Here is a 57671-nt window from a genome sequence, read left to right on the forward strand (position 1 = left end):
GGGCAAGCAAAAGTGGCAAAGGCCATAGAGCCTGAACGAAGTGAAGGCCAGCGTCTTGAGGCGCCGGCCGGTAACAGAGGCTTATAGCCTCAGAGCAAACCACCCGTTAGACGGGTGGTGCTGATTTACGCGTTCGATGACTTAAATAATTATTATTTGCTTTTGGGTTTTGTCGACGATCATATTTTCTTATGTTATAATAAAATTCATGAAAATTAAAATGTTAAACAATGAAACAATCAATAAAATAGCGGCCGGTGAGGTGATCATTCGACCGGTTTCGGTGGTAAAGGAATTAGTTGAAAATGCCATTGATGCCGGAGCAAGCCATATATTGGTTATGATTGAAGCCGGTGGAAAGAATCAGATCATCATCCGCGACAACGGCTGCGGGATTGCCTATAACGAAATACCATTGGCCTTCAAACGCCATGCCACCAGTAAACTGGCAACCATCGAAGATCTGGAAACCATCAATTCGCTGGGCTTTCGCGGTGAGGCTTTATCCAGTGTTTCAGCGGTAGCCAGAGTTCAGGTGACGACCCGAAATGAAGATGAGGAAGTTGGCAGCCGGACCGCATTTGAAGGGGGAACACTGATCAATCAACGGGTGTGTTCCTACAATCAGGGGACCGAAGTAAAAGTATGGGATCTCTTTTACAATACGCCAGCACGAAGAAAACATTTAGAAAAGGATAAAAAAGAGGAAGGCCTGATTCGCAATCTGATGAACAAAATCGCGTTATCTCATCCAGAAATTGCCTTTCAGATAAAATGCAACGGACGTATTGTTCTGGATACAAATGGATCCGGAAAAGTCATCGATGTGGTCAATGTGCTATACGGCTGGGAAGTTGGCAGCAACCTGATCCCCCTCGATTACGAAAACAGCCCGATGAAGCTGGGCGGTTTTATCGGCAACTTGAAAATGATGCGCAGCCACCGTGAAGACCAGATATTTTTCATCAACGGACGTTATGTCAGAAATCTGCGGCTGGCTCAGGCTCTGGATGAAGCTTATGCCGGCTATACCATGAAACATCAACATCCTTTTGGCATTGTTTTTATGGAACTTCCGGGACGGATGCTGGATGTCAATATTCATCCGGCCAAAACTGAGATAAAAATACAAAACGAGAGCTTGATCAGTTTACTTTTTAAACAGGGGATCCGGGAAACCCTGCGTGGCTCAAATCTCGTGGTGAATATCGGCGCCGGGAACGATCAAATTTTTGATCGCGTGAGAATGGAAAAAGACGACGAAAACAGGGAGAAAGCGTTTAGCGATTCCGATGACCGTGTTGCAATTAAAAAAAGCGAAAATCAAAAGCAGGAAATGTTTTTAGCGGATGCTGCTGATCCGGTAATAAAAAAGGATGCTAAAATCAAATCGCATCAGGCTCAGCTGGATCAGCAGCATCCCGTCGCCATGAATCCCGAAAAAGCAGGCCGGCAATGTGAAGATCGCCCGCAAAAAGCCGATCAGGAAACTTCCTGTAAAATCGAAGCACCGCTTGCAAAGACGATGATCAATCATAACAGCAGCGGGCACGTGTCTGAAAAAACAGAAATCTTCTCGGTGACAGAAAAAGCCCCGATTAGGCAGAACGAATTGCTTCCGGATTTATCAAAAATGAGAATTGTCGGTCAGCTGTTCAACGGGTATGTTCTGCTGGAAGGAATAAAAGAGATCTATCTGATTGATCAGCATGCCGCGCATGAAGCATTCCTTACCCAGGAGCTGGAAGAAATTTTTAAAAGCGGCGGTTTTATCGCGAGTCAGGGACTGATGACGCCGATTCCCATCAAAATCAGACCCAAAGATCTGGACAGTGTCAGAAATGCGTTGCCGTTTTATCGAAAGATCGGTTACGAATGCGATGTTTTTGGCGAGGACAGCCTGCTGGTGCGCAGTGTGCCGGTACTGCTGGGCGAGCCGCAGACAATCGAGCTGCTTAAAAGCGTCATTGACGAGAATCTATGCGATCGCGATGAAAGGCATCGGGACTCAGAGAATGTGATTTCATCAAAAATAAAGCATAAACTGATCAGTATGGCCTGCAAGGCGGCGATAAAAGGCGGACAATCGCTGACCCATGAAGAAATAAAACAATTGCTGGCAGATTTGATGGGGCTGGAAAATCCCTTTACCTGTCCTCATGGCCGGCCGGTCATCACGCGGCTGAAGGAATATGAATTAATGAAATTGTTCAAACGGGTGATATAAATGGAAAAACCGAAAATTCTTGTTTTGGCAGGGCCGACAGCCAGCGGGAAAACAGCACTGGGCGTGGCACTGGCAAAAGAACTTAACGGCGAGATTATCTCAGCCGATTCCATGCAGATCTATCAATACATGAATATTGGAACAGCCAAGGTAACGGCACAAGAAATGCAGGGCGTGCCGCATTATCTGGTGGATTGTGTTTCACCGGATGAGGATTTCAGCGTCGCGAAATTCAAGGCGGCCGCACTGGCCGCCATTGAAAAAATTCTGTCCCGGGGAAAGCTGCCGATTATCGTTGGGGGAACAGGTTTATACATTAACAGCCTGACGCTGCCATGGGATTTTCAGAAAAATGACGGCAGTGAGGCAATCAGAAAAAGACTGGAAGCCGAAGCGCAAACCGTTGGCAAAGAAGCACTTTACGAGCGTTTAAAAAGCGTCGATCCGGTTTCAGCGCAAATGATTCACGCCAATAATATCAAACGGGTGATCCGCGCCCTGGAGATTTTCGAAATCAACGGAAAACCGAAATCGTATTTCGATGAAAAAACGAAAAAGCAGGAAGTCCCCTACGATTATCTGCTGCTCGGTTTGAAATGGCCGCGAGAAGTTCTGTATGACCGGATTAATCGGCGGATCGATCTGATGGTTGAAAACGGCCTGATCGAAGAGACACAGAGGCTGATTGATCGCGGATATGACTGGAATCTGACCGCGCTCAAAGCGATTGGTTACAAGGAACTCAGACCCTATCTTCAGGGCGAGATGTCTCTGGCGGAGGCGTTGGTCTTATTAAAACGGGATTCCCGGCATTATGCCAAAAGACAGATGACCTGGTTCAGGAAGGACGAGCGTATTCACTGGATTGACATGAATGAGGAAAAACAGATAAATCAGCTGGTGGAAACGTGCATGGCTGAAATAACGCCCTGGTTAAATAAATAAAAAAAGAGAAAGTGAGCATTTAGTTGATTAAAAAGAATGACATTAAAGATTATCTGGAAAAGGATTTTAGCATATCAGCAGAAGTCATCAATTTTGTCGAAGCAGTCGAAAATGATATCAAAGCGACGCTTCATGATTTGGATGCGATGGCTGAGCTTCATCAGTACCGCGTCATCAAAGCGATGCAGCGGGCCGGACTGGGTGATCGGCATTTTGCTGTGGCCACCGGATATGGATATGACGACGTGGGACGTGAAATTGTCGAAAAAATCTATGCGGAGGTTTTCGGGGCGGAGGATGCCTTGGTCCGCCCGCATATTTCTTCGGGAACCCATGCGATTTCATTGGCGCTTTATGGTGTTTTAAGACCGGGCGACCAGCTGCTGGCAATAACGGGGGCCCCCTATGACACCATCCGGTCGGTTATCGGATTAGTGGATAAATACCAGGGCCAGGGGACCATTAAAGAGTATGGGGTAACCTATGATCAGGTTGAATTGCGTGAAGATGGCAGCTTTGATGAAGCGGCGATTCTGGCGGCAATGACGCCAAATACCAGGATGATCTATCTGCAGCGGTCGACCGGTTACAGCTGGCGAAAAGCGATAACCCTGGAGGCGATGAAAAAGATGATTGCCAAAATCCGGTCGGTTAAACCGGATGTGATTGTTTTTGCGGATAATTGTTATGGCGAATTTCTGGATCATGTTGAGCCGGTCTCGGTCGGTGTTGACCTGATCGCCGGCTCGCTGATAAAAAACCCGGGTGGTGGTTTGGCTCCTACCGGGGGGTATGTGGCCGGCCGTTCAGATCTCGTCCATCTGGCAGCGTGTCGTTTGTCAGCTCCGGGAGTAGCAAGAGAAACAGGCGCGACCTTGGGGATTAATCGGACCCTGCTTCAGGGTTTGTTTTTGGCACCGACAGTCGTTTCACAGGCGATCAAATCGGCGGTGCTGCTGGCAGCGTGCTATCAGAAAATCGGCTTTGACGTTTGTCCGGAAGTGACGGATTACCGCAGTGATATCATTCAAAGCGTGCGCTTGAACACCAGTGAAAGGGTTAAGACATTTTGCCGGGCTATTCAGGAGGCGGCGCCGGTAGATAGTCATCTGACGCCCGAACCGTGGGATATGCCGGGCTATTCGGACCCGATCATCATGGCGGCAGGAGCCTTTATTCAGGGCTCATCCATCGAACTTTCGGCCGATGCCCCGATGCGTGAACCCTATATTGTTTATTTTCAGGGCGGTTTAACCCATTATCATGGAAAATTAGGCATTTTGTTGAGTCTGCAAAGACTGATGGATGAAAAATTAATAGCAATTTAAATACGTTGGTGAGCTTTGCGATCAGTTTTGCACGAACCAACGGTTACACGGTACGGCGGACAGTTCTTTGAACGGTTCGCCTACACGTTACACAATTGGTTGTGGAAACTAATCGCAAAGCAACAATTGTTCGACGTTTATGAGTTTTACAAATATTATTCAATAAGTTAGAAGGAGAGCAGGATGATGACGAAGGAAAAAATAGAACGGATCAATGAACTGGCCCGTAAAAAAAAGACAGGAACCCTAACGGAGGAAGAACTGGACGAACAAATGACATTGCGGGCGGAATATCTGGCATCGGTTCGAAAGAACTTGCGGGAACAGCTGGATGCAATCGAAATAGTAGATAATTAATAAACAATTGCGAAACTGACGTGAGCTTCGCTGCCAGTTTACACGAACCAATTTTTACACTGTACGGCGGACAGTTCTCCGAACGGTTCGCCTACACGTTACACAATTGGTTGTGAAAACTGACATCAAAGCAATGATTGTTCGATTCTTTTGAATTTGGCAATTATCTAAGCGACATAATAGATGAGGAGAGAATAGCTATGAATCATGAAGAAAAAGAAAAAACACCGGGAACGCTGCTCCAGGAGAAACTGACGAAAAAGTGGGAATTGGCCTGGAAGGATCTGAATCAGGATGAAACGCAAAAACTGACGGAAGTCAATGATGGGTACATTTCCTACCTGACCAATGGTAAAACGGAACGACAATGTGTGAATATCACGGTGGCAATGGCTGAAAAGGCCGGATTCAAACCACTGGATGATTTTATAAAAACTGGAAAGATCATTCCGGGGGACAAGATCTATACGGTGCACAAGGGAAAAACGGTGATCTTATTCGTTGCCGGTACGGATGCTGTTGAAAACGGCATGGCCATCATCGGCGCTCATATTGATGCGCCGCGACTCGATTTAAAACCCACACCGCTTTATGAAAGCGATGATCTGGCGTTTTTCAAGACCCATTATTATGGCGGAATCAAGAAGTACCATTGGGTCACCATCCCGCTGGCAATGCATGGAACAGTGGTAAAAAAAGACGGGGCAACCATCAACATTTCCATTGGGGAAGATCCCGCAGATCCTGTTTTCTGCATCACCGATTTACTGCCCCATCTGTCCCAGGAGCAGAATACCAAAAAAATGAACGAAGGCATCACCGGTGAAGGACTAAACATCATTGTCGGAAGCCGGCCGTATCAGGAGCAGGACCTTAAAGAAGGCGTGAAGCTCAATATTTTAAACATCCTTCACGAAAAATACGGAATGGTCGAGGCGGATTTTGCCACGGCGGAGCTGGAAGTCGTTCCCGCCGGAGCGGCCCGGAATGTCGGCTTTGATCAAAGTATCGTCGGCGGTTACGGTCAGGATGACCGAATCTGCGCCTTTACAGCACTTCAGGCAATACTTGAGCGAGAAAACCCGAAACGGACACTTTGTGTTATTCTGGCGGACAAAGAAGAAATTGGCAGCTGCGGCAATACCGGCATGCATTCGCTTTTCTTTGAGAATTCGGTGGCTGAATTAGTCGATCTGATGGATGTAAAAAAACCGGAACTCGTAGTCAGGCGCTGTCTGATGAATTCAGAAATGCTGTCTGCTGACGTTACCGCCGGTGTTGATCCCAACTTTACCGGGACACACGATAAAATCAATGCACCTTATCTCGGAAAAGGAATCGTGCTCTCAAAATACGGCGGATCGCGCGGCAAATCCGGTTCGAATGATGCACATGCAGAGTTTATGGGAAAAATGAGAAAAACGCTGGATGAAGCCGGCGTTGTCTGGCAAATGGGTGAGCTTGGCCGGGTGGATCTTGGCGGCGGCGGCACCATTGCCTATATTCTGGCAAAATACGGAATGGATGTACTGGATTGCGGACCCGCTTTATTAAGTATGCATGCGCCTTTTGAACTGGCGTCCAAAGTTGATGTATATATGTGTTACAAAGGCTATAAAGCGTTTTTAGTTTAGATTATTAACGATTGTAATTAAGGCCAGGTGTTGATCGTCCGAAACGGTGGGCGGTCAACGCCTGGCCTAAAATTATGTTGGGTTATCTTTATCGGCCCGTTTGGATAATGCAGGATCGTGTTTTTAAAGTTTATAGCAACTTTCTTAATAAGAATTTTAGGAAACTTGTATAAAATAATTCAGTCATCTGGTAAAATGAGAGAAATAAGTTTTTTGGGAGGCTCATGTTGAAAGAAAATTATCTCAATCACACTTCTCTTAAAGAAATGCCAGAGGATGATCGACCGCAAGAAAAAATGATGCGCTTTGGTGCAAAAAGTCTAAGCAATGCTGAGCTGATCGCAGTTATCATCCGGACGGGAACGCGAGAGGCAACTTCAGTGGAAGTCGGCCGGAAAATTATGCAGTATTTGGATAACGATCTTTCTTATTTTCATCAGGTGGACGTTTTGGAACTGCAACGAAATAAAAACCTGGCCGGAATTGGTATCGTCAAAGCCTGTCAGATTAAAGCCGCGATTGAACTGGGCCTTCGCATCAAACAAAAAGACATGATTGACGTAAAAATTACGTCGCCGCAGGACATTGCCGATCTGTTAATGGAAGAAATGCAGTATTTAAAACAGGAATGTTTTAAAATCATTCTTCTGGACACCAAAAATAAAGTCATCAAGGTGGAAGGCATCAGTGTCGGCATCCTCAATGCATCGCTGGTTCATCCCCGCGAAGTCTTCATTAAAGCAATCAGGCAGCATTCTGCAGCGATTGTTTTGGCCCATAATCATCCGTCAGGGGACCCGGAACCGAGTGCTGAAGACAAAAATATTACCAAAAGACTGTGCGATGCCGGTGAGCTATTGGGAATTGCCGTTTTGGATCACATTATTATTGGCAGAGGGACCTATTTAAGTTTTAAACAGGAAAAATTGATTTGAGCAAGTAAAAATGAGTAGGATGAAATATTTCTAATGAAATTTTTATTTTTTAGGGTATAATGGAAATTGTGATTTTATTTATGAAGCAGCGCTTCTTTTCCATTCATCAGGGAGGTAACATTATCGGTCTCGTTTATAGATATCATATTTTAAAGGAACATGAAAAATCATTGCGCGAAGAGTTAGTGATGCGTTATGATTATTCCAGTCGTTTGATTCGAGAAATCAAACAGACTGGAAAAATTAGCTTGAACGGCAAAGAGTGCTTCCTTTGCGAGAAGCTGAAGGCCGGCGATCTTGTTGAAATACAAATGCCTCATGAAGCGATTGACGGGGAACCTGTTTGGGGACAATTGGATGTTGTCTATGAAGATGATGAATTGCTGGTTGTAAATAAGCCGCCATTTTGTGTAACCCATCCGACCAAAAGTCATCAACTGGATACCTTGGCAAATTATATCAGTTATTACTGGATGAGGCAGGGCGTATCCGCCAAAATTCGTTTCATCAATCGATTGGACAGGGATACAACTGGCGTCGTAGCGATTGCCAAAAACAAATATGTTCATCATTATGTTCAAAAGCAAATGAATGCGGGAACGGTAAAAAAAGTGTACCTTGCTTTCGTCAACGGGAAACTGCCGCAACAAGAAGGCGTGATTGACTTACCGATTGGTCAACCTTATGAAAACAGCATTCAGCGTGTTGTCATGAATAAAGGGAAACCATCGATAACCCATTACAAAGTAATTGAAGAGTATGAGCAGGCTTCTTTAGTGGAGCTGGTTCTGGAAACGGGAAGAACCCATCAGATCAGGGTTCATTTACACCATATCGGTAATCCGATTATCGGCGATCCTTTGTATCATTGTAATGGCACTGATGCAGGAGAACAATTTGGTATGTCTCATCAGGCGCTTCATGCAAAATCTCTTGATTTATCCTTGCCGATGAAAAAACACTTGCATATTGAGGCGGATTTGAACAGCGAATTAAAAGAACTTAGAAACCGTCTAAGAGAATATAAATAGAAAAGGTGAAAGAATGAGCGAAAAACAAACAAAAGGGATAAAAAGACGAAAAAAGAAACACCACATATGGGTGAAAATATTAATCGTTTTTTTGGTTTTAGGAGTTTTGGCAATGGGCGTCGGGTATTCCATTTACGCGGCAAATCGAATGGATATATCCGATTACACATATCAGGTTAAAGATAAAACTGAGATATATTCTGCCGATAATGTTGTCATAGCAGAACTGTATACGAAGAATCGAACCAATGTAACCATTGATCAGATACCGGTGCAACTGCAACAGGCTCTGATTTCCGTTGAGGATTCCCGTTTTTATGACCATTTTGGAATTGACGTCTATGGTATTGGCCGGGCCTTCTTTTCAAATATTGTAAATAATGGGATCGGAGAAGGTGCCAGCACCATTACCCAGCAGCTTGCCAGGGTTTTGTTCTTGCCGGATATCGCAACTGAGCAGACCTTTAATCAGAGTCTTACCCGAAAGATGAAAGAAATATCGATCGCGCTGCAGTTAGAGAAAAAATATACCAAAGAACAAATTCTGGAAATGTATTTCAATGAGTATTATTTCGGCTCAGGGGCCTATGGGATTGAAGAGGCAGCTGAGACCTATTTCAACAAACATGTTTCCGAAGTGAATCTGGCTGAAGCGGCAATGCTGGCCGGTTTGCCGCAGGCACCGAGTGCCTATGCGCCCAATACCGACTTCGAAGCCGCCAAAAAACGGCAGCTGGAAGTTCTGGCGCGAATGGTTAAAGAAGGGTATATTACCCAGGAAGAATCGGATGCGGCAGCAGCGACGGAATTGGCCATCAGAGATCCGGAAACCCTCAGCAATGAAAATCAGATTGTTGATGGTTATGAAGCTTTTGTTGGAAAAGCACTGGATGAATATGCCACCGCGCAGGCTTCATCAGTCATGCAGGAACGTGGCATTACCGAAGATCAGGCAATCGACTATATCAAAGAGAATATCGCCAGCGGTGGTTACCGGATTTACACAACCATTGATTCAAACATGCAGGCAGATGCCATTGACAGCTTAACCACTGGTTTATCAGGCTATGGCCTCGATAACGAAACGGGTGCCGTGGTAACCGTTGATCTCGATGGGAGCGTCAAGGCTTATTACGGCGGAAACACGCAGATTGATATGGCAGATACGCCAAGACAGCCGGGTTCCAATATCAAGCCGCTGTTCTATTCTGGTGCCATGGAAGCGGGGCTGATTACGCCGTCGACGACAATTTCGGATACTTACGTGAATTTTGGCGGATACGCACCAAATAACTACGATTTCGGCTATCATGGAAATGTTTCCGTCCGAACAGCGTTAGTCTATTCCTACAACATTCCGGCGGTAAAAATCTTCAATATGTATGGCGTTGATAATGCCATTGCTTTTATGGAGAAAATGGGTATCTCAACATTTGAAGCGGACGATTACAACCTGGCAACGGCTCTTGGCGGGATGACGTATGGGATAAAACCCTTTGAAATGGCGGCAGCCTTCAACATTTTCAATAATGGCGGCACCTACAACGAACCCTACTTTATATCGAAAATTGAACAGATAAACGGGAAAGAAATCTTCACAAAGAAAGACGCCGAGTTACAAACACGCAAGGTCATGACCGATACCACCGCATCTAACATGATGAGTATTCTGCTCGATGAGGTATCCTATGGTACCGGTAGCGGAGCGGCTCAGATTTATCCAACCGGTGGTAAAACCGGTACAACGAATGATGAAAAAGATTTATGGTTTACCGGGATAACCGGAAATCTGACAACGACTGTGTGGCTGGGAAGTCCGGATAATTATGTTATCGGCGGTGGCAGTTACATGGCGGCCAGTATTTACGGCAGCTACCTGGGTCAGATCATTGATCAGGATTTGTTGACGACCACGAACATGGAACGTACTTCGGATGAAGCAGTGGAAAACAACAGTTCAAAAACGACGGATACGAGCACAAATTCAACGACCAATTCAAACTCGAATTCGAATTCAAACTCAAATTCGAATTCGAACTCAAATTCAACGCCGTCGACAACCCCGACAACACCGGCAACAGATGATTCAAAAACCGATACCCCAACAACAGATGATCCAACTACGCCGACGACGCCAACCACGCCGACGACGCCAACAACAGATGATCCAACCACGCCGACGACGCCAACCACGCCAACAACACCGACGACGCCGACAACGCCAACAACATAAGGGAGAGTAGTGATGATCTTAGCTAGAAATTCAAAAGAAACTGAAATCAAAAAAAATATGCGCGACGGTCAGGGCGAAATTGAAATCACCCATGTCTTGAAAAATGAAGATCTGGGAAAAAATACGCGCTTATACGCCGAGATATCGATAAAACCTGGTGATTCCATTGGAAATCACCAGCATATCGATGAAACGGAAATATTCTATTTCCAGCATGGAACTGGAATTGTTACGGATAATGATGTTGAAATTGAAGTCGGCCCCGGAGATGTGATGGTAACTCCGGATAAGAGCTTTCATAGCGTAAAAAACACAGGCACAGAGAATCTGGTTTTTATGGCCTTGATTCTACGTGATTAAATGACAAAAAAAGATAGAGAACAAGTTTTAGCCACATTAGAAAGCCTTTATGGGCAGGAAAAATGTGGCTTGACTTTTAGTACCCCATTTGAGCTGCTGATTGCGACCATCCTTTCGGCTCAATGCACAGATGTAAGGGTTAATATCGTGACAAAAGATTTGTTCCGGGACTGCAATACACCGGAGGCGATTTTAGCTCTGGGTGAAAAAGAACTACAGGAAAAAATAAAATCATGCGGTTTGTCAAAGACAAAAGCCAGGAATATCATGCTGACCTGTGATCGTCTCTTAAGCGAATACGATGGCGCTGTTCCGAAAAGCATGGATGAGCTGATGACGCTGCCGGGAGTTGGGCGCAAAACAGCCAATGTGGTCATCAGCAATGCGTTTGATATTCCGGCGATTGCCGTCGATACTCATGTATTCCGGGTATCGAAACGGATCGGGATGGCAAAGGGAGCGACCGTTCTGGCAGTTGAAAAAGAATTAATGAAGAATATTCCCCGGGAGAAGTGGTCTCAGGCCCATCATTGGCTGATCTGGCATGGCAGAAGATGCTGTACCGCCCGCAATCCGAAATGTGGCGAATGCCAGCTGCAGGAACTGTGTGATTACAGCAAATAATATTTGGCAGAAGCGGAACTCAGCAGTAATTATTTCTTGTATTTTTCTTAAGAATGGTTTATGATAATCATTATGAATAATCATGAAAAGAAAAAGGAGGAAAAGAAATGAAAAAAAGAGTTGTAAGTGTTTTACTTGCTGTCATCTTCACCGCTTCGATTTTTGCATTTGCCGGATGTTCATCATCAAAAAGCAGCGGAGATACCATTAAGGTTGGTTTCCTGGGACCATTAAGTGGTGATGTTGCTATTTATGGAAAATCTGCGCAGTCAGGTGCTGATTTAGCAGTGAAAGAAATCAACGACGCAGGTGGTATTAATGGTAAAAAAATAGAATTGGTTGCGTATGATTCCAAAGGGGATCAAACTGAAGCAATTAATGCCTATAACCGTCTGAGAGATCAGGATGAAGTTGTTGCCGTAATCGGTGGCGTTTTAAGTGGCGAAACGCTGGCAATGAAAGATATCATGGTACAGGATAATATGCCAGTGCTAACACCGACTGCCACAGCCGTTGATGTAACAACCGATGCGCCAAATGTTTTCAGAGCATGTTTCCTTGATGACTATCAGGGTGTTGCAGCAGCAAATTTTGCAACTGCTAATTTAACAGCTAAAACAGCAGCGATCATGATTTGCAAGGGCAATCCTTATTCAGAAGGAGTTGGAGCTGCATTCAGTACACAATTCGCTGCAAACGGTGGGACAGTTGTCGATCAGGAATCCTACAGTGCTTCAGATAAGGATTTCAGCGCTCAGTTGACAAAAATCAAAGAATTGAATCCAGAAGTCGTATTCGTACCGGATTATGTTCAAATCGTTGGACCGATTCTTCAAAAAGCAAAAGAACTGGGAATTACAGCGAAATTTGTCGGTGCTGATGGCTGGGATGGCGTTCAGACAGAATATGCAGACGCAGCTCAGGGCAATTACTTCACAAATCATTATGCTGCCGATTCACCATCTGAAAAAGTTCAGAGCTTTATTAAGGCATACAAAGCCGCAAATGACAATAAAGATCCAAACTCTTTTTCAGCTTTAGGTTACGATGCTGTTTATACAATGAGTGATGCAATCAAAACAGCGGGTTCAACCGAATCCGATGCAGTTGTTAAAGCCTTGAACAACACAAATTACGCAGGGGTTACCGGAAACCTGAAATTTGATGCTGAAGGAAATCCCAAAGACAAAGAAGTTACGATCATTAAAATTGACGGTGGCCAACTCAAATTTGAAACAACTATCGTGAATAAATAATCAGTTATTACAAGTGAACAGAATTTTGAAAAAAGGGATATAGAAGAGTGCAATCTCTTCTATATCCATTTTATTGTATATTCTATAAAAGGAGGAAACATCATGGATTTATTTCTGCAACAGCTGATCAACGGGCTAAATGTAGGGAGTATTTATGCGCTTATCGCAATCGGTTATACCATGGTATATGGAATTATTAAACTTATAAACTTTGCCCATGGTGAAATCATGATGTTCGGTGCATATTTCGCGTTTATTTTTGCTACCAGTTTTCAAATGCCAATCTGGGCTGTGCTTTTGATACCCATGGTTATTATGGCTTTGGCTGGTGTCGCGGTAGAATTTATTGCCTATCGACCATTGAGGGATGCTCCCAGATTATCAGCGCTGATCACTGCAATTGGTGTGAGTTTGTTTTTACAGAATCTGGCCCTTTTGATTTTTAAGGCTGATCCAAAAGTAATGCCTAAAATATTTCCGGAAACGATGATCAGTCTAGGTGGCGTTGAAATTAACTCTACGACATTGGTGACGATTGGCTTGTCATTATTCTTTATGGTTTTACTGGATCTTTATATCCGGAAAACGAAACAGGGTCGTGCCGTGCGTGCCGTTTCAGAAGACAAGGACGCCGCGATTCTTATGGGTATTAATGTCGACAGAACGATCTCGTTAACCTTTGCGATGGGATCGGCTTTAGGAGCGCTTGGCGGAATTCTGTATAGTGTTGCTTATGTTCAGGTTTTTCCGACACTGGGCGTTATGCCGGGTCTAAAAGCTTTTATTGCCGCCGTATTGGGCGGGATCGGAATCATACCTGGAGCGATGCTGGGCGGATTCATTATCGGAATGGTGGAAACAATGACAAAGGCGTATATATCAACTACCTGGGCAGATGCCATTGTTTACATCATCCTGATTTTAGTATTGCTGTTTAAACCGACAGGAATTCTTGGAAAAAACACGAGAGAGAAGGTGTAAAGAATGGATAAAAATAAACGTAAAGCTTATATCATAAACACCATCTCAGTTGTCTCGTTGTATCTTGTTTTTTTCATATTAATACAAACAAAGGTCATGAATAAGTATTTTATAGGAATTGCAATTCTGACCTGCATTATGATCATCATGGCAATGAGTTTAAATATTGTCGCCGGATTTTTAGGGGAAATGGCCCTTGGTCATGCTGGCTTTATGGCGATTGGCGCTTATTCGTCGGCCTACTTTTCAATTGCCCTGATGGATACTGGCATTGCATTGCCCAATATTGTTGTTCTAATACTGGCAATGATTGTTGGTGGAATAGTTACCGGGCTGGTGGGATTCCTGATTGGAACACCAACACTTCGACTTCGCGGCGATTACCTTGGAATTGTGACCATTGGTTTTTCTGAGATCATCCGGATCTTTTTCATCAATTTTGCGCCCACCGGTGGCGCAGCCGGACTTAAAGGAATCACGAAACTGGTTACGTTCAATAATGTCTATTGGATCACAATCGTCATCATTATTCTGATCTTCACCTTTGGCCGTTCCAAACAGGGAAGAGCGATTATCTCGATCAGAGAAGATGAGATTGCCTCTGAGGCAGCCGGTATTCCAACGACAAAATACAAAGTGCTGGCATTTACCGTATCATCATTCTTTGCTGGCATGGGAGGCGCCTTGTATGCACATTATCAGGCATTTGTGGAACCGAGCAAGTTTACTTTCATGTTCTCGATCGAAATGTTTGTTATTGTTGTCCTGGGCGGACTGGGAAGTCTGACCGGTTCGATTATTGCTGCGATCATCTTAACCGTGCTGCCGGAAATGCTGCGTGGATTTGCGGAATATCGTTTGCTGGTGTACTCATTGGCGCTTGTCGTCATGATGATTTTCCGTCCGCAGGGGATGTTGGGACGATCTGAATTCTCGCTGACAAAATTCATCGACTCGCTCATGCTCCGCAAGGATATGAAAAATTCGATTGGCGGAGGTGAAGCACAATGACCGTATTGTCTGCAAAAAATATTACGATGCAGTTCGGCGGACTGACAGCCGTTGACCAGTTTAATCTTGAACTTGATTCCAATGAACTGGTTGGTTTGATCGGTCCCAACGGGGCTGGAAAGACAACCATATTTAATATGCTTACCGGTGTATATGTACCGACCAGCGGCGATATCGTTTTGAATAATGAAAGCATATTAAAGAAAACACCGCATGACATTGTCAAACTGGGGGCTAGCAGAACATTTCAGAATATCCGTCTATTTAAGGACTTGACCGCCCTTGAGAATGTCAAAATTGCCTATCACAATTTTATCAATTACAATATGATCCAGGGAATGTTCAGAACGAAAAAGTTCTGGACCGAAGAAAAGAAAGCGCATGAAGAGTGCGAAAAACTTTTGGACATTTTTGACATGGGCGAGTATGCTGATACACTTGCCAAAAACTTGCCTTATGGACAGCAACGAAAACTGGAAATAGCCCGGGCGCTGGCATCAGAGCCCAAGGTACTGATGCTCGATGAGCCGGCAGCTGGTATGAATCCTGCTGAAACAGTGGAATTAATGGAGACGATTCATTTTATTCGAAATAAGTTTGACATTACCGTTTTGCTGATCGAACATGATATGAAGCTGGTAATGGGAATTTGTGAACGTATTCTTGTTGTGGATTACGGCAAGACGATTGCAGAAGGCACTCCGGATGAAATTTTGAAAAACCCTGAAGTTATTCGGGCTTATCTGGGAAATTAGGAGGCTGCAGATGCTTAAAGTAAAAGATTTAAATGTGCATTACGGAAAGATACATGCGATCAAAGGCATTAGTTTTGAAGTTAATCAAGGGGAAATTGTTACTCTGATTGGTGCGAATGGGGCTGGAAAAACAACGATTTTACAGACCGTTTCCGGCATACTGAAACCGAGCGAAGGGATGATCACATTTGAGGGTGAAAATCTCAATAAAATTCGTCCGCATCAAATTCCCGCATTGGGTATCGCCCATGTTCCGGAGGGACGACGCATCTTTGCAGAAATGACCGTCTTGGAAAACCTGCAGATGGGCGCGTATATAAGAAAAGACAAAGTGCAAATTCAGGAAGATATTGAAAAAGTATTTCTGAGCTTTCCTCGCCTTAAAGAAAGAATCAAACAGATTGCCGGAACACTTAGCGGCGGCGAACAGCAAATGCTGGCCATGGGCAGAGCATTGATGACCAGACCAAAACTGATTTTACTGGATGAGCCGTCCATGGGTCTGGCGCCAATTCTGGTTGATGAGATATTTGACATGATCCAAACCATTAATGAGGCCGGAACAACTGTGCTGCTGGTTGAACAAAACGCCAACAAAGCCCTACACATCGCCAATCGTGCCTATGTTCTGGAAACTGGATATATAAAACTATCAGGAAATGCCAGTGATTTACTGGTGAATCCGGAGGTACAGCAGGCCTACCTGGGTGGTTGATTCCAAAATTGTGAATAATTCGTAAGCAAATTGAGACTGTCTCTGTCGGGACAGTCTTTTATTTGCACAACGGCAATGATTCAAGCGAATGCTTGTATTTAAGCCCAAAAGATTTCTCATACACGGGTATTTTCGTTCTTGATATGAAAATATACCTATGATATACTGTTAAAATTGAATGTGAATATAATTTATAGTGAAAGACACGGAGGATAACATGAGTTCTACAGTAGAAAGTATTGAAAAAAATATTGCAACCTTAAAAATTGAAATTAACCCTGAGGATTACGCAAAGGCTACAAAAAAAGCATATGATAAAAACAAAAAACGTTTTTCAGTTCCCGGTTTCAGAAAAGGAAAGGCACCGAAAAGTGTGATCGAAGCACATTACGGAAAAAGTATATTTTTGGAAGAAGCCATTGATTTCGCGTTTGGACCAGCATACGAAAGTGCGCTGAAAGAAACGGAGATCAAACCAGTCACAAGACCTGATCTTGAAAGTATCGAAAATATTGAAAATATCGGCGAAGAGAGCGCATTTTTTATCGTTAAGGTCGCTGTTAAACCAGAAATTTCATTAGGCGAATACAAAGGCGCAGAAATTGCCTCCATGGAAGCAACCGTCACTGAAGAAGAACTGGCAGACGAATTAGCAAAAATACAGGATCAGAACGCGCGTTTAATTACTTTGGAAAGCGGTGACGTTAAAGACGGCGCCACAGTAACCATCGATTACGAAGGCTTTTTGGATGATGAACCTTTTGCCGGCGGCAAAGACACCGATTATGATTTGATCATCGGAAGTAGTACGTTTATTCCCGGGTTCGAAGAACAACTGATTGGCGCGAAGATGGGTGAAGAAACAACGGTTAATGTTACTTTCCCGGAAGATTACCATGCCGAAAATCTTAAAGGAAAAGCTGTGGCATTCAAAGTTCTGGTAAAAGGAATCAAAGAAAAAGAACTGCCCGTTTTGGATGATGAATTTGCCAAAGATACCAGTGAATTTGATACATTAGAGGAACTGAAAGCTGATATAGAAGGTCGTTTAAAAGAAGCAAAAGCAGATGAGCTCAAGAAAACAGCAGAAATGGCAGTCGTGAATTTTGCGGTTGACAATGCAGAAATTGATATTCCATATCTGATGATTGAAGAAGAAGTGGATCACAACATCGAAACCTTCGAAAATCAAATGAAGCAACAGGGCCTTTCGCTTGACGATTATTTTAAATACACCAATGTAAATCGCGAAGATTTCAGAAACAATCTCAAAGGAGATGCTGAACGAAATATCCGGATTGAGTTGGTACTGTCAAAAATTGGTGAAACCGAAGCGATTGATGCGACTGACGAAGAAATGGATGAAGAAATAAAAGTATTCGCTGATGCCTATGGCTATGAATTTGAAGAATATAAAAAGGACCTTAAGGAAAGAATGCTAGAATACATAAAATCAAACATCATTCGACGTAAAACAATTGAAATGTTGCTAAATGCTGCAACTGTCAAAAGTGCAGAGTAAAAAAATTAGAAAGCAGGAAAGCGCGTTAATGCTAAAGAGTAAAACAACACAATCATTGATTTTAAATAGTCTTGTGCCAATGGTTGTTGAACAGACAGGTCGTGGGGAAAGATCCTATGATTTATTTTCAAGATTACTTAAAGAGCGAATCATTTTTTTGAATGGCGAAATCAATGAGAACCTTTCATCACTGGTCGTTGGACAACTTCTTTTTTTGGAAGCAGACAATGCTGAAAAAGATATCCGGATATATATAAACTCTCCGGGCGGATCAGTAACTGCCGGTTTTGCCATCTACGATACGATGAACTATATCAAATGCGATGTATCGACGATTTGCGTCGGCATGGCGGCGTCAATGGGTGCGTTCCTGTTGACGGCAGGGGAAAAGGGGAAACGTTTTTCCCTGCCGAACAGTGAAATAATGATTCATCAACCGCTGGGCGGCGCTCAAGGTCAAAGTACGGATGTGGAAATATATGCAAAACGTCTGATCAAAACGAGAGAAAAACTGAATGCAATTCTGAGTGAAAAAACGGGACAACCGTTGGAGACCATTGCTAAGGATACGGATCGTGATAATTTTATGGACCCTGAGGAAGCTAAGGCCTATGGATTGATTGATGAGATACTTGTTTCAAGATAGGAGGCTTAAAAATGGCGAGAAATGAAGATAGTATAGACAATGCTCGATGTTCCTTTTGTGGTAAAAGCCAGTCCCAGGTCAAGCGAATGGTTGCCGGTCCAGGCGTATACATTTGCAATGAATGTATCGAACTCTGTGAAGAAATCATGGATGTCGACAATTTACCCGATGAAATAGTATTTGAAGATGTTCCCAAACCGAAAGAAATCAAGAAAAAACTGGGCGAGTATGTTATCGCCCAGAATCGCGCGAAACGGGCATTATCCGTTGCCGTGTATAATCATTATAAACGTATCACATCGCTGGAAGAGAGCGATCCGGAAGTGGAACTGCAGAAAAGCAATATTTTATTGATCGGCCCAACCGGATCAGGCAAAACGCTTTTGGCGCAGACGCTGGCGCGTGTTTTGAACGTTCCTTTCGCGATTGCAGATGCAACCTCTCTGACCGAAGCGGGATACGTTGGCGAAGATGTCGAGAATATCCTGCTAAAACTCCTTCAGGCTGCTAACTTTGATGTGGCAAAGGCAGAAAAAGGGATTATTTATATTGATGAAATTGATAAAATTGCCCGAAAGGGCGATAATCCATCCATCACGCGTGATGTGAGTGGCGAAGGCGTTCAGCAGGCGTTGCTAAAAATTCTGGAAGGAACAGTAGCGAATGTTCCACCCCAGGGGGGACGTAAACACCCGCATCAGGATTTCATCCAGATTGACACCAACAATATTCTATTTATTTGCGGTGGTGCATTTGATGGGATCGACAAAGTAATCGAGCAGAGAACAGTTAAAAGTTCGATGGGTTTTGGCGCCGACATTCGCAATGGCCAAGAAAAACTCGTTGATGAAAAAACAAACACGGTTCAGCCACAGGATTTATTGAAATATGGCCTTATTCCTGAATTTATCGGAAGAATTCCGGTCATTGCTTCCCTGGAACATTTAGATGAAGAGGCGTTGATTCAGATCCTGACAGAACCGCGTAATGCGCTGGTAAAACAGTATATTAAGATGTTTAAAATCGAAGGCGTCGAGCTTGAATTTCAAAAGGATGCTTTAGTTGCCATCGCAAAAAAAGCCCTGGATAATAAAACCGGTGCCCGTGGCCTTCGCGGAATTATCGAAAATATCATGCTTGACATCATGTTTGAAGTGCCCTCCAATGAAAATATTCAAAAGGTAATTATAACAAAGGATGTTGTTGAAAACCAAGTAGAACCAATTATGATTTTAGGGCAGAAAAATGAATGTCAAGATGAAAACAATGATGTAGTATCTTAAAGCATAACGCTTAAAAGGCCGTTTAAAAAGCCCAATTACTTGTTGGTATCCAGTTACCGTGTACTTGAAGTTTTTTGAGCGGCCTTTTATTTTTTATTCAATCAGGCAAATGAGTACTTGCGCTATAATTGGCGGACTACCGGAAACCATCAGTAAACGCGTAAAGCGTGTTTCCTGTATTTTATTTTGAAGAGGTATATGCTAGTAACGAAAAAGGTAAGGAGTTGATTAAGTTGAGTATTGAAGAAAAAGAAATTGCAGAAGAAGTAAACGGACAAGTAGGAATGACTGAACCGGAATTGTTTGTTCAGGAGAAAGAAACCTTACCCTTAATACCATTACGCGGGCTGAGTGTTTTCCCGGGAATGGTTGTTCATTTTGATGTTGGCCGTGAGAAATCCGTTAAAGCACTGGAAGCAGCAATGGAAAAAGATCAAATGGCTTTTTTAGTCACGCAGAAAGAAGTGATTAAAGAGAACATCACAACAGCTGATTTTTATAATATCGGCTGCAAAGTGAAAGTAAAACAATTGCTGAAAATGCCGGACAATCTTGTCCGTGTTTTAGTTGAAGTTCAGGAACGACGGGAAATTGTTGAATTTGACAGTACCGATCCGTACTTTTTGGTTACAACAAAACCAGTCCGATCCGTCTTCTATGATACAAAAGAAAACCGCACGCTGATTCACATGATTCGAGAAACATTTGAAAACTACATGAATGTGACCAGAAAGGTGGCTACCGATCTGATTCTGGCCATGAAGGCGTTGGATGATCCAGATCAGCTGATCGATATCATCGGGGCAAATCTGTTTTTGGACCTGGAAGACAGTCAGCGACTGATTCAGGAAACAGATGTGAATAAACGACTGGTGCTCACCTATGAAATTCTTGTTGAAGAAGTGGAAACGATCAAAATCGAACATAACATCGATGAGAAGGTGCGCAGTGAAATGTACAAGCATCAGCGGGAATACTATCTGCGCGAACAGATAAAAGTCATTCAGACTGAGCTTGGTGAAGGCGATGTTCAAAATGAACTGGATATTTACAGAGAACGTTTAGATGCTCTCGACGTCGAAGAAGAGGTGCGTAATAAAGTTCTCGGTGAAATCAACCGTTTGAACAAGGTGCCACAGGGTTCGTCGGAGGCTGGTTTGATCCAGACTTATATTGAATGGATATTGGATTTGCCATGGAATACAATCACCGAAGAAACCGTGGATGTAGCCATTGCCAGAAAAATACTCGATGAGGATCACTTCGGTCTGCAACATGTCAAAGAACGAATTCTGGAATATATTTCAGTACTGCAGCTGGCGAAAAACTTGAAATCACCGATCCTTTGTCTGGTTGGACCGCCGGGCGTTGGAAAAACATCCATTGCCAAGTCCATTGCCCGGGCGCTAAACCGCAAATATGTACGCATGTCGTTAGGCGGGATGAGAGATGAAGCGGAGATCCGGGGCCATCGTCGAACGTATATCGGAGCCATACCGGGGAGAATCCTCTATAACATGAAGAAATGCGGAACGAGAAATCCCCTTTTTCTGTTAGATGAAATAGACAAGCTGGGACAGGATTTTAATGGCGATCCGGCCTCCGCCCTGCTTGAAGTCCTGGATCCGGAGCAAAACAATACGTTTACGGATCATTATCTGGAACTGCCTTTTGATCTATCACAAGTTCTTTTCTTGACAACCGCCAATTCACTGGCAAGCATTCCCCGTCCCTTACTGGATCGGATGGAAGTCATCGATGTAAATGGCTATGTCGAAAGTGAAAAAGTCGAAATTGCGCAACGCTATCTTATCCCAAAACAATTGGAAATTCACGGGCTCAAAAAATCAACCTGCAAATTTAGTGAAGGTGTGATCAAGAATATCATTGAATACCATACCCGGGAATCCGGCGTACGTGAACTGGAACGAAAGATTGCCCAGGTCTGCCGAGTTGCGGCAAAAGAAATAGTTGAAAAGAAACGCAAAAGCATCAGTGTCACGCAAAAAAATCTGGATAAGTTTTTAGGCAAAAATCAGTATTCGTTTGAAATGGTTGGCGATAAGACGGAGATTGGCGTCGTAAATGGTTTGGCCTGGACATCTGTTGGCGGCGATACCCTTCAGATTGAAGTGATTGTTGTGGACGGAACGGGAAAAATTGAAATTACCGGCCAGCTCGGCGATATCATGAAAGAGTCAATCAAAGCCGGGATCAGTTACATCCGTTCTCGGGCTGATGCGCTTGGGGTTCATTCAGATTTTTACTCAAAAAAAGACATTCATGTGCATGTTCCGGAAGGAGCTGTTCCCAAAGACGGACCTTCAGCGGGAATCTCGATTACAACGGCCCTCGTATCCGCATTAACGGATCAACCGGTTCCGCAAAATCTGGCGATGACAGGCGAAATTACACTGCGAGGCCGCGTGTTGCCGATTGGCGGCCTGCGGGAGAAATTGACGGCGGCTCATCGGGCGGGGATTAAGGAAATCATTTTGCCGAATGATAATCAGAAGGATCTTGAAGATATTCCCCAAGTGGTACTGGACGCGCTCCATATCCAGTTCGTTTCAAACATGAGCGAGGTCATCGAGATCGTTTTTAATCAATTAAGGCAGAGCAAATAGACCACGCGCGTTAGAAATGGAGATACTATGAAAGTTAATAAAGCGGAAATTATCATCAGTGCTGTTGCAGAAGCGCAGTATCCGGGTGATAATCTTCCGGAAATTGTTCTTCTTGGACGATCAAATGTGGGGAAATCCTCATTTGTCAATACGCTGATTGAACGCCGTAATCTGGCGCGAACAAGCTCACAGCCAGGAAAAACACAAACAATGAATTTTTATCAGATCAACGATCTTTTCCGTTTTGTTGATATGCCGGGGTACGGCTATGCGAAAGCATCCAAAACTGAACGTGAAAAATGGGGAAAGATGATTGAAAAATATTTAAGACAACGAGAAAATGCGGCAATGATCTTTCAGCTGATTGATTCCCGACATGAACCATCAGAAGATGATGTACTCATGTATGAATGGCTGACGTATTATAACTTGAACCCCGTCATCATCGGGACGAAGGCAGATAAAATATCAAGAACCAATCAAAAAAAATCCACAAATCAAATTGCAAAGGCTTTGAGTTTAAAGAGTCCCCGGGAAGTGATCCTTTTTTCAGCGGAAACGAAATTGGGGAAAGATGAAGTCTGGCAACGAATCGAATCGGTCTTGAAATAAAAAGCCGGATTTAAAGTCTTTTCACCATGACGCACACAAATTAAGAGCATCCCAGCGGGTTGCTCTTTTCAAATTATTTACAGGTTTGAGGTAGATGGGGGAATATGAAGGATATTGAAATCAGGAAATTTGCCAGCGAAATCGGAATCGACCTGATCGGCTTTTTTTCTGTTGAGCCATTGGAAGAGTGCCTGCCGCATCTGATCGAGCGTTATCAAGCCGGTTTGATAACGGGGTTTGAAGGCGGGCATCCGAATGAGCGAATTGACTATCACCGCTCTTTTCCGGATGCAAAATCAGGAATTGCCATTGGCATCGGTTACTATCAGGAGATAAAAACAAGCAATGATCAAAAAGAAAGAGGTGCGTTAGCTTCTGTCGCCTGGGGCGAAGACTATCACGCGGTTCTGAAAAGCCTGATGGATGAGCTGATGGCGAAAATCAATGACGATCTAATGCAGCGAGGAATGAAGCCGATCAGTTATAAAGCTTTTGTCGACAATAGTCCTTTGGTCGACCGGGGCTCGGCATATCGGGCGGGATTGGGCTTTTTCGGCAAAAACAACCTTCTGATCAATCGTGATTTGGGATCATACTTTTTTATTGGACAAATTTTACTGGCTGATGAAATAGAATTCAGTCCGGCAGAAAAAATTCCGGAGCGATGCGGCGCGTGTCGCCGGTGTCTGGATGCATGTCCCAATGGGGCTCTGGGCGATGGTTACACCCTTGATCCTTCAAAATGCGTTTCATTTTTAACCCAAAAAAAGGACCTTTCAAACGAGGAAGAAAAAAGAGTTGAAAAATATCTGTACGGCTGTGATTTGTGCCAGAAAGTCTGTCCGTACAATAAAAATTTGAAAAAGACGAGCCAGACCCGTTTTTTGACCAGCGGCGATTTGGTTTATCCTGAAATTGCCGCGCTGTTCGCAATGACAAACAGAGAATTCAAAGAAAAATATGGCAAAACGGCTGCCGGCTGGCGAGGTAAAAAGACGCTCCTGCGCAATGCGCTGCTGATTGAAAAAAACGATAAAAAGAAATGATTATTCTCTGAATTAATGCTATAATAAGCAGGTTAGAGAACTTTGAGCTGGCAAAAGAATATTACTACCCCGAACAATCTCAATAAAGTCTGTTGTTGAGTAAAAATATACAATTCGATTCACAAACAATGCGTTTTTGTGAAAAAACGGAGAAGGAGAGCGAATGGATAAAAAGAAAGTTAATAAAAAAAGTATTGCCGAATTGATAATAGTTATATTACTGATTTTTTCAGCGGCATATGTACTGTTTGTTGGAGTTTCAGTTGGTATGTATGATATCGGTAAGGTTGAAAACACAATCAAGTATGGTTTGGATCTGACCGGAGGTGTCAATGTTGTTTTGGAAGCGACAGGTACCGATGGTCAGGCAGTTACGTCTGATGAAATTGATTCGACGATATCGACAATCCGTGAAAGAATCGATTCAATCGGGGTTTCGGAGCCCACCATCACCAAACAGGGCGACAACCGCATCCGTGTTTCGATTCCATCGGTCACGGATCAGGAAGAAGCCCTGAGCCTGATCGGTAAAACGGCTCAGCTTGAATTCGTGGGTCCGGATGACACCGTTATCCTGACCGGAAATGATGTTGTAGATTCCAAGGGCGTCATGCAGACAGACAGCAGCGGCGTCGAAAAGCCTGTGGTAACACTTAAATTCAGTGAAGAAGGAACCAAACTTTTTGCAGATGCCACACAAAAGTATCTGGGCCAGGTGATCTATATCAAGCTGGATGATCAAATTATTTCCCAACCGACAGTCAATGTCGCAATCACCAATGGCGAAGCAGTCATTGAAGGTCAGGCGAGTCTTGATGAAGCCGGTAATCTGGCATCGTTAATTCGCGGCGGCGCGCTGCCGGTGACGCTTGAACCGGTCGAAGTGCGGACAATTGGACCGACTTTAGGTCAGGATTCTTTGACGGATACATATTTTGCATGCATCGTCGGAGTTATTGCCGTGTTTGCTTTTATGCTTCTGGCTTACAGGGGATTTGGATTTTTGGCAGATTTGGCATTGACTATTTATATTGTACTGTTGCTGTTGATTATGACTTCTCTGAATGTTACATTAACACTTCCGGGAATCGCGGGGTTGATTCTGACGGTCGGGATGGCGGTGGATGCCAACGTCCTTATTTTTGAACGAATCAAAGATGAATCGCGGCTGGGGAAATCGTTGCTGACAGCTATCGACAATGGCTTCAAAAGAGCAATGAGTACCATTATTGATTCCAATGCAACGGTGCTGATCGCTGGTTTCGTGCTCTTTTTCATGGGCAGCGGAAGTGTTCAGGGCTTTGCAGTCACCCTGATCCTGGGTACTTTGGTGAGTATGTTTACGGCGATTGTCATTACAAAACATCTCATTAAAATTTTGGTAAAAACAGGCTTAATTAATAATAATGCCTTTTACGGACTATAGGGAGGGGGACCATTATGAAAAAAGATTTAAAAGTCGCAGAAAATGTAAAAATATGGTTTGGTATCTCTCTGGTGTTAATGACAATCAGTTTAGGCTCTCTTCTGATTCAGGGACTGAATTTTGGGATCGACTTTGTTGGTGGAACCATTGTCAATATTGAGCTGCATACGACGTTCGAAAATGCCGATGCCCGGGCAATTATTGACAAGTATGATCCCAGTGCTGATGTAACCTATGCCGGTGATGAACAAACGCAGGTTGTGATTACCTCGAAAGAGAATTTTTCAACAGAGGACCGGCAGGCGATATTCACGGCATTTCAGGAAAAATACAACCTAGAGACCACGGATCTTCTTTCCATTGATACAGTAAATCCGTCGATTGGAGCCGAAGCCACAAACAATGCCATTCTGGCTGTTATTGTTGCGGTGGGCTTGATGCTTTTGTACATCACATTCCGGTTTGAGTTTGTTTCGGGGATCACCGCCATTCTGGCATTAATTCATGATGTCATTGTGGTTGTCGGTGTCTATTCACTTTTCCAGATTCAGGTCAATTCACCATTTATTGCGGCAATTCTGACGGTATTGGGGTACTCCATTATGGATACCGTGGTGGTCTTTGACCGGGTCCGGGAAAATCGTCCGAAGTTTGGCAAGTATGCCTATGGCGAGTTGCTCGATGCCAGCGTTACGCAAACAATGCGACGCAGCATCAATACCTCCATTTCGACATTCCTGGCGATTGCAGCACTGTATTTCTTCGGTGTGCCTGCTATTCAGGATTTTGCGCTACCCTTAATGGTTGGTGTCGTCATTGGAACATATTCTTCTATTTTCAATGCCGGCGCACTGTGGTATGTCATCAGTGTGCAGCTCCATAAAAGAAAAATGAAACCAACCACCAAAAAAGCTTAATTTAAGCGAGTCTGCTTAAGCGTCAGGGTTAAATCTCTGGCGCTTTGTTTTTATTTACAGGTTCGCATGTCAGGCTGGAGAAAGATAATAAAGGTGAAACGATGACAATTAAGACAAAATGGATAAAACGCGAAAGAAAAAAAAGTATTAATGAGGAAAACACCAGGCAGTTGAAACAAGACTTGATCGATGATTTTGGCCTGAGTCAGCTGGCGGCGGAGCTTCTTATCAATCGCGGGTGTTCTTGTTTGGAAGACGGCCGCCGATTTCTGGAACCGAGTCTGCAGCATCTGCATAATCCGTTCCTGTTCGAGGACATGGAAAAAGCTGTCGCAAGAATTATTCAGGCCAAAGAAAACACCGAAAAAATATGCATCTATGGCGATTATGACGCTGACGGCACGATCGGGACTTCGATCTTGCTGAAATTCATGAAAGACCAGGGGTTTGATGTAACCTATTTTATTCCCAACCGCCTGATTACTGGCTACGGACTGCACATCGATCCGCTTCAGGAGATAATCGACGCTGGCGTGACGTTGTTGATTACTGTGGACAACGGGATCTCGGCAAATGAACAGGTGCAATACTGCAATAATCGGAATTGCGATGTCATTGTCACAGACCATCATGAATGTCATGGCATTTTGCCTGAAGCCTACGGAATTATCAATCCCAAGGTAACCGGTTCAGCCTATCCATTCAAAGAACTGTGCGGGGCGGGTGTGGCGCTAAAGCTTGTCCAGGCGTTGGCTGAAAAACTCAAGGTGAACATTGACCTCCAGGATAGCATCGAGTGTGTGGCACTGGCAACAGTGGCGGACCTTGTTCCGCTTCAGGATGAAAACCGCTGCCTGGTTGCGCTGGGGCTTAATTATCTGAACAGCTGTCCCCAAAACCCAGGCATCAGGGCATTGATGGAAGTCAGTGAATTAAAGGATTTAAAAGCATGGCATTTTGGTTTTGTACTGGGTCCGAAAATCAATGCTGCTGGACGTTTAGGCGAAGCAGACAGGATTGTGGAACTCCTGACTGATTCAGACGCAAACAGAATCATGACGCTGGCAGCGTTTCTCAGTGATGAGAATCGTAAACGGCAGGAACTGGAAACCGAAATACTTGAAGAAGCACTGAGCACGGTGGAATCACAGGAAATTTTTCGGGACGATATCCTCGTTGTGGTGGGAGAAAACTGGCATCCCGGCGTCATCGGCATTGTCGCAAGCCGGATTCAGGAGCGACATTATAAACCGGTGATAGTCATCAGTGTCGCGGACGGGATCGGAAAAGCATCTTGTCGGAGTGTCGATGGCTTTAATATTTTTGAAACGCTGCAGTCATGTGAGGAACTTTTTATCAGTTATGGCGGACATGAACAGGCGGCCGGTTTCAGCATCAAAAAAGAAAATATCGATTTGATGAAAGCGAAAATCAGCGACTATGGAAGAGCGGTTGACATCCGGCAGCATCTGACTCGAAAAGTGTATTATGACGCACAAATAAATGAAGCGGAAGTCAGTTGGGACGCGTATCATGAACTGGCGCGCTTTGAACCCTGTGGCCTGGGAAATCCCGGCATTCTGTTTATGATGAAAAATCTCACGGCAACATCCATCGGAACCATGGGCAGAGAAAACAACCATTTGCGCCTGAGCTTAAAAAGTGGTTTAAGAGGCGTCGGGTTTGGACTGGGCGGTTTTTATACCGGCCAATTTGCAGAGCAAGCGAAAATGGCAGCTGAAGATTACCATGGCATCATGTTCGTATGCCGATTGGACATGAATGAATTTCGCGGCAACAAAACCCTGCAGCTGCAGATAAAGGACATCAAGTTTAATCCCATCTGGCAAGTCGACTCGGCCAAAAAACTGGTCAAGACCATCGTGATGGAAGAAAACCCGCAACAAAGTGTCGCCGCGTTAATGAATGAGAACTCAGCCGGAGCACTGGAATTAAGTGTCGTGATGATTCGGACTGTTTACGCTGTTTTAAAAAAGAATCAGGATGGTGGCGTGCCGATTGCAAGCGGGAGTGCAATCAGCCCAAATGTCTCGCCATATCATCTCTTAATGTCCTGTGAGATATTAAGAGAAGCCGGACTGCTCGCTTATGGCATAAAGAATGACCGCGTTTTTTCTAAAATAATACCGGCCAACAAAAAAAAGGATATTCAAAATACGAAACTAATGATAAAATTAGAAAAAATAACAAGTGATAAGTAAGGAGAAGAAATGGATCTGAAAGAAGAAATTCACGTTTATGAAGGTTTTCCCAAAGATGGGATCAGCTTTAAAGATATCAACAGTTTAATTTTAAATCCGAAAGCTTTTAAACATGTAATTGATGAAATGTCACAGGTTGCCAAGGCATTGGATGCAGATCTGGTGGCGATTCCGGAAGCAAGAGGCTACATTTTTGGTACCCCGCTGGCTTATTTAATCGGTGCCGGTTTAGTACCGGTCAGGAAACCCGGGAAATTACCGGGTGAAGTTTCTTCCATGGCTTATGATTTGGAATATGGTTCAAACGTCGTTGAGATTCAGGAGAAGGCAATCAAACCTGGCGATCGGGTGATTATCGTTGACGATCTGCTTGCAACCGGCGGCACAATGATGGCAACCGCCAAGCTGGTTGAAAAGCTGGGTGGTGAGATTGCCGGTATTATCACGCTGATCGAATTGACAGAATTAGGCGGTCGTGAGTTACTGAAAAACTATTTTATTCATTCAATCGTGACCTATCCTTATTAAAATATACTCAAAATAGAAAAAAGGCAGATACATTATGGAAAATGATGCAGTAAGAGGCAAAATCGACAATGTAATAAACTTATTAAAAGCAAACAATCCAGATGCCGATACCGAAATGATTTACAGGGCATATGAACTTGCAAGGGAAGCTCACAAAGATCAGAAACGTCTGTCTGGTGAGGATTATATCATCCATCCTGTTTCTGTTGCTTATATTCTGGCAGAAATGCAGATGGATACGGAAACCATTGTAGCTGCCATTTTACACGATGTGATCGAAGACACGATCTATTCTTATGATTATATCAAAGAGACGTTCAATGAAAATATCGCTGATTTAGTTGAAGGCGTCACCAAGATCGGCAGAATCGGCTTTCAGTCAAAAGAAGAAAGTCAAGCTGAAAATCTGCGTAAAATGGTATTGGCAATGTCAAAAGACATTCGCGTGATTTTGATAAAATTAGTCGACAGACTGCATAACATGCGGACTCTGGAATATATGCGCGAGTCCAAGCAAATCGAGAAAGCTAAAGAAACGCTGGATATTTATGCTCCGCTGGCCAATCGTCTGGGAATTTCTACGATCAAGTGGGAACTTGAAGATTTAGCGTTGAAATACCTGGATCCAGAAGGCTACTATGATTTGGTTCATAAAATCAAAATCAAAAAAAGTGCCAGAGAAGCCTATATTGCTGATGTCATCAAGATCCTGTCGCGGGAAATCGAAAAAGTAGGAACCAATGCGGAAATCTATGGCCGCTCAAAGCATTTTTACAGTATTTATCGAAAAATGAAAAATCAGCACCGAAGTTTTGATGAAATATATGATCTGATTGCAGTTCGCGTGATTGTGGATTCATTGAAGGACTGCTACGGCGTTTTGGGGGTTGTCCATTCCCAATGGACACCGATACCAGGACGGTTTAAAGACTATATTGCGATGCCCAAACCGAATCTTTATCAGTCGATCCATACCACCGTTATGGGGCCCAAAGGGGAACCTTTTGAAATACAGATTCGGACCAGAGAGATGCACGAAACGGCAGAATACGGGATCGCTGCCCACTGGAAATATAAAGAAGGGCGCATGGATTCGAAAGACAATAAATATGAAGTGCAAATGTCCTGGCTGCGGCAGATGCTTGAACTTCAGAGAGATTCTGAAGATGCCGGAGAACTGGTTGAAACGATCAAAGTGGATCTGCTCAATGAGGAAGTCTATGTCTTTTCGCCCAAGGGAGCAGTGGTTCCATTGCCGGCCGGCTCGTGTCCGTTGGATTTTGCCTATCGCATTCACAGCGATATCGGCAACAACTGTGTCGGGGCCAGAGTCAACAATAAAATTGTGCCGCTGAACAGTCCGTTAAAAAGCGGTGATATAGTGGAAGTCATGACATCGAAAAACTCAAATGGTCCCAGTCGGGATTGGCTGAGCTTTGTTAGAAGTCCGCATGCGAGAAATAAAATCAAGCAGTATTTCAAAAAAGAAGAGAAGGAAGAGAACATCCAGAAAGGACGTTTGATCCTCGAACGCGAGATTAAACGGGAAGGGCTGCAGCATTCCAACCTGTTAAATCTCGCCAATCTTGAAATTCTTTCCGAAAAGTGCAGCTATAAAACCCTCAATGATTTTTATGCGGCGATTGGATACAACGGGATTAAAACCGGAACGGTACTGCAGAAGATGCGTCTGCTGTTTCCCCGGGAGTTCACCGAAGAAACGGCAGAACTTGTCTTAAGAAAACCGCAGAAAGAGTCAAAAAATACCAGCAGCACGGTCATTGTTTCCGGATACAATGAGATTGATGTCCACTTTGCAAAATGCTGTAATCCTGTGCCTGGCGATAAAATCGTTGGCTACATCACAAAGGGAAGGGGCATCTCCGTTCACCGGGCGGATTGTTCAAATGTTCTGAATTTGAGTGATCCCAACCGGATTGTTGAAGTCGAATGGAATAAATTCAGCTCCGGTTCTTTTACGGCAGAGATTCATATCAAAGCCAAAGAATCACCGGAGACAATCATCAAAATTTCGAAGATGTTCAATGAAATGAAAATTCCGGTTACGGCACTGAACGTCAAGACAGAAAAGAACGAATATGACTATTTTTCAGCAACGCTCGAGGTGAAGAGCCGCCGGGAGCTTAATTTACTGATCAAGAATCTGAATAAAATCAAGGAAATTGTTCAAATACACCGAGTTTAAGGAGAAACAATGCGGGCAGTAATACAAAGAGTATCATCATCTGAAGTAAAGATCGATCAGAAAACGATCGGAAAAATTGGCTATGGGATGAATGTTCTTTTAGGCATCAAGGCGGATGATACGGAAGCAGACATGGACTATATTATCGGGAAACTGGTCAATTTGCGAATATTTGACGATCCCGAAGGAAAAATGAATCTTTCGATTCTGGACATAAAGGGTGAACTGCTGCTGGTTTCACAATTCACGCTCTACGGCGACTGCAGAAAAGGCCGACGACCGGGATTTACGCGCAGCGGACCGGTAGCGGAAGCGCAGAAGAAATATGAATTATTTGTAGAAAAACTGAAACAGCAGCCGATCAAAAAAGTGGAAACCGGTGTTTTTCAGGCGGAAATGGAAGTGTCGATCATCAACGATGGTCCGGTAACCTTGTTGCTGGACAGCGAAAAACAATTTTAGGGAGAAATTATGGAAGTTATAAAAAAATCCCTTGGTCAAATGGGGACAAACTGCTATGTGTTATGGGATGAAAAATCCGGGGAAGCAGCAGTGATCGATCCGGGATTCAGAGATCAGCGGATCGTCGATATTATCAATCAAAAAAAACTTAAGGTGAAATACATTTTATTAACCCATGGTCATTTTGACCATCTTGGCGGAGTGAGTCAGATCAGAGACTTAACCGGGGCCAAGGTGCTGATTCATCGGAATGATGCAGACTGTTTAACGAATGCGGGCCGAAACCTCTCAACATTGGTCGGGATGCCTTTTGATTTGACGGCGGCCGACGGCTATTTATCTGAAGGGGAAGATGTTAAAATCGGTGACCTGACGGTTCAGGTTTTTCACACTCCCGGGCATTCAAAAGGCGGCGTGTGTTTTTTAGTGGGGGATACCCTCTTTGCCGGCGACACGCTGTTTCACGCTTCGATCGGGCGAACTGATTTTGCTGACGGTGATCTGGGGGAACTTCTGAATGGCATTCAATCAAAGTTGTTTGTTTTGGATGACGCCATCAAAGTACTGCCTGGCCATGGTGAAAACACCACCATTGGCTATGAAAAAGCGTGTAATCCCTTCTTCAAAGGACGTGTGTAGGCGAATGGAAACAAGAGTGCTTCGTTTTGATTTAGAGCGGCCAGCTCTGGAATACTATTTCCATGAATTATATCAGGCCTTTGATCCCGGCGTGAAGAATATTTTAGCAGGTGAGGCGGATGGCGTTCTTTCACAGAAAACAGAAGGCGATGCCGTTATTTTGTCCTTGGCCTGGTCGGGGAAGAAAGCATTAGAGCGCAGATTTCAATTTGATACGGTTGAGGAATCCCTTGAAAACAGTGTTTACAAGGGGTTTCTTTATGATCTTTTATGTGAATACTTTGGCAGAAGTCTGCAATGGGGTACTTTAACCGGCATAAAGCCGGTAAAAATGGTTCAGAAGCTGGCAGATGCCGGCTTGAGCGTTGAGGCTATTGAAAGGAAATTCGAAGACGATTACCGTGTCAGCAGTGATCGGACCCGGTTGCTGATTGAGCTGGCTGAGAAACAAAGATCCTTTATCATACCGGAAATTGACAAGGATAAAAAGAGACGGGTCAGTATTTATGTGGGCATTCCGCTATGTCCTTCAAAATGCGCATACTGTTCTTTTGTTTCAACCATCGTCGATAAAAAAAGAATCAATCTGGACACGTATTTCAACAACCTGCTGACAGAGGCGAAGCGTGTGGGCCAGTTGTTTAAGACGATGGAAATTGCGGTCGACACCCTCTATATCGGCGGCGGCACACCGACTGTTTTAAGCGCCGAGCAGCTGGCGGCTTTGATGAAAACCCTGGCGAATGCCTTTGATCTTTCGCAGCTCCGAGAGTATACGCTGGAAGCCGGACGACCCGACACGATTACGCGGGAAAAACTGGAAGTCGCAAAAAAACACGGCGTTTCACGAATCTGTCTGAATCCCCAGTCGATGAACGCCCGAACCCTGAAAGCGGTCGCAAGACCCTGGGAGAATGGCTTGACGGAAGAACTGGCTGGTCTGATCAAATCCATCGGCTTTAAAACCATGAATATGGATCTTATCATCGGTTTGGGTGATGAGGGGCCGGATGACTTTTTTTACACACTGGAAAAAGTCATCGCGCTTGAACCGGAAAACATCACCATTCACAATCTTTCGATTAAAAGCGGCTCCGAAATCAAGAATCAAAGAGGAATTTCAGTTGAACTGGGATATGGTGAAGCATTCTATCAGGCGGTCAAAAAGCGCCTGCACGATCAAAGCTATGATCCCTACTATCTGTACCGATTGAAATACACCAGGGGAAACAGTGAGAATATCGGTTATGCCAAACCCGGACATGAAGGCATCTACAATATCATGATGATGGCAGAGCGCCAGACCACCATCGGAATCGGCGCCGGCTCAACCGGAAACATCTACGATCCTGCCAATGACTCCATTCAGAAAGTATTTACGGTGAAAGACGTCAAAACCTACAACGAGCGTTTTGAGGAGCTTATTGAGAAAAAGTTAACGGCGTATGCGCTTTTAAAAAACAGAGCGTGATAACGAACGATCAAGGTGCCATTTTCATTGAATGCTGCAAGTTTCAACAGGACTTATCCGTTTACCGTGATGCCGGCAATCTGATTGAGGGCAATCCTTTTTTATTAGCGGCTGTTTTAAATTCGTTTTCAGGTGTTGTTCTGTGGGAATCCTACTTGACAACTCGGCAGTTACATCAGTATAATATAAAGGTTAAGATGATAAATTAAATGTATATATAGCGGAGGTAGAATGAAGACTTTTTATAGAAACGCCATGTGTGGCGAATTAAAAGCGGAAGATATTGGGAAAATTGTCGAACTGTCAGGCTGGGTAGATAACCGCCGAAATCTTGGCGGGGTTCTGTTCATCGATTTAAGAGACCGCTCCGGCAAGATTCAACTTGTGGTCAATGAAGAAAAACCGGAAGCCTTTGAAACAGCTGAAAAGGTTCGAAATGAATATGTCTTAAACGTCAAGGGTAAAGTCGTCTTAAGAAGTGAGCAGAACGTCAATCCTAATCTTCCTACCGGTGAGATTGAAGTGGAAATTCAGGAGCTCAAAATTCTTGATACAGCTGAAACACCACCCATTTATATTGAAGACAATGACCAGACCAATGAAGCGGTCCGTTTGAAATACCGTTATCTGGATCTGCGGAAACCGAAGTTTCAGAAAATGCTGATGACGCGCGCCAAAACGGCAGCGATCGCCAGAAATTACTTGAATGACTGCGGCTTCTGTGAAATTGAAACGCCGATGCTGGCAAAACCGACGCCGGAAGGCGCCAGAGACTTCCTGGTACCGTCACGGGTGCAGAAAGGAAAATTCTTCGGGCTGCCACAGTCACCACAATTGTATAAACAAATTCTGATGATTTCCGGAGTTGACCGTTATTATCAGCTGGCAAAATGCTTCCGTGATGAAGATTTAAGACAGGATCGTCAGCCGGAATTCACCCAGATTGATATGGAAATGTCCTTTGTCGATAAGGATGATATCATTGCCATCAGTGAGGGCATGATTGCAAAAATAATGAAAGAAGTAAAAGGAATCGATGTTCAGCTGCCGATGATCCGCATGACATATCAGGAAGCCATGGATCAATATGGCTCTGATAAACCGGATACGCGTTTTGGTTTGAAACTCACCGATTTGTCCGATATCGTTAAAGATTCTGAATTCAAAGTCTTTTCAGGAGCCATCAAAAAGGGCGGCAGTGTCCGTGCGATCAATGCCAAGGGAGCTCAGGAAAAGTTGAGCAAAAAAGCAATCAAAGGACTTGAGAATTTTGCCAAAATATATAAAGCAAAAGGCCTTGCCTGGATCGATGTTTCAGAAGGAGAAATGAAATCGCCAATTCTGAAATTTATTTCCGAAGCAGAAAAACAGGAGATTTTTAAAAGAACCAATGCCGAACCGGGTGACTTGGTTTTCATCATTGCGGATACCAACGAAATCGTCTGGAATGCTTTGGGACAGTTAAGGCTGGAACTGGCAAGAAAACTGGAATATGATTTAAAAGATCAGTACAATTTTCTCTGGGTTACCGATTTCCCACTGTTGGAGTACGATGCTGAAGCTGGCCGATATACCGCCAAACATCATCCGTTTACCATGCCTTTAGCGGAAGATCTGCAGTATCTGGAAACAGATCTGTTGAAGGTTCGGGCAGATGCCTATGACATGGTCATAAATGGCGTGGAACTTGGTGGCGGAAGCATCCGTATTCATAATCAGGATGTACAAAGCCAAGTCTTTAAAGCGTTAGGCTTTACCGAAGAATCCGCATGGAGACAATTTGGCTTCCTACTGGAAGCGCTCAAGTATGGAACACCGCCACACGGCGGCCTGGCTTTTGGCTTGGATCGACTGGTCATGCTTCTGACTGACAGTGATAATATCCGTGACGTTATTGCCTTCCCGAAAACTCAGAATCACGGTTGTCTGATGATGGATGCGCCGGCAGAAACTGAACTGGATCAGCTGATTGATCTTGGCATCAGTATTGATGAGATTTAATTAAGAATGTAATGTAAGCAAAAAATAACTGGAATCAAGTGGGTATCTGGGCGCTGAAAACCCGGATACCCTTAATTCAAAATAAATTTTACTGATTTAAATGAATAATAATGAAAAATAACTTGATTAATAGGTCGTTAATCATTATAATGTATTTACTGTCTGGGTGTAGCGCAGCTTGGTAGCGCGCTTGACTGGGGGTCAAGAGGCCGGAGGTTCAAATCCTCTCACTCAGACCATTTTATTATAAGGTGATAATATGGGACAAATAAAGAGGAAAAGTAATAGACGAGTCAATTCATTGAAGAAAACAACTGTTGGCATCGTTTTTTTTTTATTGTAGCGATAATTGTTGTGGCAAGTTATCGGAGCAGTATGAGCATGCTTCTTGAGAAAGAAGAGTATACTGAGTCATATAAAACAGAAATGTATTTTTTCAAGGATATCGATTATCGGATCCTTGATAGTTTTACCGCCAGCGATCTTTCGCTTGTTGAAGGCGAGAAGGCAAACGGATACAAGGTGCTGACCAATACGCCGAAGGCAGTGAACGTTGATTACTTGAATGAACAGATCAAAGTGATTGATACAATCATATCAGAAGCGTATTATAATAACTGGGGCAGAATTGTCGGAGATATTGTCACAAATTATCAGGGAATGACCAGTATCACAAGTCAGATCGGTGAAACAGAACGGGAACGTAAAAAATTCCTGGTTGAGTCGGTCCAATATATGGGGCTCGATTTGAATGCCTTGCAGGCAAAACGTCAGAAGTATGTTGATTTACTTGGCGGGCAGGCAAGAAGTATAACCCTCAGTGATCTGGGCATGCTTTCAAGCGGATATGTCTATACATCGATAAAACCAGTTGAAAAAACCCTTGATGAAAACATGTTGCCTTATATCAATACCGCTTTTTTGGATTCTGTCAGTAAAATCGATCAGGAATCGGAGAGTCTGTTTAAAGTGGTTAATAATGATCATGTTTATGTGGCCTTTACAATTCCCAAAAATAAGAGTATTATGGGGGAGGATGAAGTGCTTTCCCTTAAAGCGGAAATGATGGGGATTTCGGATAATGGCATTAATCAGGAATATTACGATTTTTTAATTAAACGTATCGATCAGCTTTATTATTATCCGGAACTTCGGTTTGAGTATAATAAAAAGGTATATAGCGGTTATTTTGTTGATAGTATAACAGAAGGCAATCAAAAGATGATCGTGTTGATGGTTAAAGATTATGTCAATGATTTTTCTGATGCGGTTATTGGCGATACCGAAATCTACATCCAGGATTACAATGCTTTTAAGATCCCGAAGAGTGCTGTATTTGAAGAGGCTGGCGATACAAAAATAAATATTGTTACCAAGGGCTATTTCAATGAATCTTTACCGGTTGCCGTTGAAAAATACAGTAATGGCGATGCCATATTGAAAACGGCGGATAATCCCAACTTGAATAGTGGAATGCGTATCAGTATTCATCCATAAGGAAGTGAAAGCGTGATATCTGACAACATTGAAAAAATAAAATCTGAAATTCCGGATCATGTAACCCTTGTTGCAGTGACAAAATATCACAGCACGGAAGATACAAAAGCGGTGCTGGATGCAGGCGTTTACGATCTCGGAGAAAGCAAAGTTCAGGATTTCCTGAGAAAATACGAAGAAATTGGAAATGGACCGCGCTGGCATTTTATCGGTCATTTGCAAAAAAACAAAGTGAAGTATCTGATTGGAAAAACCTTCCTGATCCATTCAGTCGATTCCATTGAATTGCTGAATGTGATTGAAAAGGAAAGCGAAAAACAAGATACGGTAACATCTGTCTTGCTGCAATTGAATTTAGCCCGGGAAGACACGAAATCAGGAATTTTACGGGAAGATCTGGAAGCGGTGCTAAAGGAGCTACCCAAGTATAAATATATTAAAGTCAAGGGCTTAATGGCAATTGGTCCGTTAACGCAAAATAATGAAGAAATTCGTAATATTTTTGTGGAATTAAAGAAAATTTATGATAAAATAAAAGAGAAATTTTCGGACGAAGTTATCCAAATGACTTACTTGTCCATGGGCATGACTGATGACTATACAATTGCAATAAAAGAAGGTTCCAATATGATTAGAATTGGACGAAAAATATTTATGTAGTGAGGAGATATACGATGGCAGAAAAATTTAAGGATAAAATTATTAAGGTTTTTGGTATGGAAGTGGACAACGAGGACGGTTATGAAGAAATCTATGAAGAGGATGTTTATGACGACCATAGTGAAGAAAGCAAGAGTGCTTTCACTGCTCCAAAAGCAAAAAAGACATCAACGACACCACGACATAGCGAATTATCCTTTGATGAAGGTCCGGAAGTATTAGTATTGGAACCCGAAGTTTTTAAAGATGCTCCCAGCATCTGTAATAAAATCCGTTCAAACAAAACGGTCGTATTAAACCTGAAAAACACCGACTATGAAAACGGCAGAAAAATATTTGACTTTTTAAGTGGCGCTTTGTTTGCGCTGGATGGGTCAATCAATAAGATTGCAGATAATGTCTTTATTTTAGCACCGAAAGCAGTATCGGTTTTAACGAATCCCGAAAGCGGCGATGTTGATTTCAATGCGCCGATCTTAGAGTGGGATGAGAATATGGAATAGGTTTATCAATGCTTCCAGGAATTCTCATACAGGCTGGATACTGGCTGTTTGAACTCATTACAATATTGATCTTTGTTAATATTGTTTTCAGCTGGGTCAGACCGGATCCAAACAACCCGATTGTGAAGGCTATTTACGGATTGACGGAGCCGATTTTAGCACCATTGCGCCGTTTTACAGTTTTTGGTCCCATTGATTTTTCACCTTTTGCTGCGGTTTTATTATTGCAAATGGTTATTTTCCCGCTTTATAAAATGATCATTGTTTTCATTTTCTAAAGGTCGGCAGTTAATTGCAAGATGAAAGGATGTCTGATGACAGAAAAGAAAGATGTTTTTTTATTATCGCGTCTTGTCGATGCCTGCAGTAATGTTTATGCACCACAGTTTTTCGATTTCTATGATGAAGTGATGCAGCGAAAAATAGAGGACACCATAAAAAATTATGGTGTCCCTTATCTGTTTTTTGGAGGGCACACGGAAGCAGAGCGCAAAATGCTGTGTATCTACCCGGATTACATGGATAGTGAAGATCTGGAATGGCCTATATTTGCCATCGAGTTTGAAAAAACAATTCCCATCGACCACCGTCATGTGCTGGGAGAACTGATGTCCTTGGGCATCACACGAGAATGTATCGGTGATATCGATGTTGGTGAAAAACGAGTTCAGGTGATTGCGCATCAGCGGTTGCAGGATTTTCTATGGATGAATTTCAATAAAGTCAAAGGTCGGGAGATCAAGACCAAGATGATAAAATGGAATGAAATAGTGCCGTCTGAAAAGAAGTTCAAACGTATTTCGTGCGTGATTGCCTCCAATCGGCTGGATGGCATCATCAACAAAATCTGGGGGTTTTCCAGGCAGAACAGCCTGGTGTTCATTAAACAGGGAAAAGTACGGGTAAACTACACAGAAATCAGCAAAAATGATTATCGGATCAATGCCGGTGACGTCATTTCGTTGAGAGGTAAGGGAAAAGCTAAGATTGTCAGCATGGATGATCGGACCAAAAAAGGAAATATCCGGGTTGAAGTTGACAAGTACATATGATAGTCGACTAGAGGAGAGAATGAGATGAGCAAACAGAAATTTGACTACCTGGTACCATTGGAAACAGACCAACGTCTGGATCAGTTCTGCTGCACTTTGCCGGGAGAGTATTCCAGAGAATATGTGAAACGATTAATAACAGCGGGTGAAATACTGATAGACGGCCAAAAAAAGAAAGCCAGTTATCGCTTGAAAGGCGGGGAAAGTATTTCCCTCACGATTCCAGAACCGGAAGAATGCCATATTCGGCCTGAAAATATCGCTTTAGCTATCATTTATGAAGATGATGATGTCATTGTCGTCAACAAGCCGCAGGGAATGGTGGTTCACCCGGCCCCCGGCAATCATAGCGGCACGCTGGTAAACGGACTTCTTTACCACACTAAAGATCTTTCCAACATCAACGGGGTGATGCGTCCGGGAATCATCCATCGTATCGATAAAGATACTTCAGGACTGTTGATGGTCGCGAAAAATGATTGTGCGCATCACAACCTGTCTGAGCAGCTGCAAGAGCACACAATCCTGCGACGGTATTACGGTCTTGTCAAAGGGGTGGTAAAACCCAGCAAAGGCACGGTGGATATGCCCATCGGACGGCATCCCCTGGATCGAATCAAAATGGCTGTCGTTGAGAAGAATTCGAAAGCTGCCATTACCCATTTTGAGGTGATTAAACGCTTTGCGCGGTACACGTTTGTCCGCTTTCAACTGGAAACAGGGCGGACCCACCAGATTCGAGTCCATATGGAAAAAATCGGTCACCCGTTAGCTGGCGACCCGTTGTATGGCAAAGGGGATAAAAACAATCCCTTCAAAACGCAGGGTCAATGCCTGCATGCGCAGACTTTAGGCTTCATTCATCCCAGAACGGGTGAAAAACTCGTCTTTAAGGCGCCGCTCCCGCAAAGCTTCGTTGAGATTCTAAAAGGCTTGAAATAGCAAAAAACAATCTCGCCTAAGTCCGGCCATGATCGTCTCCGGTTAGTCGTTATCGATGACGACTTCCATGGCATCCACGGCATCCTGGGTCGGCGTGACATACATGGTGTTTTGATTGGTGAAAATAACCATCCCCGGTTTTGCTTTACTGGGTTTTTTCAAATACTTGAATTCAAGATAATCCACTGGCACGTTACTTGAATGCTTCGACTTGCTGTACCAGGCGGCCAGGACTCCCGCCTCCAGAACCGTTTTTTCAGTGATGAAACGTCCGTTTGCAACAATCAGAACATGTGAACCGGGAGCATCCTTAACATGGAGCCAACAGTCCTCGTCTTTTCCCATTTTTGTGGATACATAATCGTTCTGATAATTGTTTTTTCCGACAAAGATATGAAATCCTTCGGATGAAAGATAATGAAGCGGCTTTGAAAGCACCTGTTTTTTTCTGTCTTCCTTGGAAAGGGCCTTTTTATTGAACTCGGAATGAAGAAATTCATGACGAATTTCATCCAGTTCATTCAGTTCAGTGGACTGCTCCAGACCGTTCAGGAGGCTTTCCAGGTAATAGATTTTTTCTTTGGTTTCGCTGATGTAGCCTTCTAAATACTGCAAAGCGATTTTACTCTTGTTGTACTTTTTATAATAGCTCTGAGCGTTTTGTGCTGGTGTTCGATTGACTTTTAGTGGGACGTCAATGGTTTGATACGCGGGGTCATAGTAGTTTGCCAGTGTGACGGTTTCCTGCCCTTTCTCGATGGCATAAATGTTAGCCGTGATCAAGTCCCCATAGAGTTTGTATTTTTCGTTCTTATGGGAGGTTTCGACATCTGACTGCAAATTTTTCAGCTTCTTGACGTTTTTCTTGAGCAGCGTATCCAGCTGATGACGCAGATTGGCGCTTCGCGTTTTAAAACGGATGGCCTTGTCCCGTTTGAAATAATAGTCTTCCAGCATTTCAGATACACTTGAATAGACTTCAATGCGATGAGCTTCACGTAAATGATGTAGGCTGATCGTTGAAAAGTCCACCATTTTTCGATTCAGATAAATGATATTTGGACAAGCTTTTTCCCTGATGGCGTTAACGACCTGGTTAAAACTTTCATAGAGATACTGCTTCTGTTTTTTGCTCAGTTCGGATATCAAACTGTTGGAATTGATCCCGTTTCGAAAAGCGATTTCTCTAGCGATGGCGGGACTGATTCCCAGGAAAGCCTGCACGCATGTTTTTTCGACCGTTGCTTCCTGATTGAGAAGAAGAATTTCATTAAAGGAATCCTCGTCAACCTGAAAAAAATTCAAGCGGTTGTTTTCGGGCGGATAAATATAGTCGCGGCCGGGAAGAATTTGCCGATACCGGCTGGAGGTAGTACCGACTTTTTTCATGGAATCGAGGATTCTCTGGGATTCGTCAACCAGGATAATGTTGCTGTTTCGCCCCATGATTTCGACAAGCAGTTTTCGCACAACCGTGTCATTGAATTCATTCTTTGACGAGATTGACAGCTCCAGAATTCGATCCGTTTCATGTTGGTCAATATCGACAATGGTGCCATTTAAGATATATTTCCGCAGAACCATGCAAAAGCTCGGTGCAGCGCTGGGGTTTTCCTTGATTTTTTCAGTTATGTAAGCCCGGGGATTGCTCGCGTTCGCAGACAGTAGAACATGATATTTCTGATTGCCCACGTTGACCAGCATCCGGATTTCATCGGTTTCCGGTTGATATATTTTTCGGATGCGGCCTCCAACCAGGAGGTCTTTGAATTCTCGGATCAGGTGATACAGGGTTACGCCGTCATAAGCCATATGGATGATGCTCCTTTCGAATCGTTGCATTGATTTTATCATTTTATTGAAAGATGTAAAAGCCTTTTAGAAAAATAAAGGGATACCGAATGTAAAAAACGGATGAATTTTAGATTCGGCATCATTAAGAAACGGACAGGATTGTTGACTTTTTCAGAAGAATTCGATATAGTATATTGATTAAGTAACTATATAGTGTAAATAAGACTTTATCAAGAATAGTGCTTAACAATTTTACGACGGCACTGAAAATGAGAAATCTGCATGAAGTCATGGACTGGTGATGGATTATTGCAAGTCGAGACTGCGCGCATCTCAAGTGCTTACCTGGGAAGGAGTGTTGGTTTTACTAAGGCATATGGAACGGATGCCTGCGTGCACAAAATAGTGCATGGAAAATCGGAGAACCTGATTAAAAGCTCATAACAATGCTTCGAGGAAAATGTTAATGATGCAAAAATGTGTGAGAAGATGTTGTTGACGGGCCCAGCCATAATGACTTTAACGGCAAAATTAACACGGTTGATTTGAGTAGAAATGGAGAATACGATGAAAAGTATGACAGGCTTTGGACGAAAGGATTTTCGTGATGAGGAAGTTGATTGTTCAATTGAAATCAAAACAATTAATCATCGCTTTAGAGACTTTTTCATAAAAATTCCAAAAACATTTAATCCGATTGAAGAGAAAATCAGAAACACCATATCACAATACGTAGCAAGAGGCAGAATTGAAGTATTTATAAAATATAACGAATTAGGCACAAAAAACAAACGGATTGTTTTCAACCGTGAACTGGCAGTAAATTATATCACGGTTTTAAATGAAATCCGCAGGCTTGATTCGATGATTGGCGATGACCTGAGTTTATCACTTATTTCAAAATTCCCTGACGTTATGATGATTGAGGAAGATTATGATGATTACGAAAGTATTTGGGTGAAAATAGAACCAATTTTACTAAAGACACTGGAGGAAGTTGATGCCAGCCGCGAAAGGGAAGGAAGCGCCCTGCAGAAAGATATCGTCAATCGTTGTCAGACCATTCGGACGGATATCACTGAAATAAAATTGAAGAGTCCGGATATGCTTGATCGGTACAAAGAAGATCTGCGTGAAAAAATATCTTCTTATGTTGAGTCCGTTGAAATTGACGAAAAACGTCTCTTGACGGAGGTTGCATTGATGACCGACAAGCTTAATATCGATGAGGAATTAACCCGTTTGCAAAGTCATTTAGACCGATTAGAGGAAATTATCGTTGAAACAGAACCGGTAGGAAGAAAATTGGATTTCTTAATCCAGGAAATTAATCGAGAGATCAATACAATTGGATCAAAAGCCAATGATTTAGCAATAGCAAATATTGTTGTGGATGTAAAAAGCGAAATCGAAAAAATACGCGAACAAATTCAAAATATTGAGTAGGGGTGTTTAAAAAATCTATGAGTGATTGTCCAATTGAAAAAAACAAAACAAATCAAGAACAATTATCGGAGCCGTTTTTTGAAAGAGATAAGGGGATTCTTATTGTAATATCAGGGCCATCCTGTGCCGGAAAGGGAAGTGTCTGCAAGATTATCTGTAAAAATAATCCGGACCTTCGTCTTTCTGTTTCCGAAACGACCCGAGAACCACGGAATTATGAAAAAAATGGTCGTGATTATTTTTATGTTTCAAAAGAGAGTTTTGAAGAAAGAATAACGCAGGGACAATACTTAGAGTACGCGACAGTTTATCAGAATTATTACGGAACACCTAAAGATTATGTTGAACAATTGCTTGACTCGGGTTACGATGTCATTTTAGAGATCGATATTCAGGGCGCGGCAAAGGTGCGAAGCAATTATAAAGAAGGAATTTACATTTTCATTGTACCGCCTTCAATGCAGGAATTGAGACGCCGAATTGAAGAACGGGGAACTGAAAGTAAAGAACAAATGGAAATGCGATTAAACTGTGCGTATGAAGAAATGAGAAATGCTGACGACTACAGTTATATTGTCATAAATGACAAACTTGAAGAGGCGGCACGGCGGGTTCAAAGTATTATTACGGCCGAAAAATGTCGAACGGAACGATTAAAGAATAAAATTGAAGATATACTTGGGAGGTAAAGATGCGATATCCTGCATTAAATGATTTAATAAAAAAGGCGGACAATAAGTATTCACTCGTGAATGCAACAGCAAAACGTGCCAGAGAAATAGTGGAGGGGGATGAGCCCCTGGTAAAAATTAAAATTGATAACCCGGTGACGATAGCCACTAATGAAATAGCTGAAGATATGGTCGGTTTTATCCATAAAGAATTATCAGAAGATGACAAAGATGATCAAGAACCGGTATTGACTGCAACAGATGAAGAAAACCAAACTCCAGAAGAATAGGACTGATAAACTGTGAAAATTGCGGAGGTTTTTTTAAATCAGAAAAACAAGCGCATTGATCTTGCCTATGATTACGTCATTCCTCAAAAACTGGAAGCCGTTATAAAAGAAGGAATGCGTGTTGTCGTTCCATTCGGCATTGGAAATCGGCGAATTGAGGCTTTTGTTACGGTTGTAAAAGAAGCGTCAGATTATACCGGGAAAATAAAAAGAATAACAGAGAATATTGATGTAAAACCAATTTTGAATAAAGAACAAATAGAACTATGTCTGTGGATGAAGGACTTCTATTGTTCTTTATTTTATGAAGCCCTCTCTTTTTTCACCATGGGAATTAAAACGAGTCAGGAAATTAATTATCACAGAAATGAAGGCGATTTTACGCTCGATTTAAATGAAACCTGGTTTATGGAGCACTATTTCAAGCTGGGGAATGAAGCTGTTTCTCGAAAAAAAATAAAACAGGATGATCGGGCCATATTGGACCAACTCATCAAAAAAAAGGCAATTGACGCAATTAAAACCTGGAAAACCATTTCTGCAAATGATGAACAGAGCGACTATCGCTATCATCTATCGGAAAGCGGGCGAGAAGCACTTCAAAATGACCGGAAAATTGGAAAAAAGCAGCGAGTGCTGCTTGAATACTTGCGCTATAAAGATATGAGCGGAGCGGATTTGAAAATGTGTTCAGATCAGTTTGATAAGAGTCTGGCACCAATGATATCGCGAAACTATGTCTTAAAGACCGCAGCCGTGCCTCAAAGAGAAGCAAAGGAAGCTTCGGAATCCGCCCAAATAAACGGTCCCCAGGTGATCCTTGGTGATACAGAAAAAAAACAGTATCACGAATATAAAAAAATGATCAAGCTGAACCGGGGAACATTTTTTTATGCATTTGATGCGGTGAGCAAATACCGTTTATTTTTTAAGGCCATTGAAGATAAAGTAAGCGCCAATCAAGCGGTGGTCATAATTTTTCCGGAAGTCAATATGACATTTCAGCGGATGGAACTGTTCTATAAGTACTTTGGCGCCAAGGTCGGCGTTTTTCATGGCCGATTGACGCAAAAAGAACGGTTTGTCCTGTTTGAAAAAGTCAAAAGCGGATGCATTCAAGTGGTCATCGGCGTTCGGTCTGCTTTGTTTCTACCGTTTAAAAATCTGGGCCTGATCATCATCGACGACGAACACGATGCGTCGCATATGACAATATCGACACCCAAATTTCATATTACAGATATTGCAGAAAAAATCAGTCAGATGAATGGCATTCCGTATATTCTGGCCGATGACGTGCCACGAATAGCGATCTGGCATCAGATTGAAAACAGAAAACTGAATAAACTCGAAATTGGGAAACCCGGCAAACATCAGCATAAGATTGAAATTATTGATATGCAGAAAGAAATGCACAGCGGCAATATGGGTGTTTTAAGCCGCCAGTTGATCAAACAGATGAGAACGTCGTTGCAGCAGAAACAAACGAGCGTGCTTTTTATAAACAACAAGGGTTATGCCAACAGCATCTTCTGCAGAAATTGCGGCCATGTTGTGAAATGCCCAAACTGCAATGTTTCTTTAAAATATTTAATCAATGATCATTCGCTGCACTGTCATTATTGCGGCCATCAGGAAGCGATTCCGACACGATGTTCCGTCTGCGGCAGTGATAAAATAAGGCATCTGGGTCTTGGTATTGATCAGTTGGCAGAACATATCAGAAAAATGTTTCCCCAGGCCCGAATAAAAACAGTGCAGGGGAATTTGAAACGATTGGAAATAAAGAAAACGAATCGCGAGTTGGCGAATGGCGATATTGATATTATTATTGGAACCCAGGTGATTATCAAGCATTTCAGTTTTTCTGATGTCGGCCTGGCAGCGGCAATTCTGATCGACCGGGATCTCAATCAGGGAGACTATCGGGCATCGGAAATTGTTTACCAGATGTACAGCCGTTTTTTTGAGAAGACCATGAAAGCTGAAACGATTGGCCTGATCCAAACAAACGAACCGGAAAACGACACCATTTATTCAATCGTCAATGAAGATTTTCCTGAATTTTATCGGGAAGAAATACAATATCGTAAACTGATGAAATATCCCCCCATCGTCAACATGATTGTATTTGTTGTATTTTATAAGAATGAAAAAGAAACTGAAAATGATGCATTGAAATTATACGTTGCACTGAAGGAATGTTTTGGAAAAACAGGCGCGAACTATTCGCTCTACAAACCAATTCGTCTTGGTGTCACACAGGGGGGCAATTTGAGTTATCAAATTGTTTTAAAAATTACCGAACTGAATATATTTCAGAGAATCATGCCGGAAATAATCAAGTCAGGTGTTATAGAAAAATTGAAATCAAAGGTTTCAATTCAGATTAATCCATAAATTGTAAAATCAGGAGGAACAAATGGCAATTAGACAAATAAGAATCGATGATGACCCAGTTCTTAGAAAAAAATCGAAGGTTATCGGGGAAGTGAATGAAAAAATACGGATCCTCAGTGAAGATATGATTGAAACCATGAAGCAGGCTGATGGAGTCGGTTTGGCAGCGCCTCAGGTTGGTATTTTAAAGAGAATGGTGGTAATCGATGTCGGGGATGAACATGGACCAATGACGTTTATCAACCCCACCATTCTTTCAACCGAAGGTGAAGCAATTGACGAAGAAGCCTGTTTAAGTCTGCCGAAACGTTCCGGAAAGGTTTTACGACCGCAATCACTGGTCGTTGAAGCAACGAATATTGAAGGCGCGGTTTTTCAGCTAGAATGTTCAGATTTGCTGGCCCGGGCAGTCTGCCATGAACTTGATCATCTCGACGGGGTTTTATTTATTGACCGCGTAATAAAATGAAAAAGCTGAAAATTGTCTTTATGGGGACAACAAGCTTTGGGGTTCCGGCGCTGGAAAAACTGGTGGCTTCCGGCTATGAAGTAGCGGCAGCAGTCTGTCAGCCGGATCGACCGAATAAAAGAGGGAAAAAGGTGGAAATTCTGCCTTTGAAAGCAAAAGCCCTGGCGCTTGGCATCCCGGTTCTGCAGCCGGAAAAAGTCAAAGATCCGGAATTTGTCGAGCAATTAAAAGCTTTTCAGGCGGATATTTTTATTGTCGCTGCCTACGGCCAGATTTTGTCAAAAGAAATTCTGGAGATGCCCCGTTACGGGGCCTTGAATATTCATGGCTCATTGTTGCCGAAATACCGCGGCGCCGCACCGATTCAACGGGCGATCATTGACGGCGAGCAGAAATCAGGGGTAACCATTATGCAAATGAGTGAGGGCATGGATACCGGTGACATGATTTCGAAAGCGGAATGTCTGATTACGGAAACAACAACATTCGATGCTTTACACGATGCATTGGCTGGTTCGGGAGCTGATCTGTTAATCGCTACTCTGGAAGATTTAATCGGCGGCAGGATTGAGCCCATCCCGCAGAATGAGGAAGAGGCGACCTATGCTGACAAAATCCAGAAAGACACCGGCCACATCAACTGGAATGAAAAGGGTTCAAAAATTCTGTCACTGATCAACGGAACAGATCCCCATCCAGGAGCCTATACATTCTATCACGAAGAAAAAATGAAATGTTTTTCTCCCCAATTGATGACGTGGGAAGGATCAGAAATACCGGGAACATTACTGACAGCCAATGCCAAGGAAGGCCTGATCGTCAAAACGCAAGACGGCGCATTGAAAATTGGCGCAGTACAGGTACCGGGCAAAAAAAGAATGGAATCCATTGTTTTTCTGCGGGGAAAAGCGATGGAGATGGGAACTGTTTTAAAATAGACTAAGCAGTTTTTTAGAAAACTATGATAAGATAACTGAAACGATATAGCAAGATTACTGAGGAGGAGAACAGATGTATTTTATACCATTTGACTGGACATTTTTATTACTCGTACCAGGAATGATTGTGGCGGCGTATGCTCAGTTTCAGGTAAGCAGCGCTTACAAGGCATACAGTAAAGTGCGAACAAAAAACGGCATTACCGGTGCTGAAGTGGCGCGAACATTATTGGACAGCAATGGCCTGAGTACGATTGGCATTGAGGGCGTTGCGGGAAATTTGACCGATCATTATGATCCAAGAAGCAAAGTGATGCGTTTGTCACAAGGGGTTGGCCAGCAGGCCAGCATTGCAGCAGTTGGTATTGCCGCCCATGAAACTGGACACGCCATTCAGGATAAGGAAGGTTACGGACCGCTTCGCTTCAGAAGTTTTATGGTGCCAATTACTGGATTCGCTTCAAACCTGGCTTGGCCGCTGTTTTTTCTGGGCTTTTTCTTTGCGCAAACGTCGTGGGGATTTGCTCTGATGGATCTTGGAATCGTCCTTTTTTCGCTGGCTTTGTTATTTAATATTATTACCCTGCCGGTAGAATTCAATGCCAGCAAACGAGCGGTTGAAGCACTGATGGATAATCATCTGATTCTGCCCGGCGAAGAGATCGGTGTCAAAAAAGTGCTGCGGGCAGCCGCCCTGACTTACGTGGCAGCCGCGCTGATGTCGCTGCTGACCTTATTGCGATTATTGATTCTGAGAGGGTCGAGAGATTGATGAATATGCGAGAACAAGCGTTGGAAACCCTGCTGAGAATTAACTATGAAAAGGCGTATTCCAATCTGGAAATCAAACAGGTGCTGTCGGGGCATTCGATGAAGGATGAGGATCGCCGTCTTTTTCTTAATATCGTCTACGGCTGTCTGCAAAATCAAATCTATCTGGATTATATTATCAAACAAAACAGCAGCAGACCGGTAAACAAACTGCACAGGGAAGTCAGTGAGATTTTAAGAATTGCAATCTATCAAATCTATTTTCTGGATAAGATACCCAGCTATGCCATCGTCAATGAATCCGTTAATCTGGCAGCCAGGATTCAGCCCCAGGCCAAAGGGTTTATTAATGGGGTGCTGCGGAATATTATCAGAAAAATCGAAAAGGATGGCAAAGAATTTAAGTTCGAAAATTGGAACAATGAAAAAGAAGCCTTATCGATTCGCTATTCAGTGCCACTTTGGATTGTCCATAAATACTATGAGACCTACGGCAAACAGACGGCAGAAGCCATCATACCGCTGCTGAATGAGCAGCCGCCTTTTACCATCCGGTGCAATAATTTAAAAATATCCAGAGCGGCGTTGATCGAGCAGTTCGAAAAACTCGGCGTCGAAGCGGTTCCGGGGATGCTGTCTCCAATGGCAATTCATCTGCATAATTTGGGCGTATTTGAAAACAGCATCGAAGAGACGTCTCTTTACAAAGAAGGCTATTTTACGATTCAGGACCAGGCAGCGATGCTGACGGTTGAGCGCCTGAATCCGCAGCCGGGTCAAAGAGTGCTGGACATGTGTGCGGCGCCAGGCGGAAAAACAACCTATCTCAGCCAGCTGATGAACGATGAAGGTGCGGTTATCGGACGTGATATTTTTCCGAATCGCCTGAAACTCGTCAGCCAGGCAATGAGAAGATTGGCCTGCACGAACATTTCATTGCAGGAACAGGATGGCTGCGTTTATTTGGAAAAAGACAAAGAATCATTTGATAAAATTCTGCTTGATGCTCCCTGTACCGGTTTGGGCGTGATCAGACGGAAACCGGAAATAAAGTATCACAGTACCAAAGAGGGCCGCAAAGAGCTGGTTAAGATTCAGGAAAAACTCCTCGAAAATGCAGTCAATTATTTGAAGCCGGACGGAGAAATTCTATATTCTACATGTACAATAAACAAAGATGAGAATGAGAATCAGATCAATAAACTTTTGCAAAAATATCCGAATCTGAAAGTCCTGCCGGATAAAAACGGCAACGACTATACCTATACCAGCCCATTACTCGATGGATGTGACGCATTTTTCATGTGCTTGTTAAAGAAATAAAATAATGAAGTCGATATTTCAACTACTTTGCTTACAAAAGCTGCTTTATAGATGATGCAGCTTTTGTATTTTAAAGTAACGACTTTTTAAACTTCTTTAAATTTCAGACGAATAAATTGTATAAACGGTTTTTTTTTGGTATAATAGATCAGTCTATGTAGAGCATGCTCATTGAATCGAGCACTTCGTAAGGCTTCAGGGGGAAAATGTGAAAGATAGTATTTTTGGAAAAGATTTAAAAGAATGTGAAACCCTGATGGTTGACCGTAAAGAGCCAAAGTATCGAGGTGGCCAGCTATTTCAATGGCTTTATGAAAAGAAATGTGAAAATTTTAATGACATGACGAATTTTTCAAATAATCTGCGAGAAAAATTAGCGAAAGATTTCGAATTGAATCATGGCAGAATTGCCCAGATACAGGAAGATCATCACGACGGGACAAAGAAATTCTTAATCGAACTTTGGGATAAACAGTTCATTGAAACTGTTTTAATGCCATATCAGCATGGTGCATCACTTTGTGTTTCAACACAGGTAGGCTGCAACATGGGCTGTAAATTCTGTGCATCGACAAAAGGCGGAAAAATTCGCAACTTGACAGCCGGCGAAATTCTCGATCAGATATTTTTAGTGGAAAAGAATGAAAACATTCGAATTTCAAATATTGTAATCATGGGAATAGGGGAACCTTTTGACAATTATGGCGAGGTTCTTACATTCATTCGCGTCGCCAATGCCGGTTTTGGAATTGGCCAGCGAAAAATCAGCCTTTCTACCTGTGGCATCGTTCCGGGGATTAAGGCCTTAGCGAATGAGAATCTTCAGATCAATCTCGCCATTTCCCTTCATTCCGTTTTTCAAAATCGTCGCCAGGAATTAATGCCCATTGCCGGTAAATATGATTTGGATACATTACTGTCAGCCTGTCGGGAGTATTTTGAGAAAACGGGACGGCGCATTACCTACGAATATTCGGTAATGGATGGATTCAATGATCGTGATGAGGATATCGATGGGCTGGTCAACCTTTTGAAGGGATCACAAAATCATTTAAACCTGATCGGGCTGAATGAGATCGATGAAACGCCTTATAAAGAGAGTAGCCGGTTGAGCTCTTTTTTCAGAGAATTGGAAAAAAGAGGAATAAATGTTACGATGAGACGCAAAATGGGGAGAGAAATTGATGCGGCTTGTGGTCAACTTCGAAAAAAAAGATATGAGGATAAGGTGAGTATATGAAATGTGCCTATGGATCCAATGTTGGGTCACTAAGAACGGTGAATCAAGATGCCTATTTGGCAGCAACCATAAAAAACATTGATCGGATTTCTTATGTATTTGCAGTGGCTGACGGATTAGGCGGTCATCGCAGTGGAGAGGTTGCAAGCAAAACGGCAGTCGATTTTATAAAGAATAATTTATCCAGAATCCGCAATTATTTTGACTCGGAAGAAATGATGTCATTCGTAAAGGATATTAATCTGGAATTAAAAACAATCGGGGATGATGAACCAGCTCGCCTGGGGATGGCAACCACCCTGACCATGTGCATTGTGGACGGCAATCAGTTGTGCATCTGTCATGTTGGTGACAGTCGCGCCTACAGCATTACTGACGAAAAAATAGTCCGATTGACAAAAGATCATTCCCTGGTGCAGATCCTGGTGGATGAAGGAAAAATAACTCAGGAAGAAGCAGAAATTCATCCTCAGAAGAATGTGATTACAAGGGCGTTGGGGACGGATAATTCAGTTAATGTTGATTTCTATCGTTACTACATTGAACCTGATGCGATTTATCTGCTATGTTCAGATGGCCTCTTTAATATGGTTTCGGATAACAATATTAAAGCAATTGTACTTGAAAATACTTTAGAAGATGCAGCCAAAAAGCTCATCGATTTAGCAAATATAAATGGGGGAAAGGATAACATAACAGTGGTGTTGTTCAGACCTTTAGAAGGAGTGGCAGATGCTCAGTAGAACACTTGGAAAGCGATATGAAATTGTAGAACTCATTGGACGAGGCGGAATGGCCTATGTTTACAAAGCACGAGATCTTAAACTTAATCGTTACGTTGCGGTAAAAGTACTCCGGGAAGAATATACAGAAAACGAACAGTTCATTAAGAAATTTGATCGGGAGTCCCAGGCAGTTGCCTGTTTGTCCCATCCCAATATTGTCGGCGTATATGACGTCGGCGTTCAGGATAACATCTATTATATTATTATGGAATATGTGGACGGCATTACCCTGAAACAATACCTCATGAGAAAAGGCCGTCTTGATTATGTCGAAGCAACGCGATTTGTGATGGATATATCGAATGCTCTACGATGTGCTCATGAAAATAAAATCATCCACCGGGATATCAAGCCGCATAATATCTTGCTGACGCGGGATTTGGTTCCTAAAGTGGCCGATTTTGGGATTGCCAGAGCCATTACCAGTTCAACCGTCACGATGACCAATCAAACCATGGGCTCAGTACATTATATATCGCCGGAACAGGCCCGCGGCGGATTTGTTGATGAACGTTCCGACCTCTATTCACTGGGAATTCTATACTACGAACTATTGACCGGAAAGCTTCCGTTTGATGAAGAAAATACAGTAACCATCGCGATTAAACATATTCAGGAACAGATTGTGCCGCCCAAGGAATTGGAACCCAGAATCCCGGAAAGTGTTAATCAAATTGTTTTAAAACTCACCCAGAAAAAACCGGATGATCGTTATCAGAATACGGATGAGCTCATGGAGGATCTGGAAATAATTCTGGAGAATGCCAATGTCGCTGCCGGAGACGGTAAAATGCTGATGAATGGGAGCAATGACACGCATATTATTCGCGAAGGACTGTTCCAGGTGGAAAATACCGGCAGTCATGAAGCCGTTCACTCAGACGAAGAGGAGGACGATGATGACTATTATTATGAGACGCCAAAAGAAACAGCGTCAAGAAAGAAAAAACGTAAAATTGCGTTGTTTTCGGTCCTGGCGGCGGTTGCCCTGATTGCACTGGCAACTGTAGCCTATTCCTTCTTTTCCGGAAAAAACGTCAGTGTCCCGGACATCAAGGGTAAAACAGTCGCTGAAGCGACGACGGCGCTCCAGAAAGTGGGATTGAACCTGGAGGTTGAAAAAGAAGTTTATAACGCTGATGTTGCAACCGGGCTGATTATTACCCAGAATCCGGAGAGTGCCACTGAGTTGAAATCGGGAAAAACGGTAAAAGTGACCGTGAGCCGCGGGGTGAAAACGGGGACTGTACCGAATGTGATTGGAATGAGTGAAGCAGAAGCAGTTAAAGCGATTGAAGCAGCAAATTTTGTGGTTGGGGAAATAAAGCGGGAATACAACAATAACTACAATTCTGATATTGTCTTCCAGATGAGTCCGACCGGCAATACAACCGCGAACGAAGGGACAAAAGTCACCATTTCTGTCAGCAAAGGTGAGGATGTTTTGACAGTCACAAGTGTTGTCGGCCAAACCGAAACAGATGCCAAAAACACCATTACCAATGCGGGATTGAACGTTGGCACCGTAACCTATGAAGCCAGTTCAGAATATGCCGAAGGAATGGTCATCAAACAGACACCGAGCGATGGAACTCAGGTTGCCCGAAATTCCAATGTCAATCTTGTGGTCAGCAGCGGAAAAATTACGACCCAGAAGCTGAGCATCAGCCTGAGCGATTATATTACAACAACGCCGGCCAAATCGGTTAAAGTAAAGGTCGTTTTATATGCGAACGACAAAAGTGAAAAGACAATTTATGAAGGATCGAACATGTCAAATGACACTTTCTCGGTTAATGTCGAAGGGGTTGGCCGTCAGATTTACGAAGTGTTTATTGACGGCACCAGTGTGGGAACAGATTATATTGATTTTTAATAGCTGATCGCGATACTGCCGTGAGCTCCGCTGCCAGTTTACACGAAACACTTTTTACATTGTACGGCGGACAGTTCTCCGAACTGTTCGCCTACACGTTACAAAATTGTTTGTGTAAACTGACAGCAAAGCAATGATTGTTCAGTAGTTTAGAAATTTGCAGTTGCCTAATGATTCTTAAAACAAGGAGATGTGATATTTGATATCAGACAAAAAAAAGATTGGAAAAATAATAAAAGGAATCGGCGGATTCTATTATGTAAAAACTCAGAGCGCTGATGAAACTTTGGAATGCAAAGCCAGAGGTGTATTAAGGCATCAAAAAATCATTCCAACTGTTGGCGATGAAGTAATGATTCAATCGGATAATCCGGGAGAATGGATGATCGAAGCCATTCTCCCGAGAAAAAATATTTTTGTAAGACCTCCTGTGGCCAATGTTGACATTGGCCTCATTGTTTTTTCAATGAAAAATCCAAAACCCAATTTGTTGCTCTTGGATATGCTGCTGATCAGTTCGGAAATCCAAAATGTGGAACCGGTTATCTGCTTTACCAAAAGAGATTTAGTCAGTGAAAAAGAGGAAGCGGCATTAAGAGAAATATACGGAAAAACCCCGTATAAGCTGTTTTTTTTCAGCAATGATGATTATCCGACAATGGATGAAATCACCCGCAAGATAGGCGGTAAAACCGCTTTTATGGCCGGGCCATCGGGCGTTGGAAAGTCAACGATGGCGAACTACCTGTGTGCAGATCAGACCATGGAAACCGGCGCGCTCAGCATGAAATTAAAAAGAGGAAAGCACACGACCCGTCATGTTGAACTGCTGGAGACGAAAAACGGGGGATTTTTGCTTGATACACCGGGCTTTTCATCATACAAAATATCGGAAATGATCAAAATGGATGAGCTGAGAGAGTATTTTCCGGAGTTCCCGAGAGGTGAATGCCGGTTCAAAAGCTGCCTGCATAAGGACGAACCATCATGTTGTGTAAAAGAAGCCGTGAACAACGGCAACATCAGTGCCGTCCGGTATGAACACTATCTGAGCATGCTTGAGGAAATAAAAAAGGAACAAATCAGATGAAAGTGATTATTTTTTCAAATGGAGAATACCGAAGCCTGGCATTCTATGATGACTATCTGAAAAAATTCGATCAGCCGTATATTATTTGTGCCGACGGTGGAGCAAATGTTGCGAAAGAGCTCAATATTGTGCCGGATATTATTTTAGGTGATATGGATTCAATAACCGAAGAAACAACGGAATTTTATCGCAATGTGAAATGTGAACGTCATCCGGTCAGAAAAGACGAAACGGATACGGAACTCGCCATCACTCATGCAATTGCCTTGGGGGCATCGGAAGTCACGATTTTGGGCGCATTGGGATCGCGGTTGGATCATAGTCTGGGAAATATATTTTTATTGACACGCTTTCTGGAAGCCGGCATAAAAGGAAAAATTGTTAACGAAAAGAACCTGATTCTGTTAATCAATGAGAATGAAACCTTTGAATTTTCGATTGGCACGGTGATTTCTTTATTGCCAATCGGCGGCGATGTGGAAGAGATTAACATCAGCGGTTTTGAATACCCGATTGTCAACGGGCGGATGACGATGAAAAATCCTTATGGGATCAGCAACGTCGTGACCCAACAGGAACAGAAGATTTCTTTTGCAAAGGGGATGCTTCTGGTTATTATTTCTGAGGACTGAAGTATTTATGGAAAAAAGAAAAAAGAGCCTTGTAAAAAGACTCTTTCGCTATTTCCCCGAAAAGGAAGGAGACTACGCTCTTTCGACTTTTCCGGATCTTAAACAACGTGTGCAAACACTGACGCGTTGTGGAGTACCTTCAACTACAACTTTAACTCTTTGCAAATTGGGTTTCCAAACTCGTTTATTGTGTTTATTTGAATGACTAACCTGGTTGCCTGAAACAACGGTCTTTTTACATACAAAACATTCTTTAGCCATGACATAACCTCCCTTACGCTTACCTTTTATAAAACAAAATGTATTATATCATGAAAAATAAAAATAAAGCAATAGAATTTTTGACTTAATGGATATAATTATGTAAAATAGAATGAGAAAAAAACAGAAGGAGTAAAATCGATGAAAATAAATAGTGATTTAGGATATATTGATATTACACGAAAAGCCATCGCAGACATTGCCGGAAATGCAGCAATGGAGTGCTATGGTTTGGTTGGAATGGCTCACAAACGCGGAAAGGATGGTTTGATCGAAATTCTTTCAGGGGAGCAGGCAAACAAGGGCGTCGGCGTAAAAATCGAAGACGATCGTTTGATCATTGATCTTTATGTTATTTTCGAATATGCCATAAAAATATCAGTCGTTGCGGAAAATATCATTTCCAATGTTAAATACCAGGTTGAAAAACAAACATCCTTGAAGGTGAAACGAATCAACGTAAATGTCGTAAGCGTGCGTGTGTAAATGGAGGACAGAATGAAAACTCAGACAATTGATGGTGAGATGCTTATAAAAATGTTCCGGTATGGTGCCAGGAATTTGGAAATCAACAAAAAAATTGTGGATGAACTGAACGTTTTTCCAGTTCCTGACGGAGACACCGGAACGAATATGTCATTGACATTCACCCATTCAGTCTCAGAATTTGATAAAATAGAAATACTGAATGTATACAGCGTTGCGAAAACCGCATCATCGGGGGCACTTATTGGAGCACGCGGGAATTCAGGTGTTATTTTATCCCAGTTACTGCGTGGCTTTGCTGAAGGCTGCAAAGGTCAGGATTATCTTGATATCGAACTGCTGGGGAATGCCATTAAGTTGGCATCCGATGTGGCTTACAAGGCAGTCATGAAACCGACGGAAGGTACAATTCTCACTGTTGCCCGGGAGATGGCTGAGTTTGCGATGGCAAAAATAAATGAGTATGATGAGCTTGAAGCCTATCTGTCTGATGTGATTAAGCAGGGGAAAGCGACACTGCAAAAAACGCCGGAAATGCTGCCGGT

General features: G+C 43.0%; 52 protein-coding genes, 1 tRNA gene and 1 pseudogene (1 of these 54 running past the window's edge). 52 read left to right on the plus strand and 2 right to left on the minus strand.

What is annotated here, in order from left to right; genetic code table 11:
* Positions 1-220 precede the first annotated feature (220 nt).
* The 37 genes from mutL (at position 221) to GH808_RS09805 (ending at position 40654) form a co-directional block, all read left to right on the plus strand.
* Complete coding sequence (mutL, locus tag GH808_RS09625; RefSeq protein ID WP_243166175.1) at positions 221-2227, plus strand: DNA mismatch repair endonuclease MutL; 2007 nt, start codon at positions 221-223, stop codon at positions 2225-2227.
* Entirely contained in the window at positions 2228-3172 is a 945-nt protein-coding gene (gene miaA, locus GH808_RS09630; protein ID WP_186842576.1) for a tRNA (adenosine(37)-N6)-dimethylallyltransferase MiaA, read from the plus strand.
* A gap of 23 nt (positions 3173-3195) precedes the next feature.
* Entirely contained in the window at positions 3196-4500 is a 1305-nt protein-coding gene (locus GH808_RS09635) for a methionine gamma-lyase family protein (RefSeq protein ID WP_207722299.1), read from the plus strand.
* 183 nt (positions 4501-4683) lie between these two features.
* Positions 4684-4857, plus strand: coding sequence for a DUF896 domain-containing protein (locus GH808_RS09640; protein WP_243166176.1), 174 nt, complete (start codon positions 4684-4686; stop codon positions 4855-4857).
* 200 nt (positions 4858-5057) lie between these two features.
* Positions 5058-6491 carry an aminopeptidase gene (locus GH808_RS09645; protein WP_186842577.1) on the plus strand — a complete coding sequence of 478 codons (1434 nt, stop codon included), beginning with the start codon at positions 5058-5060 and terminating at the stop codon, positions 6489-6491.
* A 224-nt stretch (positions 6492-6715) separates the two neighbouring features.
* A complete protein-coding gene (radC, locus tag GH808_RS09650; RefSeq protein WP_186842578.1) occupies positions 6716-7426 on the plus strand; it encodes a RadC family protein in 711 nt (236 codons plus the stop codon).
* A gap of 59 nt (positions 7427-7485) precedes the next feature.
* Complete coding sequence (locus tag GH808_RS09655; protein WP_243166177.1) at positions 7486-8457, plus strand: RluA family pseudouridine synthase; 972 nt, start codon at positions 7486-7488, stop codon at positions 8455-8457.
* 13 nt (positions 8458-8470) lie between these two features.
* Positions 8471-10690 carry a transglycosylase domain-containing protein gene (locus GH808_RS09660; RefSeq protein ID WP_186842579.1) on the plus strand — a complete coding sequence of 740 codons (2220 nt, stop codon included), beginning with the start codon at positions 8471-8473 and terminating at the stop codon, positions 10688-10690.
* A 12-nt stretch (positions 10691-10702) separates the two neighbouring features.
* A complete protein-coding gene (locus tag GH808_RS09665) occupies positions 10703-11050 on the plus strand; it encodes a cupin domain-containing protein (RefSeq protein ID WP_186842580.1) in 348 nt (115 codons plus the stop codon).
* Positions 11051-11674 carry an endonuclease III gene (gene nth / locus GH808_RS09670; protein ID WP_186842581.1) on the plus strand — a complete coding sequence of 208 codons (624 nt, stop codon included), beginning with the start codon at positions 11051-11053 and terminating at the stop codon, positions 11672-11674. It begins immediately after the preceding gene.
* Positions 11675-11781: 107 nt separating this feature from the next.
* Complete coding sequence (locus tag GH808_RS09675) at positions 11782-12930, plus strand: ABC transporter substrate-binding protein (RefSeq protein ID WP_186842582.1); 1149 nt, start codon at positions 11782-11784, stop codon at positions 12928-12930.
* A gap of 102 nt (positions 12931-13032) precedes the next feature.
* On the plus strand, positions 13033-13911 hold the full coding sequence (locus GH808_RS09680; protein WP_186842583.1) for a branched-chain amino acid ABC transporter permease: 879 nt from the start codon (positions 13033-13035) through the stop codon (positions 13909-13911).
* Positions 13912-13914: 3 nt separating this feature from the next.
* The gene (locus GH808_RS09685) at positions 13915-14922 is read left to right on the plus strand and encodes a branched-chain amino acid ABC transporter permease (RefSeq protein ID WP_186842584.1); all 1008 of its coding nucleotides are present in this window, start codon (positions 13915-13917) and stop codon (positions 14920-14922) included.
* Complete coding sequence (locus GH808_RS09690; RefSeq protein WP_186842585.1) at positions 14919-15677, plus strand: ABC transporter ATP-binding protein; 759 nt, start codon at positions 14919-14921, stop codon at positions 15675-15677. Before GH808_RS09685 ends, GH808_RS09690 begins: the two co-directional genes overlap by 4 nt.
* Positions 15678-15687: 10 nt before the next feature.
* A complete protein-coding gene (locus GH808_RS09695) occupies positions 15688-16392 on the plus strand; it encodes an ABC transporter ATP-binding protein (RefSeq protein ID WP_186842586.1) in 705 nt (234 codons plus the stop codon).
* 217 nt (positions 16393-16609) lie between these two features.
* A complete protein-coding gene (gene tig / locus GH808_RS09700) occupies positions 16610-17914 on the plus strand; it encodes a trigger factor (RefSeq protein WP_207722300.1) in 1305 nt (434 codons plus the stop codon).
* Between the two features lie 28 nt (positions 17915-17942).
* On the plus strand, positions 17943-18560 hold the full coding sequence (clpP, locus tag GH808_RS09705) for an ATP-dependent Clp endopeptidase proteolytic subunit ClpP (RefSeq protein ID WP_186842588.1): 618 nt from the start codon (positions 17943-17945) through the stop codon (positions 18558-18560).
* 11 nt (positions 18561-18571) lie between these two features.
* On the plus strand, positions 18572-19843 hold the full coding sequence (clpX, locus tag GH808_RS09710) for an ATP-dependent Clp protease ATP-binding subunit ClpX (protein ID WP_186842589.1): 1272 nt from the start codon (positions 18572-18574) through the stop codon (positions 19841-19843).
* 233 nt (positions 19844-20076) lie between these two features.
* Positions 20077-22470, plus strand: a complete 2394-nt coding sequence (gene lon, locus GH808_RS09715) for an endopeptidase La (protein WP_243166178.1) — start codon at positions 20077-20079, stop codon at positions 22468-22470.
* A 27-nt stretch (positions 22471-22497) separates the two neighbouring features.
* Complete coding sequence (yihA, locus tag GH808_RS09720) at positions 22498-23082, plus strand: ribosome biogenesis GTP-binding protein YihA/YsxC (protein WP_186842590.1); 585 nt, start codon at positions 22498-22500, stop codon at positions 23080-23082.
* Positions 23083-23186: 104 nt separating this feature from the next.
* Positions 23187-24128, plus strand: coding sequence for a tRNA epoxyqueuosine(34) reductase QueG (gene queG / locus GH808_RS09725; RefSeq protein WP_186842591.1), 942 nt, complete (start codon positions 23187-23189; stop codon positions 24126-24128).
* Between the two features lie 163 nt (positions 24129-24291).
* Positions 24292-25554, plus strand: a complete 1263-nt coding sequence (gene secD, locus GH808_RS09730) for a protein translocase subunit SecD (protein ID WP_186842592.1) — start codon at positions 24292-24294, stop codon at positions 25552-25554.
* Between the two features lie 14 nt (positions 25555-25568).
* Positions 25569-26471: a protein translocase subunit SecF gene (gene secF / locus GH808_RS09735; protein WP_186842593.1), complete on the plus strand. Its 903-nt coding sequence runs from the start codon at positions 25569-25571 to the stop codon at positions 26469-26471.
* A 101-nt stretch (positions 26472-26572) separates the two neighbouring features.
* Positions 26573-28693, plus strand: coding sequence for a single-stranded-DNA-specific exonuclease RecJ (gene recJ / locus GH808_RS09740; RefSeq protein WP_186842594.1), 2121 nt, complete (start codon positions 26573-26575; stop codon positions 28691-28693).
* Between the two features lie 9 nt (positions 28694-28702).
* Complete coding sequence (locus GH808_RS09745; protein WP_186842595.1) at positions 28703-29221, plus strand: adenine phosphoribosyltransferase; 519 nt, start codon at positions 28703-28705, stop codon at positions 29219-29221.
* Positions 29222-29255: 34 nt separating this feature from the next.
* The gene (locus GH808_RS09750; protein WP_186842596.1) at positions 29256-31427 is read left to right on the plus strand and encodes a RelA/SpoT family protein; all 2172 of its coding nucleotides are present in this window, start codon (positions 29256-29258) and stop codon (positions 31425-31427) included.
* Positions 31428-31436: 9 nt separating this feature from the next.
* The gene (gene dtd, locus GH808_RS09755) at positions 31437-31889 is read left to right on the plus strand and encodes a D-aminoacyl-tRNA deacylase (RefSeq protein WP_186842597.1); all 453 of its coding nucleotides are present in this window, start codon (positions 31437-31439) and stop codon (positions 31887-31889) included.
* A 9-nt stretch (positions 31890-31898) separates the two neighbouring features.
* Positions 31899-32528 carry an MBL fold metallo-hydrolase gene (locus GH808_RS09760; protein WP_186842598.1) on the plus strand — a complete coding sequence of 210 codons (630 nt, stop codon included), beginning with the start codon at positions 31899-31901 and terminating at the stop codon, positions 32526-32528.
* A gap of 4 nt (positions 32529-32532) precedes the next feature.
* A complete protein-coding gene (gene hemZ, locus GH808_RS09765) occupies positions 32533-33999 on the plus strand; it encodes a coproporphyrinogen dehydrogenase HemZ (protein WP_186842599.1) in 1467 nt (488 codons plus the stop codon).
* A gap of 231 nt (positions 34000-34230) precedes the next feature.
* The gene (gene aspS / locus GH808_RS09770) at positions 34231-36000 is read left to right on the plus strand and encodes an aspartate--tRNA ligase (protein WP_186842600.1); all 1770 of its coding nucleotides are present in this window, start codon (positions 34231-34233) and stop codon (positions 35998-36000) included.
* A gap of 162 nt (positions 36001-36162) precedes the next feature.
* A tRNA-Pro gene (locus GH808_RS09775) sits at positions 36163-36239 on the plus strand.
* A gap of 142 nt (positions 36240-36381) precedes the next feature.
* Complete coding sequence (locus GH808_RS09780) at positions 36382-37497, plus strand: hypothetical protein (RefSeq protein ID WP_186842658.1); 1116 nt, start codon at positions 36382-36384, stop codon at positions 37495-37497.
* Between the two features lie 12 nt (positions 37498-37509).
* A complete protein-coding gene (locus tag GH808_RS09785) occupies positions 37510-38157 on the plus strand; it encodes a YggS family pyridoxal phosphate-dependent enzyme (protein WP_186842601.1) in 648 nt (215 codons plus the stop codon).
* A gap of 14 nt (positions 38158-38171) precedes the next feature.
* Positions 38172-38660, plus strand: a complete 489-nt coding sequence (locus tag GH808_RS09790) for a cell division protein SepF (protein ID WP_186842602.1) — start codon at positions 38172-38174, stop codon at positions 38658-38660.
* An 8-nt stretch (positions 38661-38668) separates the two neighbouring features.
* Positions 38669-38938, plus strand: coding sequence for a YggT family protein (locus GH808_RS15785; protein WP_186842603.1), 270 nt, complete (start codon positions 38669-38671; stop codon positions 38936-38938).
* 36 nt (positions 38939-38974) lie between these two features.
* Complete coding sequence (locus GH808_RS09800; protein ID WP_186842604.1) at positions 38975-39712, plus strand: YlmH family RNA-binding protein; 738 nt, start codon at positions 38975-38977, stop codon at positions 39710-39712.
* 24 nt (positions 39713-39736) lie between these two features.
* Positions 39737-40654, plus strand: a complete 918-nt coding sequence (locus GH808_RS09805) for an RluA family pseudouridine synthase (RefSeq protein ID WP_186842605.1) — start codon at positions 39737-39739, stop codon at positions 40652-40654.
* A 42-nt stretch (positions 40655-40696) separates the two neighbouring features.
* Here GH808_RS09805 and GH808_RS09810 read toward each other — a convergent pair whose 3' ends face one another.
* Entirely contained in the window at positions 40697-42496 is a 1800-nt protein-coding gene (locus GH808_RS09810) for an Rqc2 family fibronectin-binding protein (protein ID WP_243166179.1), read from the minus strand.
* Positions 42497-43015: 519 nt separating this feature from the next.
* Here GH808_RS09810 and GH808_RS09815 point away from each other — a divergent pair.
* The 13 genes and pseudogenes from GH808_RS09815 (at position 43016) to GH808_RS09875 (ending at position 56379) form a co-directional block, all read left to right on the plus strand.
* Positions 43016-43894 carry a YicC/YloC family endoribonuclease gene (locus GH808_RS09815; RefSeq protein WP_186842606.1) on the plus strand — a complete coding sequence of 293 codons (879 nt, stop codon included), beginning with the start codon at positions 43016-43018 and terminating at the stop codon, positions 43892-43894.
* Positions 43895-43911: 17 nt separating this feature from the next.
* The gene (gene gmk / locus GH808_RS09820; protein ID WP_186842607.1) at positions 43912-44583 is read left to right on the plus strand and encodes a guanylate kinase; all 672 of its coding nucleotides are present in this window, start codon (positions 43912-43914) and stop codon (positions 44581-44583) included.
* Positions 44584-44585: 2 nt separating this feature from the next.
* A pseudogene (gene rpoZ, locus GH808_RS09825) lies at positions 44586-44765 on the plus strand (DNA-directed RNA polymerase subunit omega); the annotation flags it as partial.
* 102 nt (positions 44766-44867) lie between these two features.
* Entirely contained in the window at positions 44868-47255 is a 2388-nt protein-coding gene (gene priA, locus GH808_RS15640; protein ID WP_186842609.1) for a replication restart helicase PriA, read from the plus strand.
* A gap of 22 nt (positions 47256-47277) precedes the next feature.
* On the plus strand, positions 47278-47724 hold the full coding sequence (gene def / locus GH808_RS09835) for a peptide deformylase (protein ID WP_186842610.1): 447 nt from the start codon (positions 47278-47280) through the stop codon (positions 47722-47724).
* On the plus strand, positions 47721-48662 hold the full coding sequence (gene fmt / locus GH808_RS09840) for a methionyl-tRNA formyltransferase (RefSeq protein ID WP_186842611.1): 942 nt from the start codon (positions 47721-47723) through the stop codon (positions 48660-48662). Before def ends, fmt begins: the two co-directional genes overlap by 4 nt.
* Positions 48663-48735: 73 nt before the next feature.
* Positions 48736-49434, plus strand: coding sequence for a zinc metallopeptidase (locus tag GH808_RS09845; RefSeq protein ID WP_207722301.1), 699 nt, complete (start codon positions 48736-48738; stop codon positions 49432-49434).
* Positions 49434-50756: a 16S rRNA (cytosine(967)-C(5))-methyltransferase RsmB gene (gene rsmB, locus GH808_RS09850; RefSeq protein WP_186842612.1), complete on the plus strand. Its 1323-nt coding sequence runs from the start codon at positions 49434-49436 to the stop codon at positions 50754-50756. Before GH808_RS09845 ends, rsmB begins: the two co-directional genes overlap by 1 nt.
* A gap of 208 nt (positions 50757-50964) precedes the next feature.
* Positions 50965-51996, plus strand: coding sequence for a dual-specificity RNA methyltransferase RlmN (gene rlmN, locus GH808_RS09855; RefSeq protein ID WP_186842613.1), 1032 nt, complete (start codon positions 50965-50967; stop codon positions 51994-51996).
* Entirely contained in the window at positions 51993-52739 is a 747-nt protein-coding gene (locus GH808_RS09860; protein WP_186842614.1) for a Stp1/IreP family PP2C-type Ser/Thr phosphatase, read from the plus strand. Before rlmN ends, GH808_RS09860 begins: the two co-directional genes overlap by 4 nt.
* Complete coding sequence (gene pknB / locus GH808_RS09865; protein WP_186842615.1) at positions 52729-54657, plus strand: Stk1 family PASTA domain-containing Ser/Thr kinase; 1929 nt, start codon at positions 52729-52731, stop codon at positions 54655-54657. Before GH808_RS09860 ends, pknB begins: the two co-directional genes overlap by 11 nt.
* Before the next feature lie 199 nt (positions 54658-54856).
* Entirely contained in the window at positions 54857-55747 is an 891-nt protein-coding gene (rsgA, locus tag GH808_RS09870) for a ribosome small subunit-dependent GTPase A (RefSeq protein ID WP_207722302.1), read from the plus strand.
* On the plus strand, positions 55744-56379 hold the full coding sequence (locus GH808_RS09875) for a thiamine diphosphokinase (protein ID WP_186842616.1): 636 nt from the start codon (positions 55744-55746) through the stop codon (positions 56377-56379). The genes rsgA and GH808_RS09875 overlap by 4 nt, the downstream gene beginning before the upstream one ends.
* 72 nt (positions 56380-56451) lie before the next feature.
* Here GH808_RS09875 and rpmB read toward each other — a convergent pair whose 3' ends face one another.
* On the minus strand, positions 56452-56640 hold the full coding sequence (gene rpmB, locus GH808_RS09880; protein ID WP_186842617.1) for a 50S ribosomal protein L28: 189 nt from the start codon (positions 56638-56640) through the stop codon (positions 56452-56454).
* Positions 56641-56781: 141 nt separating this feature from the next.
* Here rpmB and GH808_RS09885 point away from each other — a divergent pair, with 141 nt between their 5' ends.
* Both GH808_RS09885 and GH808_RS09890 read left to right on the plus strand, forming a co-directional pair.
* Positions 56782-57126 (plus strand): Asp23/Gls24 family envelope stress response protein, encoded by a 345-nt coding sequence (locus GH808_RS09885; protein ID WP_186842618.1) that lies wholly within the window; start codon positions 56782-56784, stop codon positions 57124-57126.
* A 12-nt stretch (positions 57127-57138) separates the two neighbouring features.
* Positions 57139-57671 carry the beginning of a DAK2 domain-containing protein gene (locus tag GH808_RS09890; protein ID WP_186842619.1) on the plus strand. The gene runs 1081 nt beyond the window's last position, so 533 of the gene's 1614 nt are visible here — the first part of the coding sequence; the start codon lies at positions 57139-57141; its stop codon lies off the right edge, out of view.

This window comes from Acetobacterium fimetarium (assembly GCF_014284475.1).
GTDB classification, from domain to species: Bacteria; Bacillota; Clostridia; order Eubacteriales; family Eubacteriaceae; genus Acetobacterium; species Acetobacterium fimetarium.

What these genes read in the sequence shown, in the direction of transcription:
- mutL (WP_243166175.1), top strand. Translation starts at nt 221, where the DNA reads ATGTTAAACAATGAAACAATCAATAAAATAGCGGCCGGTGAGGTGATC.
- miaA (WP_186842576.1), top strand. Translation starts at nt 2,228, where the DNA reads ATGGAAAAACCGAAAATTCTTGTTTTGGCAGGGCCGACAGCCAGCGGG.
- GH808_RS09640 (WP_243166176.1), top strand. Translation starts at nt 4,684, where the DNA reads ATGATGACGAAGGAAAAAATAGAACGGATCAATGAACTGGCCCGTAAA.
- GH808_RS09645 (WP_186842577.1), top strand. Translation starts at nt 5,058, where the DNA reads ATGAATCATGAAGAAAAAGAAAAAACACCGGGAACGCTGCTCCAGGAG.
- radC (WP_186842578.1), top strand. Translation starts at nt 6,716, where the DNA reads ATGTTGAAAGAAAATTATCTCAATCACACTTCTCTTAAAGAAATGCCA.
- GH808_RS09655 (WP_243166177.1), top strand. Translation starts at nt 7,486, where the DNA reads ATGGAAATTGTGATTTTATTTATGAAGCAGCGCTTCTTTTCCATTCAT.
- GH808_RS09660 (WP_186842579.1), top strand. Translation starts at nt 8,471, where the DNA reads ATGAGCGAAAAACAAACAAAAGGGATAAAAAGACGAAAAAAGAAACAC.
- GH808_RS09665 (WP_186842580.1), top strand. Translation starts at nt 10,703, where the DNA reads ATGATCTTAGCTAGAAATTCAAAAGAAACTGAAATCAAAAAAAATATG.
- nth (WP_186842581.1), top strand. Translation starts at nt 11,051, where the DNA reads ATGACAAAAAAAGATAGAGAACAAGTTTTAGCCACATTAGAAAGCCTT.
- GH808_RS09675 (WP_186842582.1), top strand. Translation starts at nt 11,782, where the DNA reads ATGAAAAAAAGAGTTGTAAGTGTTTTACTTGCTGTCATCTTCACCGCT.
- GH808_RS09680 (WP_186842583.1), top strand. Translation starts at nt 13,033, where the DNA reads ATGGATTTATTTCTGCAACAGCTGATCAACGGGCTAAATGTAGGGAGT.
- GH808_RS09685 (WP_186842584.1), top strand. Translation starts at nt 13,915, where the DNA reads ATGGATAAAAATAAACGTAAAGCTTATATCATAAACACCATCTCAGTT.
- GH808_RS09690 (WP_186842585.1), top strand. Translation starts at nt 14,919, where the DNA reads ATGACCGTATTGTCTGCAAAAAATATTACGATGCAGTTCGGCGGACTG.
- GH808_RS09695 (WP_186842586.1), top strand. Translation starts at nt 15,688, where the DNA reads ATGCTTAAAGTAAAAGATTTAAATGTGCATTACGGAAAGATACATGCG.
- tig (WP_207722300.1), top strand. Translation starts at nt 16,610, where the DNA reads ATGAGTTCTACAGTAGAAAGTATTGAAAAAAATATTGCAACCTTAAAA.
- clpP (WP_186842588.1), top strand. Translation starts at nt 17,943, where the DNA reads ATGCTAAAGAGTAAAACAACACAATCATTGATTTTAAATAGTCTTGTG.
- clpX (WP_186842589.1), top strand. Translation starts at nt 18,572, where the DNA reads ATGGCGAGAAATGAAGATAGTATAGACAATGCTCGATGTTCCTTTTGT.
- yihA (WP_186842590.1), top strand. Translation starts at nt 22,498, where the DNA reads ATGAAAGTTAATAAAGCGGAAATTATCATCAGTGCTGTTGCAGAAGCG.
- queG (WP_186842591.1), top strand. Translation starts at nt 23,187, where the DNA reads ATGAAGGATATTGAAATCAGGAAATTTGCCAGCGAAATCGGAATCGAC.
- secD (WP_186842592.1), top strand. Translation starts at nt 24,292, where the DNA reads ATGGATAAAAAGAAAGTTAATAAAAAAAGTATTGCCGAATTGATAATA.
- secF (WP_186842593.1), top strand. Translation starts at nt 25,569, where the DNA reads ATGAAAAAAGATTTAAAAGTCGCAGAAAATGTAAAAATATGGTTTGGT.
- recJ (WP_186842594.1), top strand. Translation starts at nt 26,573, where the DNA reads ATGACAATTAAGACAAAATGGATAAAACGCGAAAGAAAAAAAAGTATT.
- GH808_RS09745 (WP_186842595.1), top strand. Translation starts at nt 28,703, where the DNA reads ATGGATCTGAAAGAAGAAATTCACGTTTATGAAGGTTTTCCCAAAGAT.
- GH808_RS09750 (WP_186842596.1), top strand. Translation starts at nt 29,256, where the DNA reads ATGGAAAATGATGCAGTAAGAGGCAAAATCGACAATGTAATAAACTTA.
- dtd (WP_186842597.1), top strand. Translation starts at nt 31,437, where the DNA reads ATGCGGGCAGTAATACAAAGAGTATCATCATCTGAAGTAAAGATCGAT.
- GH808_RS09760 (WP_186842598.1), top strand. Translation starts at nt 31,899, where the DNA reads ATGGAAGTTATAAAAAAATCCCTTGGTCAAATGGGGACAAACTGCTAT.
- hemZ (WP_186842599.1), top strand. Translation starts at nt 32,533, where the DNA reads ATGGAAACAAGAGTGCTTCGTTTTGATTTAGAGCGGCCAGCTCTGGAA.
- aspS (WP_186842600.1), top strand. Translation starts at nt 34,231, where the DNA reads ATGAAGACTTTTTATAGAAACGCCATGTGTGGCGAATTAAAAGCGGAA.
- GH808_RS09780 (WP_186842658.1), top strand. Translation starts at nt 36,382, where the DNA reads ATGCTTCTTGAGAAAGAAGAGTATACTGAGTCATATAAAACAGAAATG.
- GH808_RS09790 (WP_186842602.1), top strand. Translation starts at nt 38,172, where the DNA reads ATGGCAGAAAAATTTAAGGATAAAATTATTAAGGTTTTTGGTATGGAA.
- GH808_RS15785 (WP_186842603.1), top strand. Translation starts at nt 38,669, where the DNA reads ATGCTTCCAGGAATTCTCATACAGGCTGGATACTGGCTGTTTGAACTC.
- GH808_RS09800 (WP_186842604.1), top strand. Translation starts at nt 38,975, where the DNA reads ATGACAGAAAAGAAAGATGTTTTTTTATTATCGCGTCTTGTCGATGCC.
- GH808_RS09805 (WP_186842605.1), top strand. Translation starts at nt 39,737, where the DNA reads ATGAGCAAACAGAAATTTGACTACCTGGTACCATTGGAAACAGACCAA.
- GH808_RS09810 (WP_243166179.1), bottom strand. Translation starts at nt 42,496, where the DNA reads ATGCAACGATTCGAAAGGAGCATCATCCATATGGCTTATGACGGCGTA.
- GH808_RS09815 (WP_186842606.1), top strand. Translation starts at nt 43,016, where the DNA reads ATGAAAAGTATGACAGGCTTTGGACGAAAGGATTTTCGTGATGAGGAA.
- gmk (WP_186842607.1), top strand. Translation starts at nt 43,912, where the DNA reads ATGAGTGATTGTCCAATTGAAAAAAACAAAACAAATCAAGAACAATTA.
- def (WP_186842610.1), top strand. Translation starts at nt 47,278, where the DNA reads ATGGCAATTAGACAAATAAGAATCGATGATGACCCAGTTCTTAGAAAA.
- fmt (WP_186842611.1), top strand. Translation starts at nt 47,721, where the DNA reads ATGAAAAAGCTGAAAATTGTCTTTATGGGGACAACAAGCTTTGGGGTT.
- GH808_RS09845 (WP_207722301.1), top strand. Translation starts at nt 48,736, where the DNA reads ATGTATTTTATACCATTTGACTGGACATTTTTATTACTCGTACCAGGA.
- rsmB (WP_186842612.1), top strand. Translation starts at nt 49,434, where the DNA reads ATGAATATGCGAGAACAAGCGTTGGAAACCCTGCTGAGAATTAACTAT.
- GH808_RS09860 (WP_186842614.1), top strand. Translation starts at nt 51,993, where the DNA reads ATGAAATGTGCCTATGGATCCAATGTTGGGTCACTAAGAACGGTGAAT.
- pknB (WP_186842615.1), top strand. Translation starts at nt 52,729, where the DNA reads ATGCTCAGTAGAACACTTGGAAAGCGATATGAAATTGTAGAACTCATT.
- GH808_RS09875 (WP_186842616.1), top strand. Translation starts at nt 55,744, where the DNA reads ATGAAAGTGATTATTTTTTCAAATGGAGAATACCGAAGCCTGGCATTC.
- rpmB (WP_186842617.1), bottom strand. Translation starts at nt 56,640, where the DNA reads ATGGCTAAAGAATGTTTTGTATGTAAAAAGACCGTTGTTTCAGGCAAC.
- GH808_RS09885 (WP_186842618.1), top strand. Translation starts at nt 56,782, where the DNA reads ATGAAAATAAATAGTGATTTAGGATATATTGATATTACACGAAAAGCC.